This is a genomic window from Pseudomonadota bacterium, assembly GCA_039033415.1.
Classification (GTDB): domain Bacteria; phylum Pseudomonadota; class Gammaproteobacteria; order Xanthomonadales; family SZUA-38; genus JANQOZ01.
This window is the reverse complement of record JBCCCR010000016.1, coordinates 57,672-115,107: the sequence shown is the minus strand read 5'-3', so window position 1 is coordinate 115,107 and position 57,436 is coordinate 57,672. Positions and strand designations below refer to the sequence as shown.

The following is a 57,436-nucleotide window of genomic DNA, read 5'->3' as shown; positions in this document are numbered from 1 at the left end:
GGCATCGGTGGTGACCCGTCGCGGTGTCGAGCTGAACAGCGGCGAATTGATCGAAGGGGGTACGGTGGTCTGCACCATCGGCAATACGGCGACGGAACTGGTCCAGCGCCTGGCGGTGGAGACCGAGGGCGGCCGCGTTGTCACGGAGCCCGATATGCAGGTCAAAGGAAGGCCGGGACTCTGGGCGGTGGGCGACTGTGCGTGGGTTCCCAATCAGCACACCGGGAAGACGGCACCTCCAACGGCGCAGTTTGCTGAGCGTCAGGGTCGGCAGGCGGCGCAGAACATCTTGAGGAAGGTGGAAGGCAACGCGACGCGCCCCTTCAGCTTCAAACCCGTCGGCGTGGCCGCGGGAATCGGCGGGCGCCGCGGTGTGGCTGAGCTGCTTGGCGTACGGGTGGCCGGCTTTCCGGCCTTCTGGCTCTGGCGCAGCGCGTTTCTCGTCAAGCTTCCGAGCTTCCTGCAGAAGATTAAGGTGGGCTTTGACTGGGCTTTTGAGCTGGTTTTTCCCCGGGAAATCAGTGCGTTCAACGGCGCCGGAACACAGCCTGTGTCCCGAAGCTTTTTCGCCGCCGGTGAAACGATCATCGACTCCCACAGCGCCGGGCGCACGCTTTACGCGGTCGAGGAGGGTGAGTGCGAAATCATCCATCCCGGCGGACCCTCGGGCAGCGACCAGGTGCTGGCGGTGGTCGGCGGCGGCGAGCTCATCGGCAGCCACACACTGAGCAGCTTCGGCAAAGACAACGTGGCGCTGCGAGCCCGGACCAATATTGAGGCCATCAGCCTGGCGGGTGATTTTATGCAGCGCATGAGCGCCACGCTGAAGCCGGTGGAAACCCTGCTTCGCCGCAGCATGCTCACCCATCAGCCGTTCTGGGAAAGCGCGCCGGAGGCCCTTCGCCTGCTGGAAAACGCGACCTGCGCTGAGCTGATGCGGGAACCGCCGGACCGCAGTTTTGAGCCCGCCAGCCGGGTGTTGGAGGCTTTCGACGGTCTGCGCCAAAGCGGCCAGGACCTGGCGCTGGTCAGCGACGATTCAGAGCTGGTCGGGCTGGTGACTCGGACTGATCTGATTGCCGGCCTGGAGCACGGGACGGACGCGACGGTGGCGCAGGTGATGAGTCGAAAGCCGGCGGTGGCCGCCAGCGGCGAAACCTGCGCCATTGCGGCCAACATGATGCGCGACCGTGGTTTCAAATGGCTGCCAGTGGTCGATACGCGGGAGGACCGCCAGGTAGTTGGGCTGCTGTACGCCGACGACGTGCTGGCGCACGTCCTGTCACAGCTGGGCGTCGCGCCGGCCTCGGCCTGACAGTTCAGTTAGCTGCTGACCTCGTAGCCGGCAGCACGCAGCGCCTCACAGGCGGACTTAAGGTCGGCGGACTTCACCAGCAGGTAGTCGGTATCGAAGGTAGACACCGCAAACAGGCTGACGCCGGCTGAGGCCAGCGGCTCCGACAGCGCGGCCATGATGCCAACCTCGGAAAACGCGAGGGGGCCGGCAACTTCGAGGCAGCGCCAAGGGCCCTCGCAGCGAATGCCCTCGGGCACCCGCGAGTGCTCACAGACCACGGACAGCTCAGCGTGCGTCCGCGTGACGCTGGAAAAACCCGGACCCACCCAGCCCGGCAGGGCGGCATCGGGCGCCAGCCGGCAAACGGCTAGCTCGGGCTCCAGGACCGTCAGCCGCATAGGGCTGCCGTCCGAGCGGCCCGGTGCTGGGCCCTGCTGGACAGGTTCAGGGGAGTACGGCAAACTTCGTGGATGTCTGGAGTCGGGGTTGTCATGAATAGAAATTTCCTGTGCCTGCTTGTCGCATTGCTGACCTGTGTGGCTCTGTCGGGCTGCGCCGCCAAGCGTAACCGCTATTTTGTCGGTCAGTGTGCCATTCCCGGCCACTGGTTCTGCGGCCAGGTGTATGACAGCCGCGCCGACTGCAACAACGCCCGCAAGCGCCACGACTTCGAGACTTCCATGACCGGATCCTGTTTCAGCGGCGATCCGCGCGGCAAGCCCGACACGCGCACCATGTAGCCACGCTCATGGCGCTGCCTTCGTTCAGCGCAGCGCCGGCGGGATGTCTTGGATGGCCCGCGCGAAGGCCGCGTGTTCTGTCGGATCAACGGGATCGTAGACCCGCTCTTCGCTCGCCGGTGCCTCGGTTAGCGATACGCCGGCGCGCCAGGCCGTGGTAACCCGCTGTGGACGGCGCTCAAAGCCGCCGCCGCAGTTCGGACACACGTTGTTCAGCACACCCTCCACGCAGTCCCGGCAAAACGTGCACTCAAAGGAACAGATCATCGCCGCGTCGCTGTCGGGCGGCAGATCCACGTTGCAGTTTTCGCACCCGGGTTTGAGGTTCAGCATCGAGCAGGTGGCCTAAAGCGGTCTTTAATTGATCGGCCATTCTGCCAGCTTTCGCGTTCAGTGGAGTGCCTCCTAAAGAATCGCTGACGATCAGCTGGGACTTTTTCGAGCTGGCTGTTGCGGCCGTAACGCTACTGAGCCTCACCGCGGCAACGCTGCTGGCCTACCGGCGTTGGGGGCGTGACAAGGCGCTCTGGCTTCTGCTTGCGCTCGACCTGTATGTGGTGGCATGGGTGTTGCCAAGCCGAGCGATTGAGCGGGTTCGGGTGGATGACGAGTGGTTTAGCCTGGTTGTCGGCACCTGGCTGGATCCGATCGAGATCGATATCGAGCTGGCCGGCGTGGTGGTCATCTACGAAGTGCATCGCTCAAGACACTGGCTGGAACGCGACTGCTTTTGGGTGTTTCAGGATGCGCGATTCCGGCGGCGCCGGCTGGCCCTCAGCCCGCTACTCTACCGCCAGCGCCACCGGGTTGCGGCTCAGCTGGACGCCCGAGGAATCCCGGTTATCGTCCACCAAAATATGATGACGAATTAGTGTTCAGCCGCCGGGCTTTTGCGCGTCGGTCTGCCCGAACAGATAGTGTCGCGCCTCTTCGTCGACCGTGGCGCGCCCGGCCTTGAGTTGGTCACCGCGCGCGTACGCTCGCTTGACCGCCGGTCGTTCGGCAATCGATTCAAACCAGCGCTTCAGCGCGGGATAGTCGTTGAGGTTTTGGCCCTGACGCTCGTGCGGAACAATCCAGGGATAGCAAGCCATGTCGGCGATGGAATACTCGCCGGCGATGAAGTTCTGGCCCTCCAGCTGGCGATTCAGCACGTTGTAAAGCCGCTGCGCCTCGTCCTGGTACCGCGTGATGGCGTAGGGGATCTTCTCCGGCGCGTAGGTACCAAAGTGATGGTTCTGGCCGAGCATCGGGCCCAGCCCCGCCATCTGCCAGAAGAGCCACTGCAGAGCGGTTTGCCGACTCCGCAGTCCGTCGGGAAGAAACTGTCCGGTCTTCTCGGCCAGATAGAGCAGGATCGCTCCGGACTCAAACAGCGAAAGCGATCCATCGCCATCAGCCGGCTCGTGGTCTACGATCGCTGGAACACGGTTGTTCGGCGAGTGCTGGAGAAACGCCGGCGCAAACTGTTCGCCGCGCCCGATATGCACCGAGTGCAGCTCGTATGGCGTCTTACTTTCTTCCAGGAAAATGGTGACCTTGTGGCCGTTGGGGGTCGCCCAGTAGTAAACGTCAATCATGGCAGGCGCGACACTACAGGCGGCGACGCGCTTTGTCGATTCTTACCAGCCGATTATTTTCGAAGCGAAGAATGCGGGTGAAGCGATTGGGACCGAAGCGATAGGTCCAGGTATCCACCCGAATACCGTCGAGCTGAAAGCGCCGGCCAAAGCGGTCGCGGCCCTGAAAAACGCCGTCGATGAAGTGTGATTCTTTGCTGTGGGGCTTCCCGCAGGCTTCCTCCACTTCGAACTTGAGGTCGCCCTCCACGACGAGATGGACGCCGCAGTTCATAGAGTCCGCCTGCGCTGCCGCCGAGAGCAGCAGCAGCAGGCAGAGCGGAGCCAGCGCGCGGCGCTGTCGGCTGCCGCCCTTATTGTGTTTGGCTGAGCCTTGCCGGGTCAAAGGCTTCACTGGCGCCTCCCCAGATTTTCTTCAGCCGACGATCGCGGCCACAGCCGGTTCGGTAGCTGCGGTAGCGGAGCGGGTTTTTCTTGTAGTAGTCCTGGTGATAGTCCTCGGCGGGATAGAAACGCTCAGCCGCCTCAATTTCGGTGAAGACTTCTTCTCCCAGGCGCTCACGGACGCCTCCGGCAGAGGCTGACGCCTGAGCGAACTGCTGCGCGTCGTGGGTGTAGATCGCGGTGCGATATTGGCTTCCGCTGTCGCAGAACTGTCGGTTGGCGACCGTCGGATCAATGTTCAGCCAGAAGACCTGCAGCAGCTCCTCGTAGCTGACCTTTGACGGGTCGTACACCACCTCAACCGCTTCAGCGTGGCCGGTCCGGCCGGAAACAACGTCGCGGTAGCTGGGGTTCAGGGCGTCACCGCCGGTATAGCCGGATGTGGTGCTGATCACGCCGTCGACCTTGTCAAAATCGGCCTCTACGCACCAGAAACAGCCGCCCGCGAAGGTGGCTTTGGCCGTTGCGCTGTTGTCCTGCGCTGAAGTGGTTGCCAGCGGCAGCAGGGCCAGCATCGCTGCAAAAAAGAGCTTTTTCATGGTGTTTCCAGTTTTCTCATCTTGTACAGCAGACCCGCAAACCGCGGCCCTGCTTTCAACCCTGCGCCGTTGCGAGCTCGGCCTTCAGCTCCTGCAGACGCTTGTACTCAACGTACTGCTTGTCTGCGCTTTCCCACACCCGATCGAGATAATCAGCTTCATTCTGCGCCGCCTCAACCAGTCCCTTTTGCAGCAAAATCGCGAGCCGTTCGACTCGCGCGAAGCTCATGCCTGGATTCACATCAACCAAGCCGTTGATCTGGTCGAGCGCCTCGTCCACGCGGCCGGCCTTGGCGAGGGTGTGGGCATGAAAAACGATGAAAGACTCCATCAGGTCCGGCGATTGAAGCGTCGCGGCTGAACGGCCAAGCCCCTGCAGGACGTTGGTGGAGGTTTCCACTGCCGCAGCGGTATCGCCGGACAGCAGCTGTCCCCGCGCCCGATACCAGTCCACCACAAGCTCCATGGTCGGATTGCTGAAGAGCTGCGACGACTGCTCCAGCTCTTCGAAGACCTTGAGATAGGGCTCAGCTTCTTTGAATATCGAGTAGATGTCGAGTGGGGCAAACAGCGCGTAGCCGTCGAATGGTGGCTTAAGCTTGGCGCGCGTCTCAGCCGCCATCTGCAGCGCACCCTCTTTGTCGCTCAGCATGGCCTGATAAATCGCCAGGCTGTTTTCGATCTGAAACACCTGCAGGAACGGCGGCATGAACGTGCTGCCAGCCTCGCTCATTTGCCGGAGAGACTCCATCCCCAGCTCAACTTCGCCCAGGTAGAGATGCAGTTTCTGCCTCATGCCGAGCACCGCAAAAAGCTGGCGCGGCGGGAGGTTGCGCGCCTCGATACGTTTGAGCGCCGTCAGCGCCTGATCGTAGGCGCCCTCGCGAAGCAGCAGACCTGCCAGCGCAATCTCAGCGCGCGGGTTGGTGGCGTCCAGGAAAGCCGCCTCCTCGTAAGCCTCGCGAGCCTGCTCAAACTGACCCGCCTGGATGTAGGTATTGCCGAGATCCATATGGGCTTCTGCGTTTTCCGGCTGTACCTCTTCGATGTACCGCTGGATCGTTGCGATAGCGTTGTCCAGGTCGCCCTCGAGACGCAGTACGGCCGCCAGACTCAGCAGGGTGCGTCGCTGGCTTGGCTCAAGCTCCAGAAGCCGCTGATAGGCACCCTTCGCTTTGGCGATCTCCATCATCACGAGGTAGTTTGATCCCAAAAGGCCTTGCACCTCGCCGCTCTGCGGATGGATCTGCGCCCACCGTTCCAGCACCCAGACTGCCTGATCGGCGCGTCCCTGAAGCGCCTGCATGTTGGCTTTGAGCATGAACTTGGTTTCGGAGTAGAGCTTGTAGTCGTGCGCCAGCGCCTTCTGCGCCTCCGCGAGTGCCGTCGGATAGTCGCCGAGGTTGCGGTAAAAGAGATGCGCCAGCACGTGTGCTTCCGCAAACGTTGGGTCCTTCTCAATAGCCTGCTTCAGCTCCTCAATGGCAGCGGGATAGTTATTTTCGAAGCTGCGAAGACGCTGGGCCTCAACGGCATGCCGGATGGCTTCGAGATTCTCGCTGGTGTGTTCTTTGATGCTGAGTTCGGTGACGATGCGGTCGGTCTCATAGCCACTCAGGAGGCTTTCGCGGATGTCGCCCGATATCTGGTCGGCCGTGTCGAGCACGTCGGCCCCTGACCGCTTCCACTCGTTGACCATCTGCCCCGTCTCTACTTCGATGAGGCGCGCGGTGAGCTCCAGCGTGCCGTCCACCAGCCGGGCGATTTCGCCGGTGATGATCTGCGGCAAGCCGCGATCCCGGGCGATCTGCAAATCCAACGACAGCGGTTCGCCAACGGCGTTGGGAAAACCTTTTTCCCGCAGCCGGCTGGCTGCGCCTGCCTGACTGAGGGGGGTGCCGATCGCAATCAGCGGGTTGCGCCTCAAGTCTTCGGTGATGAGCCACGGTGCCCCGTAGGAAAGCCAGTCGAGCTCGGTGTCGCCGGTCATATTCCGGAAGAAAAACGCCAGCAGGCTCTGGTGGTAACCGTCTTTGGCAACCTCGTGAAACTCGACGTTGCCGTCCTCGTCGAGGACCTCCACCGTCTCGGTGGCCGCGGCAGCCACTGCGGGCGCCTGAGGGGCGGTCATAGGCTGAACCCACAAAGCCAGGGCCGCGATGGCCGCCGCCGCATTCAGCCCAATGAAACCCGCCTGGAATTTTGTCCAGCGGTCCTTGCCGGGGGCACCGTGGCCCCAGGCGATCACGCCCACAGCCGGGATCAGCGAGACCATGCCCAGGAAGACGTAGGAGGTCAGGTTCTCGGGCAGCGAGAACCGCTCGATCATCCAGTCGCCGATCTCCACCGCCATCCAGGTGGCAGCCACATAAAAGCCGAGGAATTGGGGCACGCGCCGCCGCCACAACTCAGAAAAGAAACCGGTTTCAGCCATGTTTGATGGATTTCCGTTGGCAGCGGCCACCATACCGGTCGCCCCTGGCGCGATCAATGCCCTAAAGTCAGGGAGTTACGAGCGTCAGAGTGCCCCAAATTCGGTGACGATCAGGTCAATTTCGTCGAGAAATGGCTGTTTTTCGGCGTCGCTGAGCCAGCTGGACGTAAAGCTGTTGGCCGCCAGCTGGGCCAAGTGGGAAGACTCGAGCTCGAGACTTTCAGCAACCGCTGCAAAGTTGGCGTTCATATAGCCGCCGAAATACGCCGGATCGTCTGAATTAACAGTGGCGTTCAGCCTCTGATCGAGCATGTTGCGCAGCGGGTGGGCCTGCATGTCGCTCACCACGCAGAGCTTGAGATTCGACAGCGGGCAAACGGTCAGCGGCATCGCGGACGCGACCAGCCGTTCGACCAGCGCGGGATCCTCGAGCGCACGATTGCCGTGATCGATGCGCTCAACCGCGAGCTCATCCAGCGCCTGCCAGACGTATTCCGGCGGTCCCTCTTCACCCGCGTGCGCCACGCGCCGCAGCCCGTGTTTGCCGCATTCGGCAAAAACCCGCGCGAATTTACTCGGTGGGTGGCCCACCTCGGAGGAATCGAGGCCGACGCCGGCGAGGTGCTCCAGAAAGGGTTCAGCCTCACGCAGCGTGTCAAAGGCCGCCGCCTCGTCCAAATGGCGCAGGAAGCACATGATGAGCTTGTGACTCAGCCCAAGCTCTTCCTGGGCCCGAGCCAGACCACCGATGATGCCGTGCACCACCGTGTCCATCGACACCCCTCGCTCCGTATGCCCCTGGGGATCAAAAAACACCTCCACGTGGCGCACCTGATCCGCGTGGGCGCGGCGGCAGTAGGCGAGGGTGAGATCCTCAAAGTCGGCCGGGGTCTGTAGCACCGCCATGCCCTGGTAGTAGATGTCCAGAAACTCTTGCAGGTTGCTGAACTCGTAGGCCGCCCGGACCTGCTCGACCGAGTCAAAGGGGATGCTGACATCGTTGCGCCGAGCCAGCTCAAACATCAGCTCGGGCTCCAGGCTGCCCTCCAGGTGCATGTGCAGCTCAGCCTTGGGCAGCCGCTCGATCAGTGCTTGGGTTTTCATTCGCGAAAGCTATCATTCAATGGGTAAGCCAGCCAATGGGCTGGACGACGGAATTTCAGGGAGCGAAGTGATGAAACGAATGGTGCAGGGAATGGTGGGCATGGCGGCGGTGCTGCTCGGAGGCTGCGCAAGCCATACCGTCAGCAACGGCAGCAAGAGCGAGACGGCCCTCCCGGCAAAAACCGGGTACGAGGTGCTGAAGGGCGAGATTTACACGCCGGATGACTGGCCCGCCGAGCTGGTGGCCGACGTTTACAAGCCCAAGGGCGCCGGCAACGGCGCGAGCTATCCCGCGGTGCTGGTTGTGCACGGCGGCGGCTGGACCCGGCGCTCCCCGAGCGACATGGACAGCATTGCCAAGGACCTGGCCAAGCGCGGCCTGGTGGTGATCAACGTCGCCTACCGCTTTGCGCCGCAGCACCGTTTCCCGACGCAGCTCGAGGATCTGCAGCAGGCCATGCGGTGGATTGCCGAAAATCACCAGGCGCTGGGTGTGGACCTCGAGCGAATCGGCGCCTACGGCTACTCCGCGGGTGCTCACCTGGTCGCGCTGCTGGCAACCGTCGACCGGGATGACCCGCTGACGCCCGCCTGGGCGCGCGAACTGCCAAAGCTCAAAGCGGTGGTGGCCGGCGGGACGCCGACCGATCTACGCAAGTGGCCCAACAGTCAGCTGGTAAGAGGCTTGATCGGCGCAGAACGCGACGCGGCGCTGGGAACCTGGACAGCGGCATCTCCCATTACCCACGTCAACGGCAATGAGCCGCCGTTCTTCCTGTACCACGGCGGTCTGGACAAGCTGGTTGAGCCGGACCAGGCGAAGGACATGCAGACAGCGCTGGCCGAGGCGGGCGTGCGCACGGAGCTGTTTATCAAGCCGCTGCACGGGCACGTATCGATGTTCCTGTTCGGCGCCGCGGTCGAGCAGGCAACGCGGTTTCTGGTGCGGGAGCTGGCGGCCGGTTAGGTGGCCATGCAGGGGCTGTTTCCGCGGACCCCGACTGCGTCGGGCGCAACCCCGCTAAGCACAAAATTTTTCGGGAATGGTGCCCCGACCAGGAGTCGAACCTGGGACCTACGGCTTAGGAGGCCGTCGCTCTATCCAGCTGAGCTACCGGGGCTATCGCGCTGACCATCGGCCAGCTATCAGCGCGACAGTGTAGCAATAGTCAGGGCAGCGCTTGAATCTCAAACCGCACGGCGAAGCTGTTGTCATTGGCGACCAGGGTCAGGATGCCAACCACGCTCTTATCGTCGACGGTTTTGGTCCAGCTTGATCCTGCGATCTGCTGGCCTTCCCAGCCCGAATCGAGCGACCAGCCCTGCGCTTCGATTTGCTGATCGAAATGGGCGAGGACCCGGGTCTTGGGCATTTCAAGCTCAAAACTGGCTTGGGTCGATGCCGTCTGGCTCCCTGCTGAGCTTCCCATTCCCAAAGTCGGCGTCATCTTGGCACCGTCCGGTAGATTGAGGGTCGGCATATGCTCGTTTAGCCCAAGCGCTCGATAGCCAATACCCGAGGACATCGCTGCGCAATCGACTCTGCCGTTTTGATAGCTCATCACGTTGGCGATCGTCTGGCCTTCATGCTCTCGGGCCATCAAGGTTGCCATGCCGTTTTTGTCGGAACAGAGCGAGACACCTTGCGTGCGCTTGGTCTGGCGAAATCCGCTCACGCCAGGCCGGCTGGTCTGTAATGCCTTCCAGCCTCGGTCACTAAGAAACGCCTCTAGTTTTTGCTCAACCTCGCGGACGCTCTGATCGGAGACAAAACCCAGATTTTGGGTTTGGGCAAAGGTGGTGTTGCTTTGGTAGTTGCCAAGGAAGCTGATGCCCTCCAGCTGCTCGACGCCGCTGAGCGGTTCAGGGGGCTCGGAGGAGACGCTGGGCGTGCCCTGGCTCCCGAAACTCGTGAGAAACGTCGCGGCGATAACCGGATCCAGACAGCTTAGTGGATCTGCCTTGTCAGCAGCGGATGCCGTGCCGATGATTATGGTGAGGAGAAGAAAGACGAGTCTGTTCATCACGCGCTCCTATGATTTCGACCTGCGACAAAAGTCACTCGATCATGGCAGGAAAAAAGGCCGACGTCTTTTCGGTTTTACCTGTCGATGTGATCGAGAACCCGGCGCACGCTCTCGATGCCGCGTTCAACGTCCGAGATCTCCGCGTTGAGGAACGGCGCAAACTGGAGGGTGTCCATGGCGTTGCGGATCACCAGGTTTTCCTCATGGAAACAGCGCTTGTGTGCTTCCAGCCCTCGCCGGCCGGGGGCGTCCGGATCGGGCGCCAGATCCACGCCCGCCATTAGCCCGAAGTTACGAACATCGATGACCAAGGGGTGATCCGCCAGGCTGTGCACCGCCTTTTCGAACTGGGGCTCCAGGTTCCTGGCGCTCGCAAAGCTCAGTTCCGATTCGTAAACGTCCAGGGTCGCGAGCCCGGCTGCCGCAGCCAGGGGATGACCCGAGTAGGTGTAGCCGTGGAAGAGCTCAATCGTCTCCGTTGGGCCGGTCATAAACGCCTGGTAGATATTGTCGCTGGCCAGCACCGCACCCATCGGGACGGTGCCGTTGGTGAGGCCTTTAGCGAGGGTGATCAGATCGGGCGCAACACCAAATCGCTGCGCGGCGAAGGGTTCGCCGATTCGGCCGAACGCGGTGATGACTTCGTCGAAGATCAGCAGGATGCCGTGGTCGGTGCAGATCTGGCGGAGCTTTTCCAGATAACCCACCGGCGGCGGCAGGATGCCGGTGGATCCGGCAACCGGTTCCACAATGACCGCGGCGATGGATTCAGCGCCGTGTCGGTCGATCAGCAAGGAAAGCTCATCAGCCAGATGTGCACCCCAGCCCGGCTGGCCCTTGCTGAACGCGTTGTGCGCCAGATTGAAGGTGTGGGGCAGGTGGTCGACGCGCGGCAGCAGGTTGCCGCTGAACGCCTTCTGGTTGTTAGGAATACCCCCGACCGACATGCCGCCGAAGTTCACGCCGTGATAACCGCGCTGCCGCCCGATGAGCATCGTGCGTTCCGGCTGCCCGCAGGCCCGGTGATACGCCAGCGCAATCTTGAGCGCCGTGTCGACCGACTCCGAGCCCGAGTTGGTGAAGAAGCAATGCTCGAGGTGGTCGGGAGCCAAGGCCGTCAGCCGGTCGGCTAGCCTCGGCGCGAGCTCGTTGCCGAACTGAAAAGACATGTTGAAGTCCAGCACGCCTGCCTGGTGAGCAATCGCTTCGGTGATGGCCGGATGGCAGTGGCCGAGTCCGCTGGTCCAGAGCCCGGAGAACATGTCATAGACCGACCGGCCGTCGGTCGTCTGGTAATGGTGGCGGCTGGCGCTGGCAACCCGTCGGGGCGCACGCTCGAAATCCCGGTTGGCCGTAAACGGCATCCAGAAGGCGCTGTCGGTGTTCGGATTCAAGGCTGGCTCGACGAATGGACTCGAGACCGATCTTAAATTCAGTCGGCGTTGGCTTCCAGGGTAAGCGGCGAGACAAACCCATCGGGTTTGGCGACCAGCACCGATCGGTTAATGTCGTTGAGCACCACCTCTGCGGTGTTGCCGATGAGCAGACCGGGAATGCCGCTGCGGGCGAGGGTTGCCATTACCAGCGTGCCGGCGTTGATCTGCATCGCCACGCCGGGAATCACCTGCTCGGCCAGCCCGCGCACAAGATGGGTTTTGATGTTCGGGTATTCGTCGCGAAACGGTTCCAGCACCTTGTCCAACGCTTCGCGGTGCTGGTCGCGGATAGTGTCGATGTGTTCTTCGCCCTTGGCGACCGGCAGTGCCAGCCAGCTCAAGTTTCGTCGCAGGCGCTCGCTGGGTGGGGCCCAGGCGTGGACTACGTGTATTTCGGTGTCTTCAATCGCCGCTAACGATGTCGCCAGCTGAAGAATTTTGGTGGTGAGCCCTTCAGCTTCGGCGTCAGATGTCATCGGGTCGACAGCCGCGAGCACCGCTGACTCATCGGTCTCTTTTGGATCGACAATCCAAACCGGGCAGGGGCACTTGCGCAGCAGCTGACGCGCGTCCCCGCCAAACAACATCTGCTGGCCCACGGATTTGCCGCGGGCGGTTTTCATCACGAGGTCGTAGCCGTCGTGCTGCACGGCTCGGATCACTTCCAGGTAAAGCTTGCCCCGATCCAGGCGGTAGTCGATGCTGATGTCGTGAGTCGAGCGAATCTCGTCCGTCAGCTCCGAAAGCCGACCCTCAATGGAGGCGATGACGTCGGGCATGTAGTCGAGGCCGGTGCCGCCGTCGGAGCTGGCGTCCTGCGGCCAGCAGAGCGACATGTGAGCACCGCTCGCTTTGCACAGACGAATGGCGCGCTGAATCGCGGCGTCATCCAGCGTGAGTGCGGCCGGAACCAGGAGAACCTTTTTGAATCGCTTCATCGCCTTCTTCCAGATCTGATTAGTTCAAATCTGTCGGCGTACTCATGCCGTTTCAAGGGATTTGAGCGGGATCCACGTTATTCCGAACAAGCCCCTCGGCTTATTCGAAGCCGTCAGAAAACAAAATGCCCTGTGGGTTGACCTGCAGATCGAGGCTGACTTCGGATTCGAAGAAACCGACCGGCCCGATCACCTCCTGCTGGATCTCAAAGTTGGGTGATTCGATGGTGATCACGTGTTCGATGTTTTTTGTCAGCACCATCTGGTAGGCGCCGTTGGCTGGGTTCGAAAAACCGGTTTCCCCGTTGTTGCTGCGGATGAATGCTCCAACCGGGTCACCCGTGCTGGCGGTTGTGACCGACCCGGACAACCGAAACACCTGCTCGTTGGAGAAGCTGGCGTTGAGGATCACCGTATAGCGCAGGGTGTAGTCAACCGGGGCTGATCCGCTGCAGCGTGTGATCTGAAACATCGTCGAGCCCGGAGTATTCAAGCTGTCGATCATCTCGTCGATTCCGGCTGGGGCTGCACCACAGTCGCCCAGCACCAGCAGCGGCGCTTCCTGGGGGTCGGAAAAGCGGTCGACGTCGAAAAACGCCACCTCGGCATGAAACGAGGGATCGCTGCTGCTGAGCTCAAACCGGATATCCCGGTCCAATATCACGTTGTGGAATACCCAGTCCTGGTCTGCCGCGTTGTGCAGTGAGTGGAGCTGGATGTATTGCCGCTCAAATCCCTGGGACTGAAGCAGCACCAGCGTGCTGGCCGATTGCGGCGTGTCGTCCGTTTCAAACTGATCCAGCAGCGGGTTGGCTCTCGGCTGATTGCCGGCAAACACCCGGCCAAAGAACTCGTTGCCGTCAGCCGGGGTGGGCTCGCGAACGGAAAGCTGGGCAATCGGTGTGCCGGTCCAAACCCCAAAGAAGCTGGGCGTATAGTCAGGCGGTCCGCTGAGGGGCGGGTGAAACCGGTGGGTGCTGATCACGGAAGCGGTAGGGCAGGCGTCACCGCGGTCGAAGGTCTCGGCGCACAGCACAACATCAAAATCTGAGATGACGTTGCCGCCATTGATGTTGGGATGAGAATTGGTCGCCTGCTCGACCTCAAAGCCGACGCTGAGCGCGGGCGTAGCCAGCACGATGTTCAGCTCTTCGTCGCCGTTCAGCGCCAGCTCGAAGGGGTCGGGCAACCCTTCGGTCCAGGCTGCAAAGTTCAGAGTGGACGGTGGGTGGCTTTGGAACGTCACGCCGCCTACCGTGGTTTCGGTTGCAGAGCCGGGGCCCGACGGCAGCGCGCCCGATACGTCGCTGGCACCGGTTGCCTCCAGAAAAGTCTGCTTGTCGCGGTATTCGTAGCTGAGGGCCTGGAACTCGCCGGCGTGAGTTTGGCCAAAGCTGATCCCAATAAGCAGCGTCATCAGCGCCGGGAACGGTCGACAAGAAAAAACGGTCATATAAAAAGGATATGCAAGCACCCAGCAATAGCAAGACAAGACGCCAGATCCTCGTAAGCCTCGTTTTGGGTTGGCTCGTCGCCGTGTCGACCGGGGCGGTGTTTGCACAGCCCGATCGAACCGTCTCGCAAGCGAGAGCGTTGGTGGATGCGGCCATGGCGCGGACCCGTGTCGCGGTCCGCTACGACGGCGCCTACCTGGCGATCAATTACCCCGGGGGAGACGTCCCTGATGAGATCGGGGTCTGCACCGACCTGGTGATCCGGGCCTATCGGGCGATCGGCGTTGACCTGCAGCAGGCCATTCATGAGGATATGGCGCTCAACTTCGACAGCTATCCGTCGTCGAGAATCTGGGGGCTGACGGGCCCCGATGCCAATATCGACCACCGTCGGGTGCCTAACCTACAAACGTTTTTTGAGCGCTTCGGGGCCAGTCTGGCGGTCACAAACCGGGCGGAGGACTATCTCCCCGGTGATCTGGTCACCTGGACGCTGCCCGGCAATCTTCCGCATATTGGTATCGTGTCGGAGCACCCGGCAGAAACGGAAGGACCCGCCGTCAGACAAATCGTTCACAATATCGGGGCGGGGCCTGTGGTACCCGATATCCTGTTTAAATACCCGGTTACCGGCCACTACCGGTTCTTTCCGGATTAGAACGAGAAACTCAAGGAATCCATGGTATGAGTCCAGTTATCTTCAGCGCGCTGCTGGCGCTCGCGGCTGCCGACAAGGAAGCCGCTGACAAGGAACGTTCGGCGCAGGCTGAATCCAAGCAGATTTTGACCACCGTGACGCTCAGCGACAGCCCTTCGGCCGCCAAAAAATCGGCGATGAAAGCGCGCGGAATAGTGGAGCACCCGGCGCCAACCATGCCGCCGCTCGTGGCCTTCGTGAAGCCGGACGGCACGCTGGGTTACCGCCATGGGAACGCCCGAAACGACGTGCGGCGGGTGGAGAAGCGGCAATGATGGCTTTGCGGGTTCTCGCGGCGCTGACGTTGCTGGGTTTTGTGGCGGCAGCCCAGGCGCAGATTGAGCTGCCTGCCCAGGGCACGCTGGAAGTCAATGTTCCCACGGTCGAAATAGGCTCTGCGACGCTCGACTCCTCCTATTTTCTCGACGTACCGCCGGGCACTCGGAAGGTCACGCTCGAGCTCGACGGTGCGTCGGCGAGAGACATCGATTTACTCGTCCGGATCGGCACCCCCTTTCCGGAAGACCTCACGTCCATCAACGACGTCTTTGGATCCGCCGAGTTCACCTCCCAGAGTCTCTTTACGAGCGAATCGATTGTGCTGGCCGATTTTGCGGTGCCCGATCTTGCGGGAACGCGAATCTTTGTCGGCGTGGTGTCCTTTGAGGGGCAGCAGTCCACCGCAAGCCTCAGCGTGAATGCCAGTACCCAGACCGTCGGCAATCTGCCGATTCTGGTGGATTTCGAAAACACTCCCGGCACGGCGAACTGCGATATTGCACCCTGGACGGATCCGGCGCCCTTTACCCCGGTGGGCGGCAACCAGGCCACCACGCTCGGAGAGGCGCGGCGCAACACCATGCTGGAAGCAGCCAGGCTGCTTTCGATGGAGCTCTACAGCGACGTGCCCGTGACCATCAACGCGTGCTGGGAAGCCCGCGGTGGTGACACCACTGGCGCGACGCTCGCCGGAGCGCGGGGCAGGGCGCTGTTCTCCAACAGCCCCGGCCTGCCCGAACCCGACCTGCTCTACATCCAATCGGTCGCAACACGGCGCGCAGGCACCTCGCTCAGTGGTCTTTCCGGCGGTGACCAGACCGCTGAGGCGGACATCTTTATTACCTTCAACACGGATATCGATGGCAACGTGGCGCTGGGTAATCGCACGTTCTATTACGGCTTTACGCCGCAGGGTCCCACCGGCAACGATTCTGACTTTCTCTCGGTGACCCTGCATGAGATCACCCACGGCGTCGGCTTCGCCGCAACCTTCAACGAAACCGGCCGGCTGGTCTTCAATCAGCCGGACGTGTTCACCGCCAATCTCGTAGACAACCGCACGGGTGAAGGGATCTCGCTGATCGATCCGTCGGTCACCGATGCGCAGCGGCTGGAGGTCGCCACCTCGATTTCCGGCCTGCAGTGGTCGGGTCCAGAATCGTCGGTATCCATCCGCAACACTGACGCCACCCGAGACGAAGGCTTCATTCGCATGAATGCGCCGCTCGAGTATCAGCCCGGTTCATCGGTGTCTCACATTGCGCAGAACTACTGCGAGCTGATGACCGCCAACACGCCTGGCTGCGTCGACGCGCCGTTTCGCTCGCTGGCGCTGTCCCGGCCGATGCTGCATGAGGTGGGCTGGGCGCCATCACCGGATGAGCCGAACTACCTTGGCCTGATGTTCGACCGTTCTCGCGACGGTCACGGCTTCGAATTTGCGCTGGGCGGTCAGGACGCTGACGGCAACGACGTGTACGTGCTGACGTTCTACACCTTCGAAACGCTCGGGCGCGCGCCGGAGTGGTTCCAGGCGGTGGGGACCATCGATAACGGCGTGTTTTCCGGGACGCGCAACGGCGACCAGATTGGTTTCGCCCAGTTTCTGTACGACGACAGCCGAACGCCCCCGCAGCAGGCCAACCCAGGCTCCGCCGGCCAGGTGGTGCTGAACTTTAACAACCCGGAGCTGAGCAACGCCTGTAACGACGGCGTTGGGCGCAACGGCGTCTCCAGCGTGGCGGTGCTGCAGTTTATCCTCACCAACCAGGTCGACGAATGGTGTGTTGAGCCGCTGACGCTCGAAAGCAGCCGGCCTGCGGACGACTTCGGCGGCCTTTGGTTTGCCGGCGAAGCGGATACGGGCTGGGGCTTCAGCCTGGAGAACATCGACAACGGCGACGGCACCACGACCCTGTTTGTGCTGCTCTACGTCTACGCGGAAGACGGCACGCCGGTGTGGTTCTTCGGTTTGGATTCCTTCAGCGATCTGTCCGGGCCCCTGACGTTCGAGATGTTCCAGCGAACCGGCTTCGCTCGCCTGTCAACGTTCGGCAGCGTCAGCGACGAGTCGGCGGGCAGTCTGGCGCTGACGTTGACCCAACCCTCCAACGCGCTCGACGCGGGGAACCGGATCAGCGTGGACGTCGACTATCTCGGTCTCGAGGGCGGAGAGTGGGTGCGTGACGACGTGGCCATCCAGCGCCTGTCGTTGCCCAGGCCGTAAGGATGGCCTGATTTCCCGAGTTTCGGGGGCTTTGATCAAACCGATGGCACAGGCATGTCGCCGGGTGGTGTGTTGTGATGATGTTAAGTAATGCGATACGGAGCTGAAACGCTTCTACGCGGGCCAAAACGCATCACAAACTTTTGTCGCGGTGGCTGGTCTCACAACGTTGAGCGCCAGCCATCACGCAAAGCTGGTCTACCCGGACCATCGGTCCGGTCGAAGCCGCCCCCGGGGCCCAACTCTCCCACAGTTTGAAGATTGGCACTCGAAAACAGTGGAACGAGGGGGCGGCTTCATCTTTTACCGAGCCTGACCTTTCCACGCTCGCTTCCGCGTAGTGTGACGACGGGCATCTTTTTCGCCCTGCTTTCGCACTACGCTGGGCGCCATGTCCCAACGCCACTTCGCCTCATCCGCAGTGCTGTTCTTTATCTTGGTCGTAGGATCCGCTGACGGCCAGATGCTCTGGTCTGAGCCTCAGATTGTGGGCCAGCGCAGTACCGGCGTGATTGGCAGCGCCGATCTCAACGGCGACGGATGGCCCGACGTGGCTTACTCCCGCAACGGCGCGTTCCAGTGGTATGCCGGACCGAACTTGAGCGACAGCTCTGAAGAATTTGACCTTGGGCAGGGCAGCGGGACCTCCTACGGCGCCGCGGTCGCCGATATGAATAACGACGGCTGGCCGGATCTGGTGGCTGCGGACGGGGCGCGAAGCTCCGGCCCGGGCCGACTGTGGTTGTTTTTGAACCCCGGCGCTGGCGCCACCGTCACCGAACCCTGGCAGCGCATCGAAATCTATTCCCTCAGCGTCTGGCATCAGAACGATCTGGCCATTGCCGACATGGACGGCGACGGACGCAAAGACGTGGTGGTGCGAACTCGGTCGGACAACCTCCGCCTCCTGGTGGCGCTGCAGAACGCGGACCTGGCCGACTGGACCACGCGCTTTTGGCCCACCGGCGAGACCGCCAACGGGCCGGAGGGGCTTGCGGTCGGTGATGTCGACAACGATCAGGAAATGGAAATTGTGCTGTCCGGCGTCTACTGGGATAACCCGGGAGGATGGCGGGCGGGCGAGCCGGCGGAGTACAACATCGACCTGAACTTCGCCGGGCGCGCGGTCAAGTCGGTGGTGGCCGACTTCGATGGCGACGGGCAGCCCGACGATGTGGCGATGGTCACCGCCGAAGGCAGCACCCGCGTCTATTTGGCCACGTACCGCCACAGCGGCGATCCAACCGGCGGCGAGGAAGCGTGGCAGCGAGAGGTGCTGCTCGATGACGTGACGAACTACCACACGTTGGCGGCGGCGGACTTCAACCAGGACGGCCGGGTCGACCTGCTTGCCGGGGCTTCTTTCGGCAGCTCGGGTATCTCGATTTTTGAGAATCTCGCGAGCGGGTGGAACGAGCTGCCGGTGGACTCGGATGGACAGATGTACGTGACCAGCGTCGTGGATCTGGACCGTGACGGCCAGCTGGATTTTGTGGGTCCACGGCGCTGGCAAAATCGCGTAGTGGCGTACTACAATCTGGGGCCCGGCGGGCTGATTTTTGCCAGCGGCTTCGAATAGGCACCCCCCTGCAGATCGACCCTTGTGTTTCTGGCGTACGCCCCTATCGTCTTTGTATGACGATGATTCGCGCTGGAATGCTGTTCTTTCTCCTGGGGCCGGCCTTAGACGTTGCCACTGCCGACAACAGCACGCCGCTGCTGCTCGATCAGGGTACCCGGGATTTTCTGAGGCTATACGAAGAGGACGGCCGGCCCGCCTCGCTGCAAGTTTCTGTGGTCCGCTTTGTGCCCCAGGGAGGTTACGCGAAGAGGCCTGGGCTCACCGTGGATCTGGTGAGCGCCGTGCACGTTGCCGACGTGTCCTACTACGAGGCGCTCAACGAGTTGCTGGATGACTACGACGCCGTGCTGTACGAGCTGGTGGCGCCGGAAGGCACCCGTATTCCAGAGGGCGGGCCGGAACGCGAAGGGCCCGGAGGCATTGCTTCCCGGCTCCAGCTCGGCATGAAAGACCTCCTGGATTTAAGCTTCCAGCTTGAAGAGGTGGACTACACCGGCGAACACTTTGTGCACGCCGACCTGTCGCCGAAGCAGTTCAGCGAGTCGATGGAAAACCGCGGCGAGTCGTTCTTTCAGCTGCTGCTCAAAGCCTGGATGACGGCGCTGGCAGCACCCCAGCAGGCGACGGTGGTGTCAGACGTAGAGCTGCTCAGCGCGCTGTTTTCGAGCGACCGGACCCGCAAGCTCAAAACGATCATGGCGCGTCAGTTCGACCAGATGGATTCGATGATGGCGTTGCTGGACGGCGGGGAAAAGGGTTCAACCCTCATCACCGTGCGCAACGAGCGAGCGCTTGGGGTTCTGCGAGAGCAGCTCGACGATGGCCGCAAGCGTGTGGCGATCTTCTACGGGGCGGGGCACATGCCCGATTTTGCGCAGCGGCTGGCAACTGACTTCAGCCTGCGCCCCGAGAGACGCAGCTGGCTCGATGCCTGGGATCTTAAACCTCAGTAACCCCGCTTTAGGGCCGCCCCCCGGCCGTCATAAATTCTTCACTTGTGTGAACGTCTGTCTAACATTTGGATGACCCGCGCTTCATAACGCGATCGGGAAAATGCGCCGGCCTGTTTCAGGCTCAATCCTAAACACACATTGGAGAGGCAATGATGAATTCCAGAATCTTGCTTGGCGGTCTGCTCGCCAGCGCGTTGGCCGTCCCGGCCCAAGCTCAGGTACGGGCGGTTGTCGGTCACTTCGCACCGTTTGCGGACACCCTCGAGGGCACCGCGGTTGACGTAGCGGTGAATGGCGCTGTCGCCCTGCCAGGCGTCGAGTTCGGTCAATTTACGGACTATCTGGACCTCGGTCCGGCCGGCACCTACAACGTCGAAATCACGCCCGTGGGCGGAACCGAGCCGGCGATCACCTTCTCGGGTGACCTGACCGACGGCGACTTCACGCTGCTGGCTGTGGGTGACGGTGCAAACCAGCCTCTCGACCTGCTGGCCCTGGCCGACGACAACACGCCGCCGGATGCCGGCAACGTGAAGATCCGCGTTGTGCACGCAGCCCCGTTCGCCGATACGCTGGCGGGTACGGAAGTGTCTATCCGCACCGACGGCGGTGACGTAGTCGGCGGTTTGAATCCGGTGCCTTTTGGTGTTGCCAGTGGCTATCTTGAGCTGCCTGAAGCAACCTATGACCTGAAAGTGGCCTCTCCGGACGGTCGTACCAACTTCATCGATCCCGACGCGGTGGCGCTCACCGACGGCACGATCGTGACCGTGGTTGCCACCGGCGACGGCGCCAACCAGCCGCTGGGCATTACGGCGCTGCCCGTGGGTGCGCTGCAGGTGCAGGTCCCGGTGGATCTGACCGGAACCGGCCTGTTCGCCAACGCCGCGACCCCCGGTCAAGGCGCACAGATTCAGGTCTTCCCGCGCCAGGATCGCGTGCTGGGTTTCCTGTATACCTTCGACACCGCCGGCACCAACCAGGCCTGGTTCCACTTCGATTCGTGCAACAGCGCGCCAGGTGAAACCGACTGCGCCACGCCGGGTGCGTTCAACGGCGTGACCGCTGACGTGACGATCTATCGCTCTGAAGGCGGCGTTTTCAACGCTGGCGATCAGACGACCCTTGTCCAGGAAGGCACTGGCTCCGTGACGTTCACCGGTTGCGACAGCGTCGAGATCACCGGCGACTTCGGCAACGGCGACGGCGTGGTCACGCTTGAGTACGACCGCATTGGCGACAGCCTGGCCTGCACGTCAGCGCTGCAGTAAGCATCGTTGGAAAAGAAGGCGTCAGCATAAGGCGCCAGACAGGGAAGTTGAGGGCTGGCGACCACACGTCGCCAGCCCCTCATATGCTTAGGAACACCCCGCGTCGCGGGCCGTTTTTCTTTGGTAGCCGGCAACGTAGTCCGGCACTGCCTCAACCGCCGCTCCGCTGAGATCCGTGATGGGTTCGTCAGCGGTGAGCGCCAGGGGAATAACGCCGGCCCAGATCGGCCGTTCCAGATCCTTCTCGAGGTCCTTCGGCGGACCTTTTCGAACCTTCACCGTCGCCTCGTCAAGTGCCAGGGTCAGGACCGACGTGGCATTCAGTTCTTTTTCTGACGGCTGACGAGCGTCCTCCCAGCGGCGTGGTGCCAGATGCTCCGTCAGTCGGTGCAGCGCGGCCAGCTTGGCCGCAGGCTCGGTCACCAATTTTGCGTTGCCCATGGCAACCACCGAACGATAGTTCATCGACGACTCAAACACGGACCTTGCCAACACGATCCCGTCCAGCAGGGTCACCGTGATGCAGACGGGCATTTCGGTGGCGAGCGTTTTGAGCATTCGGCTGGCCACGGAACCGTGGACAATGAGCTCGTCTCCGTCACGGGCAAATGCCGTGGGAATCGCCATGGGCTGGTCGTCCGCCACAAACGCTACGTGGCAGATCAGCGCTTCATCGAGGATATCGTAGGCGAGCTGCCGGTCGAAGCTGCCTCGATCGGCAACGCGCCTGACGGTATTGCGTGGGGTTTGTTTCAGTGGCTGCATGGCTCGCCTTGTCAGTTCGCTGTCCCAAGAGCTTGAACGGTACCGGCAGCCGGCACAGGGAGCTAGATCCAGTTCCATAGGATCAGAAGGACAAAGTGGCCAGGGCCAACCGTGAGGGAAACATGTTCATTTACTTGCTTGGAGCAAGCAAATACAATTTCGCCATGGCCAATCAGCAAAAATCCGCCCGGACGGTGCTAGATCAGATGGGTCGGGAGGTCACGGTTCCGGTGCAGCCCCGGCGGGTGGTGTCCCTGGTGCCTTCACAGACCGAGCTCTTATTCGATCTCGGTATGGAGAGCCGCGTCGCGGGCGTTACGCGCTATTGCCTACACCCACCGCGGGCACGCGAGATCGCGGCGGATATCGGGGGAAGCAAACGTGTCAGCATGAAGAAAATTGCTGCGCTGGAGCCCGACCTGATTATTGGCAACAAAGAAGAAAACGACCGCGAAACGATCGAGACACTCGCCGCGCAATACCCCGTCTGGATGAGCGACATCTACACCTTCGACGACGCGCTTGCCATGATTCGCGGCGTCGCGGACCTGATGGGAGTGAGCGGGCGCGGGGACACCATGGCTGAAGAGGTTGAGAACGGCTGGGCTCAGCTGGCTGACGGGGCCGGCCAGTCCGTCGCCTATCTGATCTGGAAAAAGCCCTATATGGCCTGCGGCGCCGGAACCTTCATCCACGCGGTGCTGGAGCGCCTGAACTTCCGGAACTGCCTGGCGGATCTGGCGCGCTATCCCGAAACTTCGCTGGAGGCGCTGGCCGAGCGGCAGCCTGACTGGGTCATGCTCAGCACCGAACCCTATCCCTTTGGCGACGCTCACGTGGCCGAGTTTCGGGCGGCACTTCCGAACTCTCGGGTGCTGCTCGTCGACGGCGAGATGTTCAGCTGGTACGGCAGTCGCCTGCTGCTGGCTCCCGCTTATTTCCAGCGTCTGCTGGCTGAGATGGCCAGCGAGGTGGCGGCATGAGCCAGTCGCAGCGCATGAGTCACGCTGAGCGCACCGACCTGTCCGATCGACGCATGCTCGATGCCGCGATCACGCTGATTGTTGAGCGCGGCACCGACAAGACCACGCTCAAGGAGGTCGGCGAGCGCGCCGGCTACTCCCGCGGCCTGGCGGGCTATCGGTTCGGCTCAAAGGCCGGCTTGTTCGAGACCATCGTCCGGGACGTTGGCGAGCAGTGGTTAAGTGATCTCAAGCGCGTCACGGCCGGTAAGAGCGGCCTTGCGGCGATCGACGCCGCCGTCGATGAACACTGCCGATTCTGTCTGGAGGCGGTCGAGCCGGTTCGGGCGTTTTACATCCTGTGGTTTGAGTCGATCGGCGTGCAGTCGCCGGTCAAGAACGTGATCGCTACCATCGCCGAGCGTCGTAGCCGCGACATTGTCAGCTGGCTGGGCGCTGTCGGCTACCGCGGCGCAATCCCGCCCGAGGCGGTTGCCGCCCAGTTCAACGCCACCGTGCTGGGTATTGTTTATCACTGGCTGGCAAACCCGGACGACCGAGAGGGGACGCGCAGCCTGCACGAACAGCTGAAAAACCAAATGGCCCTGAATCTGGCTGACCGGCCAGCGGAGGAATTGTCATGAGCAACGTCACCGCCTTCAACGCACCTGAGCCGCAAGCGGCGCCCAAGCCCCTGCGTTTTGTCACCGCCGCCAGCCTGTTTGACGGGCACGACGCGTCGATCAACATCATGCGACGAATCCTGCAGGGTTCGGGGGCGGAGGTCATTCACCTGGCCCACAACCGCTCGGTGCAGGAAGTGGTGCAGGCGGCGCTGCAGGAAGACGTTGACGGCATTGCCATCAGCTCTTACCAGGGCGGGCACGTTGAGTACTTCAAGTATCTGATTGACCAGCTGGCGGAAGCCGGCGCCGGCCACATTCGCGTGTTTGGCGGCGGTGGCGGGGTGATCGTCTATGACGAAATCCAGGAGCTGGAGGCGTACGGCGTCACCCGCATCTACTCACCCCACACCGGTCAACAGCTCGGGCTGCAGGGGATGATCGACGACATGCTGGATACCTGTCGCCGGGTTGCCGACGCGCCCGCCGCGGGCCCGCTCGCCGAGCTTGATCTCGCCGATCCGGTTACGCTGGCCCGCGCGATCAGCAAAGCGGAGCGTGGACTTCTGACGGCCGCCGACCATGCCCTGCTCGAGCGACAGCAGGCTGTTGGCGGACAGGTTCCGGTGCTGGGTATCACCGGCACCGGCGGCGCCGGCAAGTCTTCGCTCACCGACGAACTCATCCGCCGAATCCGGCTCGACGGCCGAGAGTCGGTCAAGGTGGCGGTACTCGCGATCGACCCAACGCGCCGCAAAACCGGTGGCGCGCTGCTCGGCGACCGAATTCGCATGAACGCGATTTATCACCCCAAGATCTTCATGCGCTCGCTGGCGACCCGCGGCGCGGCCGGTGAGGTGCCGGAGTGCCTCCGGCAAGTGATTGCGCTCACCCGCCTGGGTGGCTTTGACCTCGTGCTGGTGGAAACCCCGGGCATCGGCCAGGGTGATGCCGGCATCGTGCCCTATGTCGACGCGTCGCTCTATGTCATGACCCCGGAGTTTGGCGCGCAGAGCCAGCTGGAAAAGATCGACATGCTCGACTACGCCGACGTGGTGGTGATCAACAAGTTTGACCGCAAGGGCGCGGACGACGCCTGGCGGGACGTCTGCAAGCAGGTCCAGCGAAACCGGGAAGCCTTCAGCCAGGCGCCCGACACCATGCCGGTGTTCGGGTCGATCGCCTCGCGCTTCAACGACGACGGCGTAACCGCCGCTTACCAGCAGCTGCTGACCGTGCTGCGAGAGAAGAACTTTGTCGACTTCCCGTCCGCACTGCCGCCGGCCGGCGTCCGCGTGTCGTCGGAAAAAACCATCATCGTGCCGCCGAACCGCCAGCGCTACCTGGCGGAAATTGCTGACACGGTGCGATCCTATCTCGCCGGCAGCGACGCGCAGGCACGCCTCGCCCGCGAGCGGCAGCATCTGGCGGAAGCCCGCCGTATGCTGGGCGACTCGAGTACCGCGTCTGAGCTCGTTGCGCTGGAAAAAGAAAAAGACGTCGCGCTTAACCGCGAGGCCAAGGCGTTGCTGGAAGCCTGGCCCCAAACCCGCGACAGCTACCGACAGGATCAGCTGGGCGAAGGGGAGAAAGCGACGAGGCTGACGACCACCAGCCTGTCCGGCTCACGAATTCCGCGGGTCAGCGTCCCCGCCTTTGAAGACCATGGCGAGATCCTGAAGTTTCTGCTGCGCGAGAATCTGCCGGGCCACTTTCCGTTCACCGCCGGCGTATTTCCGTTTAAGCGAGAGGGTGAGGACCCGGCCCGGATGTTTGCCGGGGAAGGCGATCCGTTCCGCACCAACCGGCGCTTCAAGCGGCTCTCAGAGCACGCTGCCGCCAAGCGCCTGTCCACCGCGTTTGATTCGGTCACGCTGTACGGCTGTGACCCGGCCACGCGGCCAGACATCTACGGGAAGATCGGCAATGCCGGTGTGTCCATCGCCACGCTCGACGATATGAAAGCGCTGTTTGATGGGTTCGACCTGTGCGATCCCACCACCTCGGTGTCGATGACCATCAACGGGCCCGCGCCGACGATTCTGGCCATGTTCCTGAACACCGCCATCGATCAGCAGCTGGATCGCTTTGTGGCGGAGCAAGGCCGCGCGCCAGGCGAGGACGAAGCGGCCGAGCTGCGCAGCCGTGCGCTGACCGCGGTCCGCGGCACGGTACAGGCCGACATCCTGAAAGAGGATCAGGGACAGAACACCTGCATCTTCTCTACCGAGTTCAGCCTTCGGATGATGGGTGATATTCAGCAGTACTTTATCGATCACCAGGTGCGGAACTTCTACTCGGTGTCGATCTCCGGTTATCACATCGCGGAAGCTGGAGCGAACCCGATCACGCAGCTGGCGCTTACCCTGTCGAACGGCTTTACGTTTGTCGAGGCGTACCTGGCGCGGGGCATGCACATCGACGACTTTGCGGCCAACCTCTCGTTTTTCTTCTCCAACGGCATGGACCCGGAGTACACCGTTATGGGTCGTGTTGCCCGGCGGATCTGGGCGGTGACGCTGCGCGATAAGTACGGCGCCAACGCGCGGAGCCAGAAGCTGAAGTACCACATCCAAACCTCCGGGCGGTCGCTGCACGCGCAGGAGATGAACTTCAACGATATCCGCACCACGCTCCAGGCGCTGATTGCGATCTATGACAACTGCAACAGTCTGCACACCAACGCGTTTGATGAAGCGATCACCACCCCGACCGAGTCGTCGGTCCGGCGAGCGCTGGCCATCCAGCTCATTATCAATCGGGAGTTTGGGCTCGCAAAAAACGAAAACCCCAATCAGGGGGCGTTCATTATCGACGAGCTGACCGACCTCGTGGAGGAGGCGGTGCTCCAGGAGTTCGAGCGGATCAGCGATCGGGGTGGGGTGCTCGGCGCCATGGAGACCGGCTACCAGCGTGGTCGCATCCAGGAGGAGTCGTTGCTCTATGAGCACAAGAAGCATGACGGCAGCCTGCCGATCATTGGGGTTAATACCTTTGAGCCGGAGACGCCGGAGGAAAACCCGCTAATCGAGCTCGCCCGCTCCACCGAAGATGAAAAGCAGCGGCAGATTGAGCGGCTGAAGGACTTCCAGGACCGGCATCAGGCGGACAGCGACGCGGCTCTGGCCGCGGTTCGTCAGGCGGTGATCGACGGGGAAAACGTGTTTGCGAAGCTGATGGATGCCGTTCGGTGCTGTTCGCTGGGGCAGATCACCGACGAGCTGTTTACGGTCGGCGGTCAATACCGACGCAGCATGTAGCCAGGGCAGGATCCACAGTTTGGTGGGGCTTAGCGCTCCACACGGTATCGGAACGCCACCCGACTCTCCTGACCGAGCTCCGACTCGGCGGTCCAAAGGTCGGAGATCCGATAACGCAGGCGGATGAGCTGAATCGGCTCCAGCAGGTCGACGGTGTAGCCCACATAGAGCTTGGGCGAGATCTGTTTGCCGACCGCCACCGCCAGCCCGCCCAGCTCCTGCGTCAGGCTCACCTGCGGTAGAGCGCCCTCGTCACCCAGCGCCCCAAGTCGCTTATTGCCTTGCGCCAACGCAAGGCCCAGCGCGGCGCTCGCCAGCTGGTCTGACTGGCTTTGATTCAGGCCGTTGCTCCGTTCCCCGAGTACCAGCATCGCCAGCTGGTCCGCTTCGTTTATTGGTGGGTCCGACTGGAGCCGCGCGCTCAGGCTGGAGGCCCGGCCGCTGACCTGGATACCCACCTTGGTGTCACCCACCTGGCGATAGGCGAAAAAATCGAGTGTCGGATCGTTGAGCGGCGTCTCGACATAGTTCAGCGTGCCGCGCTCAATGATGAGCCGCTGGCCAAAAGCGCCGTAGCTGCCGGTCAGCTGCAGCTCGCCGTTGCCGAGCATGGGGCCCTTGGGCTTCTGCCGTACCCGCAGGCTACCGCTGATCTCACCGCGCAACCCGTAGCCCGTCACCGGGACGGGCTCATCGAATCTCACCCGCACATCCAGCTCGCTGGCCGACTGCGGCCGGGATGGCTCATTCGTCTCCGCGTCGACAATCACCACGTCTGGACTGGCCTGCACGCTGCTGGAGCCGGTGGTCAGCGCGACCATGCCCTTATCGATTGTCACTTCGCCGGTGACGCGGGTGACGGCACCGTCCATGCGAAGCGAGAGGTCTGGGCTGGCGACCAGGCTGAGCGTGTCGCTGTCGGCGATCAGCAGCCTGTCACCGTCCAGATCCACCGCGAGCTGCAGCGCCTCGTCAATCTCGGCGCTCCCGCGCAATGATCCCTGTCCCTCACCCGACTGAACGGTGCCCTCAAACGTACCCTGACCGGCGGCGGGCAGGCGAACATCAAAGTCCAGCAGTGGTGAGATGTTGAGCCTCGGCACGGCTGCGGTGACCTGGCGGACGCTGGCGGTTCCCGTCACGGCGGCTTGCTGCGCAGGTCCACGCACCGTCAAGTCGAGCGTCAGCGGCCCCCCGTCCAGATCGACGTCGGGGAGCAACGAGGACAGGAGATCGAGACTGTCTGTCTCCAGGCCCACGCTGGCATCGATGGATGGCATAGCAAAAAGGTCGGTGACCACCCCGGTCGCCGCGAGCGAGCCGTCGGCCAAGCCCGCGGAGAGCTTGAGATCCGCGCTTCGGGAGTTGCCGATCAGCGACACCTCCAGATCACGCAGTGGCCGCAGCGGCTGGGGATTCGGGCCTGATTCGAGGGTTTGCGGCGCCGGCAGTTCGATACCGCCCAGCTTGGCGCTGACGTTGATCCGGTCCGTTTCGGTGTTCTGACCTGCTGTCGCTTTCACATCTTGCGCCAACCCGGCGGTGAGGGTTACCGGCTCGGTCAGCGTGAGCCCCGCCGGCGCCGTCGGCCACCAGCGCCGCCAGCTGCTCGCGCTGATCGCGTCAGCGTCCAGCGACAGCTCCAGCTCCGCAGACCGGCTTTCCAGGTTGTTGCTGGCCGCCAGGCAAAGCTGCATGCCTGTGCCGCTAAGACATCCCGGTTCGAGCTGCTGCGCGTCAGCGGAAACGCTGCCCCGCCAGGACTCGGTGACGCGGAGCGCCGGCAGGTCTTCCGCTTCGAACATCAGCTCGTCCACGACAAAGCGATAAGCGTCGGCGGCCCAGCTCCCGTTGCTTCCCAGCCGCGCGTTGAGCAACGGACTGTCGGCGTCGAGCGTCGTTCGATGCGATGCGGGGCTTCCCTCGATAGTCAGCATGGCGCGGCGAAACTTTGCCTGCGGTGCGGTCAGGTCAGTGACGTCCAGCGTCGGGCCGGTCTCGGTCAGCGCCAGCTTCACCTCGCCGAGCCGGTATTCGCCCAGGGCCATTGCTCGGCCGTCGATCCTGCCGGTCAGGGGCGGCCAGGCGTCAGCCCCGGCGAGCTGCGTTGGATCGTTGGCCAGCTCGATGAGTGCCGCAGGATTGACCACCAGCGTTGCGGTCATCCTGCCCGCAAGATCCGGCCAGAGCGATTGCAGATTCTCAAAGTTGAGGTCCAGGTTGAGCTGATCCGGTGCGGGGAGATCCAGCTCAAGCTGGTTTCCAGCACCTGCAGCGAGGGTCAGCTGTCCGGACGCCGGCGTGGCGCCGGCCAGCATCAGATTTCCGTTTATGGACAGCGGTGGGTCGATTCCCTCGCTCGCCAGGTCGAGCGTGAGCCGGCTTGCCGGCTTGCCGTCCTCGCCGCGGGTTTGGGCCCGTACGGTACCCGCCATGAATCCGGTGAGTGCTGGGTGCACCCGGGCCAGCTTGACGTCATCGATCCGCAAATCGAAATCTGCCTGCGGCAGCTCGCTCAGCCTGAGCTGCGCACCTCCGCTGACCCGACCGTCGGGCGTCGCGAGAAGGAGACCGCTGAAAACCAGTTGCTCGAAGGACTGCAGACTGAAGCGGGTTTCGCCGTCGATGGGGCCTAGAGTCCTTAGCCCGTTGGACCGAAGTTCCAGGCGGCCGCCCAGCTGCTCGAAAGGCCCGCTGGCGCTGACCGTGACCTCAAGATCCTGAAGATCGCCGGCAGGGTCGGCGTAAACCGCCTGGACGTCCGCCGCAAAAAGCTCGAGCGCATCGAGCGCCGCGGTGCCCTGTAGTTCAATCGGTCCGGCCTGACCGCCAACCTCGAGCCGCCACCGTGCGTCGGAAAACGCCAGGCGTACCGTGGACAGGTCGATCGGCTGGTCGCCCTGCCGACCGCGCAACGAGCCGGCACTGCCGTTGAGATCCCCTTCGCTCTGCCACGATAGCTCCAGCTCCGGTGACGTCACGGAGGCGGCAAGCCGGTGATCAAACGGCGAGTTGGGTTTGAGCCGGGCGCTTGCGGACAGTCGCTGATCGGGCTGGGAGACGGTTACCCGCGAGATTTCCCACTGATCGTCCATCAGCCTCGCGCTGACTGTCAGCTCGTCGATTCGAAGGGGCGCTGAGTCTCCCGAGTCCAGGGTGAGATTGGTGACGACCAGCGCGTCGATCATCACCTCAACGGGCAGCTGCAAATATTCCGGTGGCGCTAGACTCGGCGGTGAGCTGGTCGAGATATCGTCGTTCGAGTTGGGCAGGGTCAGCGTCAGCCCGTCGGCGGCCAGACGTTCGATCTTGACCAGCGGGCCGATCAGTTCGGCCGGCGACCAGCGTAGCGTGAGCGTTTTTGCCCGCAGGCGCAGGTCCTTGGTGCTCACAGTAAGGTTTGTAGCATCCAGGCTGGCGAGCGAGCCCTCCAATGTGTCGTAGCGGAGCTCGACTCCCTCGAGTCCGCTGGCCACCCGCGCGGCGAGCCTAAGACCGGGATGGGTGTAAACGAGCGTCAACACCAGAAGCAGCAGCACAAGCAGCAAAACAGCCGCAACCCACAACAGTCGCGTTAGCCATCTTCTGGGTCGGTACGGTTGCGCGGGTGCGTCACTCACAGGTCCGGCCCGGCGGTGAAGTGAATCCGGAAATTGCTGTCCGAGTCCGACAGGGCGCTGGCGATGTCCAGCCGCAGCGGACCGATAGGGGTCAGCCAGCGCAGACCCAGTCCCGCCGAGTAGGCGATGTCGTCGTCGCCGCCGCCAAACGCGTTACCGGCATCGACAAATGCCGCCCAGCGAAAGTTGCCCGGCAGCGGGCCGTCGAACTCGACGCTGGCCACCGCCAGATACTCGCCGCCGGTGGGCTCGCCGAGCTCGTCCGTTGGACCCAGCTCCTCGAAGTCAAAGCTGCGCACGCTCTGATCGCCACCGGCAAAAAACCTGAGCGACGCAGGAACCTGGTTGAAATCATCCGACCACAGTGCCCCCAGATTGCCCCGCAGCAGCAGTCGGTATTGCTCACCCACGCCATAGATGGACTTGGCGTTCATTTCGACGCGGGCGAGGTTGGTATCGGAGGCGAGCGCATCAGCGCCGAGCTGGGTCTCCAGGCTTGCCCGCCAGCCGGCTCGGGGAACGGGGCTGCCGTCGCTGACCTGCCGCGCCAGCTCCAGCGATCCGAGCAGAAAGCTCACGGTGTCTTCCTGCTGACCAATCTCGAAGTTCTCCCGCAGGTAGGTGAGGGCGTCGACGCGGTTCCAGGCGCCCCACCTCGACTGTCGGGAAACCGCCAGCTGGCCGGTCTGACGATCGGAGCTGTCGGTGGACTCATCGACGTAGTTGAGGCTGAGGCTTAACGACCGATCGAGATCTCCTGCCGAGGGTATGTCCAGCCGCGCTGCGGCCAGCGACCGGCGGGTCGCAAGCTCGAGCCGCACGCGCCCCTGGTAGCCCCGGTCGTTGAGCCAGCGTCGCTCAACGCCCGCCTCAAGACCGGGCCCTGCATCGGTCGCGTAGATCACCCCGGCCTGGTAGGCGGACTGCTTGCGCGGCGTCAGCTGGATTTCCAGCGGCACGGTTTCGGTTGGTGGATCCAGTGCGCCCGGCACAATCTCCACGGCAGCAAAGTAGCCGCTGCCGCGCAAGGCCTCGCTGATGGACTGGAGCCGACGCTCGGAGAAGTATTCCCCCGGGCTGATGGTGAGATAGCGGCGCAAAAACGCGTCCGCCAGCGGACTGTCTGTAAAGCGGACTTCCCCAAAACGATAGCGCGGGCCCGGGCGCCAGGTCAGCTCAATCTCTGCGGCTCGTCGCTGGCGATGGACCCGCACCTCATGAGTGATGAGCTCGCTGGCAAGATAACCTTGAGCCAAAAGCCAGGCAGCAATCGCCTGCTTGCCCGTTTCGTAGCTCTGGTGATCAAATACCGCGCCGGCGGCCAGCGGGAAGGTGACCGTCGGCGACACGTCAGCATCCTGAAAGCGAATCGCCACCGACGTGACTCGGACCGGCTCTCCGGGTTCAACCTGGACCCGGACCGCGGTGCCTTCCGGCGCCCCGCTGATCTGAGCGTTGTAGTACCCGAGCGGTTGCAGCGCCTTCGCGCCTTCGGTGCTTAGCCGTCTCAGCCAGAAATCGAGCGACTCATCCGTTTCGGCGTCGCGGATGCGCCGAGCGGGCGTTGTCGCCAGCACCGCCTCGTGCTGGGCGTCGCTGCCTCCTTCGATCTTGAGCTCCAGACCGCTGGCGGTGCCAACAATCATCAGCAAGAGCCCTATCGACAGCAGTGAGGGCGGTTTGAAGAACCGCGAGATCACAGCAGCTTCCGGTGTGGGGAAAAGGACATGGAAGGAGGTCAGACTACGAAATCGACAAAAGGTGCCGGCGGCGATCAGGTCAGCGCTCTTTGCTAGAATTGAGCATCCGTCAGCCAGAGAGATTAGCACGCCATGCCGTCATTTGACGTTGTTTCTGAAGTCGATCATCACGAATTGAGCAATGCGGTAGATCAGGCGAATCGAGAGGTTGGTACCCGCTTTGACTTCAAGGGCAGTGGGGCGCAGTTCGAACTGAAGGACACGGTCATCGAACTCACCGCTCAGGCAGAGTTTCAGCTGGGGCAGATGCTGGACATCCTCTACAACAAGCTTTCCAAGCGCGGTATCGATACTGCCGCCCTGGAAACGGGGGAGCCGGTGGTCATGGCCAAGACCGCCACCCAGAACGCGACGGTTCGGGAAGGGATCGACACGCCGCTCGCCAAGAAGATGGTGAAGCAGATCAAAGATGCCAAGATGAAGGTTCAGGCGCAGATCCAGGGTGACCAGCTTCGCGTGACGGGCAAGAAGCGCGACGACCTGCAGGCGGTCATCGCGCTGCTGAAAGAAGCGGACGTCGGCCTGCCCCTCCAGTTCAAAAACTTCCGGGATTAGTACCCCGGTCTGTCAGCCGATCGTCAAAAACCCGTTCAGCGTGGTGCGGTAGTAGTCCCCGCTGCCGTCAGCGTAGACGGCCGGAGTGATCCGATGATTGAGATAGGCCGGTAGAAGCACCAGCCGGTTGTCCTTCGGCGTGATGGTCAGATCCAGGTCCTCGACGATCAGATCACCGTGGGTGAACAGCTCGGGTTGTGGGTTGTAGTACCAGATCCATGACATAAAAATCTGCGTCCAGCCAACGCCGGAACCCGTATCGGTGTGGGTCCGGTAATCGGTGTCGCTGCGCATCTCCGTGAGCGCCGTGGTGAACTTGTGCTGCTTGTTCACCAAGGTGTAGCAGAGGTCCAGGATCGTGTCCGCCTGGTCGAGCACGGACCGGCTGTATAGCTTTTCCGGCAGGATCTGAAGAATAAACGACCGCTTCCGATCGCCGTAGAGCTGGTCGAGGACCGTGCGATAGAGCGTGACGTCGCTGCCGTGATAGGTGGGTTCGATGAACTGCCGCAGGCTGGCAATCTCTTTTTCCACCATGTCGTATTCGCGCGGCTCGAAGACGTCTTCGGCCACAATCAGCTTATCGGCGAGAATTCGGGTTTCCAAGACTATCCCCTGACGGTCGTAGCGGGAGCGGCGGCAACGGCAGCGCGACGGCTTCGCGTGCCGATCAGCGCCAGCACCAGAGCGGCAATAAACGGCACCACGCGCTCGGCGATGTCTCCCGGCGTGTTGGGCAGACTAAAAATCACCGCGGTCAGGCCAAAGCCTGTCAGCATGCTGGCCAGTGCCCAGGGTGGCGCGACGGTGCGCCCGGACAGCATGATGATCAGCAGCGGGCCAAAGGCTGAGCCCAGCCCATTCCAGGCGAACAGGACGCGGGAAAAAATGGAGTCGGGCAGGGCGGAAGCGAGAAGTGCAGCGCCGGCGCACAGCAACGCCATGACCAGCCGCGAGACGAGCAGCGAATGATTCGGCCAGCGCCGCGACAGGCCCATGTCGTGAGCCACCGCAGCGGCGGCGACCAGCAGCTGGCTGTCCGCGGTGGACATGATGGCTGACAAGACGGCTGCGGTGATCACCCCGCCGATCAGCACCGGAAACAGGCTGTTGGTGAGATCAAAAAACAGGGTTTCGCCATTGGGTGCATCGGGCATAAGCAGCCTGCCGCACCAGCCCAGAACCAGCATCCCGACCAGGACCACCACAAACCAGCCCACCGACATCACGCGCGCCTGGCGCAGCGATTTTTCGTCTCGCAACGCCATAAACCGATTGAGCAACTGAGGCTGACCAAACGTGCCGAGTCCAACCAGCATCATGCCTGCCGCAAAACCGACCGCGGCAGTCGCGGCGAACCCGCCGCCGAGCCCGGGCGTCATCTCGGGCAGCGCCGCCAGCAGCGTCGCCGGTCCGCCGACCGCCATCACGGCCGCCACCGGCAGCAGCACCGCCGCGATACACATCAGCAGGCCCTGCAGTGCGTCGGTCACGCTGACGGCCCAGAAGCCGCCGAGCAGGGTATAGATGAGAACAATCGCTGCACCCAGCCAGAGAGCGTGATTCCCATCCATGTCGAAGTTGCTGGTAAACGTGTTGCCGGCGCCCTGGAACTGAGCCGCCACGTAAAACACAAAGCAAAACAGCACGATCAACGAGGCGCTGACCGCCAGCGCGTCGCGCCAGGGCCCGTGAGCATCGCCGGCGAGGACGTCGGTCAGCGTCAGCGCGGCACCGCCGGCGGAGCGCGCCTGGAGCCTCGGCGCCACCCAGAACCAGCAGACGATATGGGCTGCGACAATGCCGGGCAGCAGCCAGAATGCCCCGAGCCCCAGGCTGAACGCCGCCCCGCTGACGCCGAGCAGAGTCCAGGCTGACGAGGAGCTCGCCGCATAGCTGATGGCAGCCACAAAGGGGCCGAGCTGCTGGCCGCCGAGAAAATAGTCTTCCGTGTTGCGGGTGCGACGCTGCGCCCACAGTCCGATGCCCAGCAGCAGGATCTTGTAGGCGACCAGCGTCACCAGGACCACGGTGGTGCGTTCCATGGAACAAACTCACGTTTGGGATGCGCGATTCTACCGCAAGCAAGCGTAGCGAGCCGCGAGGACTCATCTGACTCACTCGCTGAAGCGACAGGATGATCGGCACGGCGCACTGGGAATGCTAAGGTGGCGCCCACTTTCCATTCCCGCAGGGCACATCGATGCAGTGGCTCGCACGAATTACCTTTCTCCTCGGACTCCTGGCGGCGGTTGGGCTGCTCCTGACGGGACCGGCCTATCGCATGGGCTGGTGGGAACTCGGGTTCACGTTCCGGGTATTTTTCTATGTGGTCTATGCCGCCATTGGCGCCTCGGTGTTGGGTGTACTGGCGCTGCTCGTTCGCTGGCGCAGCGGTCGAGGTTCCGTGGTGCTCGCCTTGCTGGGCATGGTGCTGGCCGGCGGTGCGGCCAGCGTGCCGGTCATGATGCGATCTCAGGCCTCCGAGGTCCCGCCGATCCACGACATCACGACCAACACGATGGACCCCCCGGCGTTTGTGGCGATCGCTCCGATCCGGGCTGATGCCCCTAATCCGGTCGACTATGCCGGCGAGGAAACGGCGGCCAAGCAGCGAGAGGCTTATCCCGATCTGCAGACCATCCGCATCCGCGCGACGGTCCCCGAGGTATTTAGCCAGGCCCGCGCGGCGGCGGCCGACCTTGGTTGGGAAATCCACGCGGTGGAGGAGGCTGAGGGGCGGATCGAGGCGACCGACACCACCCGATGGTTTGCGTTTAAGGACGACGTGGTGATTCGCATCGTCGCCGGAAACGAGGTGACGCTGGTTGATGTGCGCTCGAAGTCCCGGGTTGGGATGTCGGATATCGGACTGAACGCTGAGCGGATTCGCCGTTTTCGCGACGCGCTGCTGGCGAAGCTGCTCTAGCGCAGGCCGGCTTACCCGCCGATATTCTCCTCGGAGACGAGCGCAAGCTGTCGTCCGTCCGGGCTCAGCGCCAGGCGGCTGAGGGTCCCGAGTTTCATGGTGGACAGGTCCAGCAACGGTACCCAGGACGGCCGCTCGACGTTCCATTGGTACAGCACCGTGCCGTCTGCCATCCAAAGGTCGCCCTGACCGTTCAACGCAAAATCCTCGCGCTTTGGCAGCGTGGGCGCCAAAAACCGGGTCTTGTCCAGCGCATAGTCGTACGCGTTGATCACCCATCGGTCCGGGTCGGCGCTTTTGCTCACGTAGGCAACTTCGGTGGTCCCCGGCAGCGACTGAAGGCCACGACCGATGTTGCGATCGATTGGCAGCGCAACACCCGCCGGCCCCGCCAGCGCCAGCGTCGGCGGCTCGCCCAGGACAAACAGCAGCGCAATCCGAGGCGCGGCCCAGGCGTGATACCCCACCGGCTCGATGGTTTCGAAGAGGACTTGCGGTTCACCTTCGCCCAGCGGGATCTTCCAGAGGCGCTGGCGCTGATCGGCCTCAACCCGGATCACGGACAGGGCATCCATGCGCGGGATCAGCGTCGGCGAGTAGTCGCTTTCGGGGTCGTCACGGATAACCCGGGTCTCGGCGCTGGCGATGTCGTACGCCATGATGTGGGCGCGGCCGCCCCGGATCCGGCTGAAGTAAACGCTTTTGCCGTCAGCGGAGAAATGCGGCTGATTGTCGTAGCCGGGCACGTCGGTGATTCGCAGGATAACCGTCCGGCCATCCTCCAGCGCCGCCAGATCGAGCAGATAAATGTCGGTCGCGGTTTGGCTAAGCGCCGGCGCCGAGATAAGCGCCGCGAGGACCATTACCAGGAAAACTTTTGCGCGAGCTGGGGTCACGTCGGCAGATGCTCCGCCACCAGCGGGCGCACCAGATCGAAGCGCCAGCCCGACAGCTTCGCCGTCGGCTCACCGACCTGCAGCAGGTGCAACAGATCGCGCTTGCCGCAGAGCACCTCCGGTGCAATCCCTAGCGTCTGCGCCTGCTCGGCGATGGCGGCACGCAGCTGGCTGACCAGGGTTCGCGCGCTGCGGTCGAGGGGTTCGGGCTGTTTGGGTGGATGATCCTGTTCGCCGCTGGCGGTCCGCAGCACGTCCAGCAGGACTTTGGAGCGGCGTCCGACGCTGCGGCTGCGCTCCAGCGTCAGGGCCATCATCGACTCGCGATCGGCGGGCAAATCCCGCACCAGTGCGAGCAGGTCGTTGTCCGTCAGGATGTGGCTGCGAGGACGATCGAGGTCTCGGGCGGTAACCTCCCGCCAGCGCAGCAGACCCGCAAGGGCGGAGCGCTGGGGGCCATTCAGCCGCCACACCTGCTTGAAGCGCTGAAACTGAGTTTTCAGCACGTCGTCGAGACCCACCCGCGTGGTCAGCTGATCACAGTCCGCTTCGAGCCAGCGGGTCCGGCCGAGACTCGCAAGTTTGCCGCTGAGCTGCTCGTAGAGGCTGTCGAGATGCGCGACGTCCAGCGCCGCGTAACGAATCTGAGCGGGACTCAAAGGCCTTGCCAGCCAGTCTGAGCGAGTCACGTCCTTTTCGATCTCTTTGCCGCAGAGCTCAAACACCAGTGCCTGGTAGCTCAGACTCGGGCCGAGGCCGCACAACGCGGCGGCGATCTGGGTGTCAAAAAAGCCGGCCAGCGGCGTTTCGCTGAGGCGCTGAAAAATCTCGATGTCTTCCGAGCCGCTGTGGATGAGTTTCCGCGTTTGGCGACTGCCGAGCACCTGGGCCAGCGGCGACCAGTCGTCGATGGGTAGCGGGTCGATCAGCCAGCAACGCCCCGCGGAACCGATCTGAATCAGGCCGAGTCGGGCGTAGTAGGTGCGGGTTCGAACAAACTCGGTATCCACGCCGATGGCGGGAAGGGCCAGCCAATGCTCGCACGCCGCCTTGAGCGCCGCGTTGTCCCGAATCCAGTCCACCTCGGGAGAAGCGGTCTGGCGGGCGGCGCCCGTATTAGCTGGTGCGTGAGAAGTTGCGTCAGTCATTGAGCTGTCAGAAAAATTCCAGGCCGCATGATAGCGGATTCGCTCAGGCCGCGTGACGAGGGGGCCCGAGGGACGCGGCTGGGACCTGGCGCAACTTTCCGGTTCGGTACGCAATGTTGGCAACCAGCTGCATCATTAACGATTTCTTAACTAAACAGATCTAACGCATTGTTTTTAATGTTTTTATGCCTCAATGGCACGATCGAAACAATGCGAAACAAATGCCGGTGGCCACTTGCGCCACAGGAGTCCATGGCCTAACTTGAATCGCTGTAAAAGGGCTTTTTCGGCCCGCGAGCTCCCATGGCGCTCTCTGAAACGATGTCCGAAAGTGAACTCCAACCATCGCTGTCCGTAAAAAAGCTCCGGCTGGGCCTCCTGGTCGTCGGCATGTTGCTGTTCGCCGCCGTGGTGTGGGTCTTTCGCCAGACTTCGCCGCAGGCCCCCCCCAGTCAGGAGCTTACCGAGACGACCGATACGGCACCCGCCGCGCCGGTGAGCGAAACCGAGCCTGCGACGCCCGACCAATTTGATCCGGCTGCCTGGCGATCGGGCAACACGCCCGGTGAAGGGCTCGTCGATGACGTCGAGCAGGAGCTGTCGCTGGCCGACCAACTGCTGACCGACGGGAAGCTTTTTCAGGACGACAATCAAGGCGCGCTGGGGCGCTACGCGTCAATCCTGCGCGCGAATCCGGATCATCCCGAAGCCCGCGAGGGGTTCGATGCCGTTGTCAGCAAGCTGCTGGAACAGCTGGAAGGGTTTGCCCAGCGTCGGGAAATTGCCGCCGGCACGAGGGTTTATCAGGCGCTGCGCCGCGCTGAGGTCAGCGGCCAAGAACTGACCGGCCTCGGCGACCGACTGGAGGCGCTGGAAAAAAGCGCCGAACTGATCGCCCTGGCTGAGGCTGACATCCAGGCGGGGCGGCTGATCGAACCCGCCGGACGCAGCGCCCTTGACCGGCTCCGTCGCGCGACCCAGCTCGATCCGGGGAGCGTCGCGCTGGCCGATCGGCTGGTTGGGCTGGAGCGGCGTCTGATCGACCGGGCGCTGGCAGCGGCCCGGGAGATGGACTTTCGACGGGCCAATCGGCTTGTGGCAGGCGCTCGGCGGGCGCGGGGCGGCTCATCGGGCGTTGACTATGCGGCTGAGCAGATTCAGGAGTTTCGCCGCCTTCGCATCGAAGAAACCTCCAACGTGGCCCGGCTCGCCATGCGCGATAGCCGTTTCCCGGACGCTGAGGAGGCGATTGAATCGGTTCGCAGCCTGGGAGCGGGCGGTGAGCTGCTGGCGGCCCTCGACGAAGAGCTGCGGCTGAGCCGGCTTTACAACGTGTTCCGGCCGGGGCAGCTGTTTTCTGATGACCTGACCAGTGGCGGCGAGGGCCCCACGATGGTGGTGCTGCCGCACGGCGCATTCCGGATGGGCGCATCACCGGTGGATCCGGTGCAGAATCGCTTCGAGCGTCCCGCCCATACGGTAGTCTTCGGTCGGGGGTTTGCGCTGGGCCAGCACGAAGTCACGATCGGGCAATTCGCGCAGTTTATCGAGGCGACGGGCTATGAGACGGACGCCGAGCGTGACGGTCACTCTTACGCTTACAGCGAAGCCAGCGGCCGCGTGGGGCGGCGCCGGAAGACCAGCTGGCGCCACGCCTATAACGGTCGGGACGCTGAGCCCGATCTGCCGGTGGTGCACGTGAGCTTCACCGACGCGCAGGCTTACGCACGCTGGCTGGCGGAAGAAACCGGGTACGCCTACCGCCTGCCGTCTGAGGCGGAGTTTGAATACGCGCTGCGCGGCGGGCGACAGACTCGCTACTGGTGGGGCGACGGCACGCCGACGCTGGCGGTGGAAAACCTGACCGGTGAAGGTGACGAGTCGCCGCGCCGTCTGAGCTGGACCATCGCCTTTGAGGATTACACCGACGGCTTCTGGGGCCCGGCACCGGTGGCGCAGCTCAGCGCAAATCCATTCGGACTTTACGACATCGCCGGTAACGTACAGGAGTGGGTGGCCGACTGCTGGCACGACAGCTACGTGCGGGCGCCGGGCGACGGTTCAGCTTGGGTCAACCGCGGGTGCGATCTACGAGTGGTGCGAGGAACGTTTTGGGGCGGCGCCCCGGATACGGCGCGGGCCAGCAGCCGCCAGGGTTACAAGGCGGAAACGCGCGGGGCCGCGATCGGGTTTCGGGTAGCGCGCGATCTTGTCACGCTCCCACCGCAGATGGCGAATCGCTAAGGCGGTTTGAATCGCTAAGTCGATTTAGTTAGGTAATGCCGGCAGCCTAACGGCGCCTTCTGCGCCGCCGAGCGGACCTCTGGCTTCTCCGGCGCAGGTGCCAAGCGTGCAACCGGTGCCGTTCCCCATGCTTCGATGGTAACGATCACTGGCTTGCCGGCTGCGCCGCGCGGCCTCGCGGCTGTCCCAGCAGACGCGTGTTACCAGGTGGGTGCCCACCCGGCGGATCCGCTCGCAGTAAACGTTTTCGGCGAAGCGCACGTCCACTTCCCCTAGCTCCTCGACCAGTTCAGCGACCTCGTCGCTGACCAGTGTCCGTTCACCCGCGTTCATATTCCGTTCGCTGGTGGAAGCGCAGCCAGCGACGGCGGCCAGCAGGGCCAGCAACGTGGTGTTGACGATATGCGTTGTCTTGTTCATCCGGTCGTCCCCTCCGGCTTGGTTTGCATGGTTCGTTCGAGCTTAAATACGACCTTTTTCGTAAGCCTAAAAGATTCGGCCGGCGGTGGCAACGTGGCAAAATGCCCCGCGAAACAACGGAGAGAAGCGTGCGGACCCAAGCAACACGGTTGACCCAGACCCAGCGGGAGCAATTCGCCCGTGACGGCTTTCTGGTTCTCGAGCACTATGTCGAACCCGAGCTCGTAAACATGCTGCGTGCCCGGATGGCGGCGTTGCTCGCGACCTTTGAACCCGAGCAGGAGCAGAGCGCTTTTATCGGCAACAACGAAGCGAGCGACGATCGGTATTTTCTCGAGTCGGGGAGCGAGATCCGCTATTTCCTGGAGCCGGACGCGCGCGCGCCGGATGGGCGGCTGGTGCGGGACAAAGATCTCTCGATGAACAAGGTTGGCCACGCGCTGCACCGGCTGGACCCGGTGTTTGAGCAGGCGACCGGGACGCTTGGAGTGCGTGAGCTGGCGAGCCAGCTTGGCCACCGGCAGCCGCTGCCGCTCCAGAGCATGTATTTGTTCAAGCAGCCTCGTATCGGGGCGCCGGTAGCGCTGCACCAGGACGCCACGTTTCTCTATACCGAACCTTCAAGCGTCCTGGGCTTTTGGCTGGCGCTGGATGACGCTACGGAGGAGAACGGCTGCCTCTGGGCGCTACCCGGTGGCCATGAGCTGGGTCTGAAGCGTCGTATGCGTCGTCTGGACGGGGCAGCAACCCGGATGGAAATCCTAGACGCAACACCGTTTCCCGAGGCGGAGTTAACGCCGCTGCCGGTCGCCAGCGGGAGCCTGGTGGTGCTGCACGGGCTGCTGCCCCACTTGAGCCAGCCGAACCGGTCCAGCCGTCCCCGTCACGCCTACAGCCTGCATCTCATCGACGGCGCCACCCACTACCCGCAGGACAACTGGCTGCAGCCGCTGCCTCAGGAGAAAGCTTCATGAGCGACACCTTTGACACCATCACGGTCGACTGCGACGACCACCTGGCGATTCTGCGGCTCAATCAGCCCGATCGACTGAACGCGCTGAACGAGCCGATGCGCCAGGAGATCATGGCGGCCGTGGACATGCTCGCCGAGGACGACGCCGTGCGTGCGTTGGTGATCTGTGGCAACAGCGAAAAAGCGTTTGTCGCCGGCGCCGACATCAGCGAGTTTGCGAGCCGAACGCCGGAAGAACAGACCGAGGCGTATCAGCGGCGCCGGGTCTACGAAGTGCTCGCCGCGTTTCCCAAACCTTCGCTGGCCGCAATTCACGGCTACTGCTACGGCGGCGGATGTGAGCTGGCCCTGGCCTGCGACATGCGCATCGCCGACTCAACGGCCAGCTTTGGTCAGCTGGAAGTCCGCCTGGGCCTGGTACCGGCGGCCGGCGGCACCCAGCGCCTGGCGCGGCTCGTCGGCTACGGCCACGCGTTCAAGCTGGCCGCCACCGGCGACACGATCGACGCCGCGGAGGCGCTGAGGATCGGTCTCGTGGAAGAGGTGGTGGAGTCGGGCCAGCACCTGGCGCGGGCGACCGAGCTGGCGGGCCGCATGACCCGGTGGAGCCCCGTCGCGGTGAGACTCATCAAGGAGCTGGTTTCGCAGTCCAGCGAGGTGCCGCTAGCTCGCGGCATTGAGCTTGAGAAAGCGGCTTTTCTCACGGCCTTTGCGAGCGAAGACGGCCGCGAGGGCGTCACCGCTTTCACCGAAAAACGGCGCGCCAAGTTCGTGGGCAAATAGGCCGGCTCGCGTCGTGTTCGATCACGCGATCTTTGGCATGAAGACGGCTTTAACCTCAAGAAACTCCTCAAGGCCGTGCTCGCCCCATTCACGCCCGTTGCCCGACTGCTTGTAGCCGCCGAAGGGTGCGCGGAAATCCGACTGCGCGCCATTGATGTGGACGTTACCGGTGCGCAGCCGGCCGGCCACGCTGAGGGCTCGATCCACGTTGCCTGACGAGACGTAGCCGGACAGCCCAAAAGGCGTGTCGTTGGCGATGGCAATAGCCTCGTCTTCGCTCTCGTAGGGGATGACGCTGAGCACCGGCCCGAAGATCTCCTCGCGAGCAATCGTCATGGCGTTGTCGACCTGGCCAAACACCGTAGGCTTGACGAAGTACCCGGTCTCCAGCCCTTCGGGTTTGCCCGTGCCGCCGCAGGCGAGCGTGGCGCCTTCGTCGATGCCGGCCTGGATCAGCCCCTGGATCCGATCAAACTGTGCCTCGCTCACCACCGGGCCCATGGTTGTCCCCTCCGCCAGCGGGTCCCCGAGGCGCGCCTTGGCCGCAACCGAAACGGCCACTTCCAGCGCCTCATCGTGCTGGCCTGCGGGGACGAGCATGCGGCTGGGTGCATTGCAGTTCTGACCGCTGTTGAGCAGCATGCGGCCCATGCCGTCGGCGACAGCGCGGGAGAGATCGGCGTCGTCCAGAATGATATTGGCTGACTTTCCACCGAGTTCCTGGGTGACACGCTTCACCGTGTCGGCGGCCGCACGGGCCACCGCCACGCCGCCGCGGGTTGAGCCGGTAAAGGTCATCATGTCGATCTCTGGGTGCGCCGACAATGCCGCCCCGGCGCCGGGGCCATCGCCACCGACCAGATTGAAGACGCCGGCGGGAACCCCCGCTTCATGAAGGATTTCGGCGATGATCATGGCGTTGAGCGGGGCCACTTCGCTGGGCTTTAGCACCATGGTGCAGCCCGTGGCGAGGGCGGGCGCCACTTTGCAGGCGATCTGGTTGACGGGCCAGTTCCAGGGCGTGATCATGCCGCACACCCCGACGGGTTCCTGACGCAGCTGATAGCCGCCTTCGTGGCGCTCGAAGCTGAAGTCTCTGAGGATTTTTGCGGTGGTGGCAAAGTGGGCCAGGCCGGTAGCGGCCTGCGCCTTCTGCGCGAGCCGCGTCGGCGCCCCCATTTCCAGGCTGAGCACGTGGGCCAGATCGTCCTGACGTTTCTTGAATACTTCGGTGATCGACTCCAGCAGCTCCAGACGCTCAGTGGGCGTGGTGTCGGCGAAGGTCGAGAACGCGGTGCGGGCTGCGGTGACCGCACGATCAACCTCGGCCATGGTGCCAACCGAAATGCGCCCGCAGGGCGTCTCCGTGGTCGGGTTGATGACGTCGAGGGTGGTTGGGTCGGTTGCCTCAACCCAGGCGCCGTCGATGTAGAAATTCAGGTATTCGTGCATGAGAGAAGATTCCAGGCAAAGGGAATAACAGTGCATATCTTAACGGCAAAACGGTCGCTGCTTCAGAGCTGTGGGAGGCGCTCTGCGTGAGCGCGCGCCTTCCATCGATTGGGCTGGTGCTCGCGGCCGGCTTGTTTCTCAGCACGGCCGGAATCGGCGTGCGCCTGCTGGAGGTCGCCAGCGGCATGCAGATCGTCTTCTACCGGTCGCTGGGTATGGGCATGTTCTTGCTGCTGGTGGTGCTGGCGCGGTATCGGGCAGCGGCCGTCGGGGCGTTCCTTGGCATGCGCACAGCTAGCTACGTTGCGGCCCTCTGTTTTGCGGGGGCTTCGGTAGCGGTGATCTTTGCACTGCTGAACACTACCGTCGCCAACGCCATGTTTATCATCTCGCTGGCCCCGTTTTTCACCGCCATCCTCGGCTGGCTGGTGCTCGGTGAGCGGGTCCGGCTGCGGACCTGGCTGGCGATGGCTGTCGCCGCCGCCGGCGTGCTGATCATGGTGGAGGGCGCGCTGAGCGGGGACGGGCTGCTGGGGATGGCCTACGCGCTGGCGATGGCGCTGTGTTACGCCGGTTTCAGCGTCTCGATCCGGGCCGGACGGCTCGGCGACATGACGCCAGCCATCTGCTTTTCAGGTCTCGGCCTGGCCGCGGTCAGCGCGTTTTGGGTCGATCCTTTTGTGCTGCCGACTCAGGACCTGCTGATCTGCCTGGGCCTCGGGGTCTTTCAGGCCGGCCTGGGTGGTTTGCTGCTGGTCTTCGGTGCCCGCGGCCTGCCGGCCGTACAGGTAAATTTTCTGGCGATGCTGGAGGTGGTGCTCAGCCCGGTCTGGGTCTGGCTGGTCGTTAACGAGCAGCCCGCCAAGGCCACGCTGATCGGTGGTGCGATCATCCTCGCCGCCATCAGCTTTCAGGCGCTCAGCGCGGGCGGCGACGAGGAGAGCTCGGACGCTAATCCAGATCGTCCTCGCTGAGGCGATGCCCCCAGTCGCGCTTGGCTCTTAGGTAACGCTGATTATTCGGGTTGACGCCGATCAGATGTTTGACCGGGGTGATCTGGGTCAAACCACCGGCCGCCAGGTCATCAATTTTCTTCGGGTTGTTGGTGAGCAGGCGAAAGGGTTTGTCCCCGATAAAGTATTTCAGCAGCGCGGCGGAATCGCTGAAATCTCTGCTATCGACCGGCAGGCCGAGCATGCGGTTGGCCTGGTAGGTGTCCTGGCCCTGGTCCTGCAATAGGTAGGTCGCAGCCTTCGCCCATAGGCCGATGCCACGACCCTCATGCCCGGCCATGTAGACCAGCATGCCGCCTGCCGGATCGTTGGCGATCTGATCCAGTGCACTCTCGAGCTGCGGGCCGCACTCGCAGCGCTGGGATCCAAACACGTCGCCGGTCAGGCAGCTTGAGTGCACCCGAACGAGCGGGTCTTGCCAGCTGTCTGGATCGCCCGCAATCACCACGCTATTGACCGCCATGCTCGAAGCGAGCACCGCAAACAGCTCGCCGGTGCCGGTTTCCCGCAGCTGGCGTGCCAGCGCCTCGACCTGTCCCAGTTCGGTGCTGCGCACCGTGACGTACCACTGGGCCTCGAAGGGTTCTGCTAAGCCCCGGTCAATCGGGAGCGGAATCGGCCCCAGCAGATTGAGCGTGTGGCCCTCTTGCGGATCGGCTTCCTGGCCCTCGGGCAGCAGCTGTCCGTTCGGGTCGATGCGAAACAGTTTGCCTTCGTCGATGAGCTGTCGACGGATTTTTGGGTCCAGATAGGTGAACACTATTTTCGGCCAAGGTTTCTGATGCGCGACAGCCAGCCGTCATCTTCGCTGCTGCGTTCGATCACCTGCGCAGGGTCCAGGCCGTACTCACCGTCGGGCAGCGCTCGGCGGATCGTCTTGGGATGACCTCGCGAGCCCTGGTTGTAGGTTAGGAGGTCCAGCTTGAGCTGAGGCGACAGCGGCTGGTGGTTTTCGTCCAGCACTAAGATCAGCCGCGGCTGCGTGCGGTTTTTCACGTTTTGGGCCTGCACCACGGCGATTTCGCCGGAGTCGAGCTCCACCAGCGAGCCGTTGGGGTACAGGCCGACGGCCCGCACAAATTCCTCGACCACCTGGTCTTGAAACTGGACGTCGCGCTTGCTGTTGAGGGCGTCCATCGCCTGCGTCGAGCTGATGACGACATCGCTGTAGGGCTTCTGGCTGGTCACCGTGTCATACCAGTCGACGATGCCAACCAGTCGCGCCAGCACAGGAATCTGGTCGCCCACAAGGCCGTTCGGATATCCGGTGCCGTTGTAGCGCTCGTGGTGGGTTCGAATGATCTCGATCACATCCGGGTCGATGCCCTGAACGGCGCTGGCCAGCTCCACCCCGGTCTCCACGAAGCTGCGAATTCGGGCCAGCTCTGATTCCGACAAGGGGCCCGGCTTTTCCAGCAGCAGCCGGGGCAGGCGGGCTTTGCCGATCTGGCATAGCAGGCCGCCCCAGGCCAGACGCTCGAGCTGGCGTTCCATCATGCCCATACCGCGTCCCAGCACCACGGAGAGAATCGAAACGCGCAGCATGTGGCCACCCATGAACGACTGGGGCTGCACCAGCTGGGTCATCCAGACCATCGGGTCCGGATGCCGAACAACACTCTCCACCATCGCCCCCAGCGGCTTGGCCAGCGGACTGATCACCAGCGGCTTGCCGACCCGGACGTCGTTGATCATCTGCCGGGTCTCGGCGCGGAACGTGGCAAACACCTGGCGGGCTTTCTTGAGCTCCGCCCGAAAGCTGCCAGGGTCAGGGTAGTAGTCGGGCGTGACCGGGATGCGGGTGCTCGGCACACCGTCGCCGCCGGCCACCGCCGGTCCAACGCCGAGCTTAAGGTCGCGCTGGCTGACGGCAAACTCGCCGGTGCGGGCCGGTACGCTGTCTTTCTTATCAACCATGGACGCAGGGTACGGGCGAAGCCCTTACTCGTCGGTCAGCGGGATCGTGACGGCACCCTGCGCCGCGGACGCGACGCCGGCGGCATACTTGGCCAGCAGCCCGGAGAGTTTCCGCTTGGGATGCGTCAGCGTCTGGCGCCGCCGCTCGAGCTCTTCGTCGTCGACCTTGAGATCGATGGTGCGCTGATCGGCATCGATTACGAGCTCATCGCCGTCGCGCAGCAGCGCCAGCGGTCCGCCGACGGCGGCTTCTGGAGCGATGTGTCCCACCACAAAGCCGTGGCTGCCGCCGGAAAAGCGGCCGTCGGTAATCAGCGCAACCTCTTTGCCTAGCCCGGCGCCCATGATTGCGCTCGTCGGGCTCAGCATTTCGCGCATGCCCGGCGCGCCGCGTGGCCCCTCGTATCGGATGGCAACGACGTCCCCAGCCATGACCTTGCCGTCGAGAATGGCACTTAGTGCAGCCTCCTCGCCCTCATAAACGCGGGCCGTTCCCGCAAACCGGGTCCCTTCTTTGCCGGTGATCTTTGCCACCGCGCCGTCCGGACACAGGTTGCCTTTCAGCACCACCAGGTGGCTCGTCGGTTTGATGGGATCATCGAGCGGCCGGATGATCTGCTGGTCCTCGGGGTAGTCTTCGACTGACGCCAGATTTTCTGCCAGCGTCTTGCCGGTGACCGTCAGGCAGTCACCGTGCAGCATGCCGGCATCGAGCAACCGCTTCATCAGCGGCTGGATGCCGCCGATGGCCACCAGCTCCGACATCGAGTAATGACCGCTGGGCCGCAGGTCCGCCAGCAGCGGCACCTTGTCGCCGATGCGATTGAAGTCTTCCAGACTCAGCGGCACCCCGGCCTCGCGCGCGATGGCCAGCAGGTGGAGCACCAGGTTGGTGGAGCCGCCCAGGGCAATCGCCACGGTGATGCCGTTCTCAAACGCTTCGGGCGTCACGATGTCGAGCGGGCGGATTCCCTGCTTTAGCAGGTTGACCACCGCAGCCCCGGCGCGTTCACTGTCTACGCGCTTCTGAGAACCGACCGCCTCCTGAGCCGAGCTGTTGGGCAGGCTCAGCCCCATGGCCTCGATGGCTGAGGCCATCGTATTGGCCGTATACATGCCGCCGCAGGACCCGGCGCCGGGAATGGCGGTGCGCTCGATGTGCTTGAGCTCTTCATCGGTAATCTTGTCGGCCGACCGCGCGCCAACCGCTTCAAACACCGAAATAATGTCGGTCCGGCCTGGCCCGGTTTGAATGGTCCCGCCGTAAACAAAAACGGAGGGTCGGTTCAGGCGAACCATCGCCATTACGCAGCCGGGCATGTTCTTGTCGCAGCCGCCGATGGCCACAAAGCCGTCAAGGCCTTCACCGCCGACTACCGTCTCGATAGAGTCAGCGATCACTTCGCGGGAGATTAGCGAATAGCGCATGCCGGGAGTGCCCATGGAGATCCCGTCAGACACCGTGATAGTGTTGAAAATTACGGCCTTGCCGCCGGCCTCGTCCGCGCCTTCGGCTGCGGCCCGCGCCAGCTCATCGATGTGCATATTACAGGGAGTCACCATCGACCACGTGGAGGCGATACCCACCTGACTGCGGCCAAAATCCTCATCGGTGAAGCCCACGGCCCGCAGCATGGCCCGGCTTGGTGCCTGGGCAATGCCGTCCACAATTGTCTTCGAATGCGGGCGTATGTCTACGGTCAACTTGCTCAACGGATGCTCCAGCAAAAACCAGTCAGGTATCCTAACAGTCCGGGTCGCGCGAGGGCGACCGTAGGGGCTGATTTTCCAGCAGAATCAGGGGGCATCGGTGCTGTCGGCTTGGAAACGGCCTCGGCTAACGCCATCTGCTTCAAATAACTATTTATAAGGACTTCGACATGACCGAGCCGCGCCACTGCAAACTGTTGATCTTGGGGTCTGGACCCGCCGGCTACTCCGCGGCGGTCTACGCGGCCCGCGCCAATCTGGATCCGGTCTTGATCACAGGCCTGGAGCAAGGGGGGCAGCTCACGACGACCACCGATGTGGACAACTGGCCGGGCGACGACGACGGGGTGCAGGGGCCAGAGCTGATGCAGCGGATGCTTCGTCACGCGGAGCGCTTCGATACCGAAGTCATTTTTGACCATATCCACACCGCGGTTGTCGATGAACGTCCGTTTCGGCTGGAGGGCGACAGCGGCGTGTACACCTGTGACGCGCTGATTATCGCAACCGGCGCAACCGCAAAATACCTGGGGATTCCCTCGGAGGAGGCCTATCTGGGCAAAGGCGTGTCAGCCTGCGCCACCTGTGACGGGTTCTTCTATAAAGACCAGCCCGTGGTAGTCGTCGGCGGCGGCAACACGGCCGCCGAGGAAGCGCTTTACCTGTCCAACATCGCCTCGCAGGTCACGCTGATCCATCGTCGCGACAAGCTGCGTTCGGAAAAAATTCTGCAGGACAAACTGTTCGACCGCGAGCGCGAAGGCAAGCTGAAGATCCTCTGGGACAGCACGGTCGCTGAAGTTCTCGGTGATGACAGCGGCGTTACCGGCGTAAAGGTCAGTCAGGTCAAAACCGGTGAGGCTAGCGAGGTCGAGGCCAAGGGGTTTTTTGTCGCGATTGGACACTCACCGAATACCGGCATCTTCAAGGGTCAGCTGGAGATGAAAAACGACTACCTGACCATTCGCTCAGGTCTCGAAGGGATGGCCACGGAGACGAGCGTACCCGGCGTCTTTGCGGCCGGCGACGTGGCTGACCAGGTTTATCGCCAGGCAGTGACATCTGCGGGCTTTGGCTGTATGGCCGCGCTGGACGCGGAAAAGTATCTGGACGACCTGGCCGAGGCCTAGCGGCTGAATCCCGCTAGCGCGGCGGGTCGACGATATCCGGATGCATCGGCGCGAGAATCGCCAGCAGGCGATTCTGGGCTGATACGGGAATATCGTGCGCCTCCATGACGATGATCAGGTCTTCGACCAGCGCGTTGAAGTGAGCGTCGTTAATGCCCAGCCCCAGGTGAACCGAAGGCATGGCGTCACCCTCGTACCGACAGGGTCCGGCGCTGATCTCGCAGATGAAATCCGCCAGCATCGTCCGGAAGCGCTCCATGTCGCTTTCGACGAAGAAGCGGGCGATGCGGGGGTTGTCTTTGACCCGGTCGGAAAAGTCGCCGACGAAGGCGTTGATCTGGGTTTCACCACCCAGCTGCTCATACAGCGTGGTGCTGGGCCCAGCCGCGCAGGCCGCCAGCGCCAGCGCGCCGAGCAGCGCGCTCAGCCGTAGCGGCCAGCCCGCGCGGATCATCAGCGGCTGTACTCGACCGACAGATAGGCGCCGGCCTGATTGTCCAAGGTGGCAACGGTGCCCAGGTCGGCGTAGGCGGCGACAATCGACAGACGCTTGCTTGGGAAGTAGCCGACAAAAGCGGTAAACCAATCGTCCTGTCGGGAAAAGGACAGGTTATCCGGCTGCTGGCGGTACTCGAGACCAAGCGCCAGATACCGGTTGACGAACAGGCCGGCGGAACCCTCGATGAGCAGCTCGCGGCTGTCACGGAGGTCGCCACCAAAACCTAATAGTCCAAGCTGATTCGAGCGGCCGTACCGGATGGTCCCGTTGGCAAACACGTTCCTGCCGCCGAGGCCAGCGAGCCAGAGCTTGGACGCGCTGAGGTACACCTCAACGTCGCTGTCCCGACCTGCGCCTACTGCCATCGGCAGCTCGAAGTTGCCGTGCTTTTTGTACTGCATTCCCACGGCCACCTGCGGCGCCGCGTGGTAGATCAGATCGCCCGAGACTCGGTATTTAAGACCCAGAACATCCTGTTTGAGGGTGCGCTGGGGTGTCGCCAGGCCGTCCAGATCGAACCGGTGGCGCGCCAAAGAAACCTCCCAGCGGTTGTTGTAGCTCGCAGCCACGCCAAAGGCGTCGAGGTCAAAATCGTCCAACGTCGCGCGGGTGTAAAAGGCGGTGGCACTGAACTCGTTGCTCGATCCGTAACCCGCCAACACCGCCCACGGAACAATGCCTCCGCCGGCCTGGCCCTCGAGCTGGGTCGCGCCGCCGGTGCCGAGCAGCCGACTGGGCGGCTGCGCTACCACGCTGGCGCTGACTAAAAATAGCAGCACTAACATAGCTTTGGCAGATTTTTCGAGATTCCGCATGAGTGTCAGTGTAGCGCTTTCCGGGCTTTTGGCCCAAATTTGACAAAACATCTGTAGACTGGCGCCCCTCATTCAGGAGGTTGCCACGTGAGACAAGAGTTCGACCAACCGCTCCGCTGGTCCGCCATGGCATGTTTGACATGCGCTTTCCTGCTGAGCGGCAGCGCGTTTGCCGTCGTGAAACAAACGAAGGGTGATTTCGAAGATCTGTTCCGTCAGCTCGACGAGGTGTTGCCGACGCCGAACGTCTACCGGAACGCCGCCGGGGAACCCGGCCCGCAATACTGGCAGCAGCAGGTGGACTACCGCATCGACGTGACGCTCGACGAAGCGGCCCGGCGACTCAGCGGTGAGCTCACCATCACGTACCACAACCGTTCTCCGGACACGTTGCGCTACCTGTGGCTGCAGCTTGACCAGAACGTTTTCCGGCCTGACTCGATCGCCGAACTCTCAAACGGCTTCGCTACCGCCGGGCGAAGAGGCCCACCCGTTCGCGACGCCAAAGACAAGGAACCGCCGGGCCTGAGCCTGGACGAACTGCGACGGCAGCAGTTCCTCGCTGATACCCCGCCGGGTTACGACATCCTGAGCGTACGCGCCGGCGACGTGGACCTTCAGCACACCGTCGTTGGAACGCTGATGCGGGTCGACCTGGCCGAACCGCTGGCGCCGGGCGTCAGCACCGCGATGACCATCGCCTATGCCTACAACATCATGGAAGAAGATGCGGTCGCGGCGCGGGCGGGTTATGAGCACTTTCCCGACGATGAGCGTGAGGGTGGCAACGACATTTTCCTGCTTGCCCAGTGGTTCCCCCGTTTGGTGGCCTACACCGACTACGAAGGCTGGACCAACAAAGAGTTTCTGAGTCGCGGCGAGTTTACGCTTGAGTTCGGTAACTACGAAGTGGCGATGACCGTACCGGCTGATCACATCGTGTCGTCGACCGGCGTGCTGCAAAACCCCGCCGAAGTACTCACGCCGCTGCAGCGCGATCGCCTTAGTCAGGCGCGTGCCGCGGAGAGTCCGATGTTCATCGTCACGCCCGAAGAGGCGCTGGAGAAAGAGCGGCAGGGCACCGACAAGACCCGCACCTGGCGGTTCAGAGCCGAAAACGTTCGCGATTTTGCCTGGGCATCCTCTCGGAAGTTCATCTGGGACGCGCAGGGCTACCAGCAGGGTGGCGACGTCCAGCCTGAAGTGATGGCCATGTCCTTCTATCCCAAAGAGGGGGAGCCGCTGTGGTCGAAGTACTCCACGGCAGCCGTCGTCCACACGATGAAGGTCTACTCGCGCTTTTCCTTTGACTACCCCTATCCGACGGCGCAGTCGGTCAACGGCCCGGTCGGCGGCATGGAATACCCGATGATCACGTTCAACGGGCCTCGCACCGACCTGCAGGACGACGGTCGCCGTACCTACCCGCTGGCCGAGAAGCGATTTCTTATTGGCGTTGTGATCCACGAAATTGGGCACATCTACTTCCCGATGACGGTGAATTCCGACGAACGCCAGTGGACCTGGATGGACGAGGGGCTGAACAGTTTTCTCGACGGAATAGCCGGGCGGGAATGGGATCCGGATATCCCTTGGGGTGTCGAACCGCGCGACATCGTCGACTACATGGTCTCGGATCAGCAGGTCCCGATCATGACCCAATCTGACAGCGTGCTGAATCTGGGGCCCAATGCCTATTCAAAGCCTAACGTTGCGCTGAACATCCTTCGCGAGACCATTCTCGGTCGCGAGCTTTTTGACTTCGCGTTCAAAGAGTACGCGCGGCGCTGGCGCTTCAAGCGCCCCACGCCGGCCGATTTCTTCCGCACCATCGAGGAAGCTTCAGGCGTTGACCTGGACTGGTTCTGGCGCGGGTGGTTTTACACCACCGACCATGTAGACATCTCCCTGGATCGGGTTTATCAGCTGCGGCTCGACACGCTCAATCCGGACATCGACTTTCCGCGCCGGCGCCAAGAAGAAGCGGACAAGCCTCCTTCGATCTTCGTCCAGCGAAACGAAGAGGAGGGCAAGACCCTGTGGATCGACGAAAACCCGGAAGTTCGGGATTTTTACGACGAGAACGACCAGTTCACCGTCACCAACGAAGACCGCAACGAGTACCTGAAGCTACTGGACGAGATGGAGCCGTGGGAGCGGACGGCGCTGGCGCGGGCGGTCAAAGAAGACCAGAAGTATTACCTGCTGGAGTTCAGCAACATCGGTGGCCTGCCCATGCCGATCATCCTGCAGCTGACCTATGCTGACGGCGAAACGGAGCGGCTGGACATTCCCGCCGAGATTTGGCGACGGTCGCCGCGCGCCGTCAAGAAGCTGCTGGTATCCGATCGTGAGCTGGTTCAGGTCGTTGTCGACCCTCTGTGGGAAACGGCTGACGCTGACGTGGAGAACAACCACTACCCGCGGCGCATGATTCCCTCGCGGATCGAGACCTACCGGAAAGAACCTCGGGAAGGCTGGGCGCAGCGCGAAATCATGCGTGACATCAATGCTGAAATCACGCCGCCGGAGTCGGACGAGCCGGCTGCCGAGGCTGAGGCTAGCGACGACAATTCCGACGGATGAACAGCCCTTTTCGTCGATTGATTGGGCTGGCGCTGCTGCTTGGCGCCAACCTTGCGATCGCTCACGAGCAAAAGGCGGCGGTCACGACAATCGAAAACAATCCCCGCACGGGGAAGGTTGAGGTGATTCATCGCTTCCTGCTGCACGACGTTGAGCACGCGGCGCGCGATCTCGGCTGGCCGTCCAGCGACCTCCTGAGCAATCCCGAAGACCAGGCGAGATTTGCGGCCTACGTGGCTAGCCGGTTTCAGGTGGGCCTCCGCGACCGCGGCCCCGTTTCGCTCGACCTCGTGGGTCAGGAAGCGGAAGGGCGCTACCTCTGGGTCTATCAGGAGCACAGTGGGGACCTCAAGCTGGGGTCGTTGGTGGTCAGCAACACGGTGCTGCGAGCGATTTGGCCGGAGCAGCATCATCTGGTTAACGTGAAGCTGGTTGACGAGGTTCGTTCGCTGCTATTCACCGCTGGCACAACCCGGCTGGCGATGGACTAAGCTCCGTGCTGGAACGCTGGTCGGTCTATATGATTGAAGCCAGCGACGGTCGGCTCTACACCGGCGTCAGCACGGACCCGGAGCGCCGATTCAGCGAGCATCAAAGCGGCGGCCGCCGGGCGGCCCGCTTCTTCCGCGGCCGCACCCCGACGCGTATCGCGTACGTCGAAGCCGGACACACTCGGTCCAGTGCCCTCAAGCGGGAAGCCGCGATCAAAAAGCTCAGCCGACGTCAGAAGCTGGCGCTGGCGTCCCGAACCTGAGCGTCTCGAAAGGGGTATGTCAGGTTAACAAGTGTGCGGCGTTGCCCGAATCCCTTCGGGACATTTGACTGTCGCCCGTCGTAGGTTACAGTGTTGCGTGGTTTGTGGTCCCGGCAGAGGCATCGTTCGCTCACCTGCCGGGTTAAACGGGAAAGCGGTGAAAATCCGCTGCTGCCCCCGCAACGGTAAACACCATTCGGCCATCCAGCCACTGCACGCGAGCAGCGTGCGGGAAGGCGGCCGGGGCGTCAAATTCGTCCGTGTGAGCCCGGAGACCGGCCAGCAAATCCACCGACAATGCCAGGGTAAAGGGCCCTGGCTTTAAGATCGTCGGCTCGGGTGGAGCCGCAGGAGACCTGAATGAAACACACCGCTGTTCAAGAAATGTGGCGAAAACTCGTCGCCCGGCCAGATATTCTGCTGCTGTTGGCGCTGGTGGTGCTCGCCCGACTGATTCCGCATCCATGGAACGTGACGCCCATCGGTGCGATTGCGCTGTTTGCCGGCGCTCGGCTCGATCCGCGGTGGTCCTGGCTGGTGGCGATGGTGCCGATGGCAATCGGTGATCTGCTGATCGGCGGCTACAACCCGGTAACCATGCTGTTTGTCTACGTCGGCATTGCGGGTACGGCACTGGCCGGACGCTTTTGGCTTGGGCAAAGGCTCACCGTGGCCCGAGGAGCCGGCGGCGTCTTGAGCGGCTCGCTGTGGTTTTTCCTGGCCTCAAATTTTGGTGTCTGGGCAGCCGGTTACTATCCGCAAACCTGGGCTGGCCTGATCGAGTGTTACGTGATGGGGCTGCCGTTTTTCGTCAACACGATCGCCGGTGACGCGTTTTATGCGTCGATCATCTTCGGCCTGTTTGTCTGGCTTCAGCGGTCCACCAAAGCTTCCGCAGCAACCGCCTGACGGGCCCTGTCGCTTGCGGGTCGCCACACTGCTCCCCAGCGCCACCGACATGGTGCTTGCGCTGGGCCACGAAGATGACCTCGTCGGCGTGTCGCACAGCTGCGACCTGCCGCCGAACATCAAACCGCTTCGGCGCCTGACAGCAACCGTTGTTCCCAGCGAGCGCTCCAGCGAGACCATCGACACCTTCGTCCGCGACCATCTGAACACCAATACCGCACTGTACGAGCTCGACATTGTCGCGCTGGAGAAAGCGGCGCCCGACGTGATTGTTTCTCAGGGGTTGTGCGATGTGTGTGCGGTGGCCACGGGGGACGTGGAGGAAGCGATTGCCTCGCTGCCCGGCAAGCCAACGCTGGTCGATCTCAATCCGAATAACCTCGATGACATCTTCACCGACCTTCGGCGCCTCGGTGATGTCCTGGGCAGCACCGATCGGGCCACCGAGCTTGAGGCGTCGCTCCGTCAGCGCGTGGCGCAGGTCGCCGAACAGAGCCGGCGGATCACCGGGGCCAGCCGTCCCAGGGTCGCGTTCCTGGAGTGGCTCAAGCCGCTGTTCAACGCCGGACACTGGAATCCGGAGCTGGTTGAGCTGGCGGGCGCTACCGAGGTGCTAGGGCGACCGGGCCTGCCGAGCCAAACCACGGACATCGAGCAGCTGGTTGCGGCCGATCCCGATATCCTGATGATCGCCTGCTGTGGCTACCACGTGCCGGAAACACTGGCTGATCTCAGGGCGATGGATGAAATTCCCGAATGGCGGGACCTGCGGGCGGTCAGCGGCGGCCGCGTGTTTGTCGCCGACGGCCAGGACTACTTTGCGCGGCCGAGCCCGTCGGTCGTCGACGCCCTCGAGCGGCTGGCCGTGACGCTGCATCCGACCGATTTTCCTTCCCTGCTCGCCGCGCCTTTTCGCAAAGCCAGCAACTTCACCTACTGAGCCCACCAGCGCTAAGGATCGCTACGCCTGGCACATGGGAGCCGTCCGCTCAGCATCGCCCAATTCAAACGGCCGTTTGATTTTCCTTGTGACTCCGATCACAGATTAAGCCGAGTTGACATTGTGTTACCTCCGTCGCGCTGCTGCCCGGTCATACTGTGGCTCAGCATGGGGGTGCGTTGGTATGGATACTCAAAAACGCCGCCCGGATTGGCGGCTGCTGCTTACGACGATGGCCTGGGTCTTGGCCCTAACTCTGGCCGCGCCGTCTGCTTTTGCGCAGGAAGTCCTCGTATCGCGGTTTAAGCCCGACCTGCCGGTTTATCCGCAGTTCTTTTCGGTGGTGCAGGGGGCTGACGGTACCGTCTACCTGGGCCACGATCAGCAGGTCCTTCGCTTTGACGGCAATCGATGGTCCGCCATCGCGCTGCCAACCGTAGGACCGGTACGCGAGCTTGCGATGGGCCGCGATGGTCGCATCTGGGTCGGCGCCAGCAACAGCTTCGGCTACCTGAGTCGGGATGAAACGGGCGTCGACCGTTTTGTTGACCTGACCCCCACGTTTGAAAAAGCGCTTGGGCAGGAGACCTTTTCCGATGTCTGGCGGATGCTGGTGACCGGAGACGCTGTCTACTTTGCCGCGCTGAACCACCTCTTTGCCGTCAGTGCTGACGGCGAGCCGCTGGGCCTGTGGCGTCACCCGGGTCGATTCGGCGCCGTGTCTGAGGTGGGCGGCAGCGTCTATGTCCAGTGGCGCGGCGAGGGGCTCAAGCGCCTCGGGACGGACGGCGCCTTTCACATGGTTCGTGGCGGCGAGCGATTCGCCTCGCCGTTGATTCGCAATCTGATTCCACTGGCCGGCGACGAGGCCCTGCTGCACACCCGCTCTCCGGAATTGATGCTGTGGTCCGAACGCGGGACCCGGGCGCTCAACCTGGCTGCCGACGCCCCGCTCGAGCTGCTCACAGGCGGGCGCGCAGTTGACGCCAACACCGTCGTTTTCGGCGGCTCGGACGGTACGGTACGCGTGCTGGATGTCTCACGCGGTACTTTCGAGCAGGCCCCGGTCGCCGGGAGCTTTCTGTCGGACGTGGCGTTCTCCAACGACGGCGCGGTGCTCGTGGCCGGCAACGAGGGGGTGCTCCGGCTGCCCTGGCCGGCGTCCTGGGTTAAATATGCACGGACCACCGGTTTGCGGGGCACGGTGCACGACCTTGTCATGAATGGGCAGCAGCTCTATGCGATGACCGGCGCCGGGGTCTACCAAGCGAACCTGGATGGGGCGAAGATCACCGGTCCGTTCACCCGGCAAAACTGGTCCACCGGCGAAGCCTGGGGGCTGCTGCCAACCGAAGACGGCCTGCTGCTGGCGACCTCTCACGAGCTGAAGCTGGTCCGCGACGGCGAGGCGGTTCGACTGGGTCCGGACAACCTGTATCCCCGATACCTGCTGATCAATGAAGATTCCCCTGACGTGCTTTGGACGGGCAACGAGCACGGTTTGGCCGTCTTTGAGAAACGCAAAGAGCGCTGGGTGCTGGTCGACCGGGCGGAAACGCTGGGTATGCGGATAACCAGCCTGGTCCGGGCGGGTAGCGACACCCTCTGGGCGGGGACCGAAGCGCACGGTCTCAAGAGGGCATCGCTGGACCGAACTGAGGGTCTAAAGATTCAGCTTTCGTCCATGGGGCCCGACAGTGGGCTTGTGGTGGGCGAGGACGGGTTTGTCGTGGTCAGCGAGAGCTCGGTCGGCGCTTTGGTCAGCACAAGC

51 protein-coding genes, 1 tRNA gene and 1 riboswitch (2 of these 53 only partly in view) are annotated in these 57,436 nt (G+C 63.0%); of the genes, 26 read left to right on the top strand and 26 right to left on the bottom strand.

The features are described from left to right. Positions 1–1,315, top strand: partial view of an FAD-dependent oxidoreductase gene (locus AAF358_14630; GenBank protein ID MEM7706792.1) — the 3' portion only. The gene continues 698 nt to the left of window position 1, outside the view; only the last 1,315 of its 2,013 coding nucleotides appear in the window; its start codon lies off the left edge, out of view; its stop codon occupies positions 1,313–1,315. 8 nt (positions 1,316–1,323) lie between these two features. Here the strand turns inward: AAF358_14630 and AAF358_14625 are convergent, their stop codons facing one another. Then, the gene (locus AAF358_14625; GenBank protein MEM7706791.1) at positions 1,324–1,695 is read right to left on the bottom strand and encodes an ACT domain-containing protein; all 372 of its coding nucleotides are present in this window, start codon (positions 1,693–1,695) and stop codon (positions 1,324–1,326) included. 93 nt (positions 1,696–1,788) lie between these two features. Here AAF358_14625 and AAF358_14620 point away from each other — a divergent pair, with 93 nt between their 5' ends. Beyond that, positions 1,789–2,037, top strand: a complete 249-nt coding sequence (locus tag AAF358_14620) for a hypothetical protein (protein MEM7706790.1) — start codon at positions 1,789–1,791, stop codon at positions 2,035–2,037. 24 nt (positions 2,038–2,061) lie between these two features. Here the strand turns inward: AAF358_14620 and AAF358_14615 are convergent, their stop codons facing one another. Then, complete coding sequence (locus AAF358_14615) at positions 2,062–2,370, bottom strand: DUF1272 domain-containing protein (protein MEM7706789.1); 309 nt, start codon at positions 2,368–2,370, stop codon at positions 2,062–2,064. A gap of 65 nt (positions 2,371–2,435) precedes the next feature. Here AAF358_14615 and AAF358_14610 point away from each other — a divergent pair, with 65 nt between their 5' ends. Further along, a complete protein-coding gene (locus tag AAF358_14610; protein ID MEM7706788.1) occupies positions 2,436–2,909 on the top strand; it encodes a hypothetical protein in 474 nt (157 codons plus the stop codon). 3 nt (positions 2,910–2,912) lie between these two features. Here AAF358_14610 and AAF358_14605 read toward each other — a convergent pair whose 3' ends face one another. The 5 genes from AAF358_14605 to AAF358_14585 form a co-directional block, all read right to left on the bottom strand. Beyond that, positions 2,913–3,617 (bottom strand): glutathione S-transferase N-terminal domain-containing protein, encoded by a 705-nt coding sequence (locus AAF358_14605; protein ID MEM7706787.1) that lies wholly within the window; start codon positions 3,615–3,617, stop codon positions 2,913–2,915. Between the two features lie 13 nt (positions 3,618–3,630). Continuing rightward, positions 3,631–4,011, bottom strand: coding sequence for a DUF2845 domain-containing protein (locus AAF358_14600; GenBank protein MEM7706786.1), 381 nt, complete (start codon positions 4,009–4,011; stop codon positions 3,631–3,633). Continuing rightward, entirely contained in the window at positions 3,971–4,600 is a 630-nt protein-coding gene (msrA, locus tag AAF358_14595) for a peptide-methionine (S)-S-oxide reductase MsrA (GenBank protein ID MEM7706785.1), read from the bottom strand. The genes AAF358_14600 and msrA overlap by 41 nt, the downstream gene beginning before the upstream one ends. Positions 4,601–4,655: 55 nt before the next feature. Further along, entirely contained in the window at positions 4,656–7,034 is a 2,379-nt protein-coding gene (locus AAF358_14590) for a tetratricopeptide repeat protein (GenBank protein ID MEM7706784.1), read from the bottom strand. Between the two features lie 84 nt (positions 7,035–7,118). Beyond that, entirely contained in the window at positions 7,119–8,138 is a 1,020-nt protein-coding gene (locus AAF358_14585) for an adenosine deaminase (protein MEM7706783.1), read from the bottom strand. Positions 8,139–8,208: 70 nt separating this feature from the next. Here AAF358_14585 and AAF358_14580 point away from each other — a divergent pair, with 70 nt between their 5' ends. Next, positions 8,209–9,105, top strand: coding sequence for an alpha/beta hydrolase (locus tag AAF358_14580; protein ID MEM7706782.1), 897 nt, complete (start codon positions 8,209–8,211; stop codon positions 9,103–9,105). A 77-nt stretch (positions 9,106–9,182) separates the two neighbouring features. Here AAF358_14580 and AAF358_14575 read toward each other — a convergent pair. The 5 genes from AAF358_14575 to AAF358_14555 all read right to left on the bottom strand — a co-directional run bounded on the left by AAF358_14575 (position 9,183) and on the right by AAF358_14555 (position 13,992). Next, a tRNA-Arg gene (locus AAF358_14575) sits at positions 9,183–9,259 on the bottom strand. Between the two features lie 48 nt (positions 9,260–9,307). Beyond that, positions 9,308–10,162 (bottom strand): hypothetical protein, encoded by an 855-nt coding sequence (locus tag AAF358_14570; protein MEM7706781.1) that lies wholly within the window; start codon positions 10,160–10,162, stop codon positions 9,308–9,310. A gap of 77 nt (positions 10,163–10,239) precedes the next feature. Beyond that, the gene (locus tag AAF358_14565; protein MEM7706780.1) at positions 10,240–11,559 is read right to left on the bottom strand and encodes an aminotransferase class III-fold pyridoxal phosphate-dependent enzyme; all 1,320 of its coding nucleotides are present in this window, start codon (positions 11,557–11,559) and stop codon (positions 10,240–10,242) included. A gap of 38 nt (positions 11,560–11,597) precedes the next feature. Beyond that, entirely contained in the window at positions 11,598–12,539 is a 942-nt protein-coding gene (locus AAF358_14560; GenBank protein ID MEM7706779.1) for a universal stress protein, read from the bottom strand. A 100-nt stretch (positions 12,540–12,639) separates the two neighbouring features. Further along, positions 12,640–13,992: a hypothetical protein gene (locus AAF358_14555; GenBank protein MEM7706778.1), complete on the bottom strand. Its 1,353-nt coding sequence runs from the start codon at positions 13,990–13,992 to the stop codon at positions 12,640–12,642. Between the two features lie 155 nt (positions 13,993–14,147). Between AAF358_14555 and AAF358_14550 the strand changes: the two genes are divergently transcribed. The 6 genes from AAF358_14550 (at position 14,148) to AAF358_14525 (ending at position 21,002) form a co-directional block, all read left to right on the top strand. After that, positions 14,148–14,651: a DUF1287 domain-containing protein gene (locus AAF358_14550; GenBank protein ID MEM7706777.1), complete on the top strand. Its 504-nt coding sequence runs from the start codon at positions 14,148–14,150 to the stop codon at positions 14,649–14,651. Positions 14,652–14,677: 26 nt separating this feature from the next. Further along, on the top strand, positions 14,678–14,965 hold the full coding sequence (locus AAF358_14545) for a hypothetical protein (GenBank protein ID MEM7706776.1): 288 nt from the start codon (positions 14,678–14,680) through the stop codon (positions 14,963–14,965). Beyond that, complete coding sequence (locus AAF358_14540) at positions 14,962–17,196, top strand: hypothetical protein (protein MEM7706775.1); 2,235 nt, start codon at positions 14,962–14,964, stop codon at positions 17,194–17,196. Before AAF358_14545 ends, AAF358_14540 begins: the two co-directional genes overlap by 4 nt. Positions 17,197–17,587: 391 nt before the next feature. Beyond that, positions 17,588–18,775: a VCBS repeat-containing protein gene (locus AAF358_14535; protein ID MEM7706774.1), complete on the top strand. Its 1,188-nt coding sequence runs from the start codon at positions 17,588–17,590 to the stop codon at positions 18,773–18,775. Positions 18,776–18,837: 62 nt separating this feature from the next. Beyond that, positions 18,838–19,731: a hypothetical protein gene (locus AAF358_14530; GenBank protein MEM7706773.1), complete on the top strand. Its 894-nt coding sequence runs from the start codon at positions 18,838–18,840 to the stop codon at positions 19,729–19,731. Positions 19,732–19,880: 149 nt separating this feature from the next. Beyond that, positions 19,881–21,002, top strand: a complete 1,122-nt coding sequence (locus tag AAF358_14525; GenBank protein ID MEM7706772.1) for a DUF4397 domain-containing protein — start codon at positions 19,881–19,883, stop codon at positions 21,000–21,002. 87 nt (positions 21,003–21,089) lie between these two features. On the opposite strand, the gene AAF358_14520 is transcribed toward AAF358_14525, so the two are convergent. Further along, on the bottom strand, positions 21,090–21,767 hold the full coding sequence (locus tag AAF358_14520; protein ID MEM7706771.1) for a pyridoxamine 5'-phosphate oxidase family protein: 678 nt from the start codon (positions 21,765–21,767) through the stop codon (positions 21,090–21,092). Between the two features lie 164 nt (positions 21,768–21,931). Here AAF358_14520 and AAF358_14515 point away from each other — a divergent pair, with 164 nt between their 5' ends. The 3 genes from AAF358_14515 to icmF are packed head-to-tail and all read left to right on the top strand — an operon-like array spanning position 21,932 to position 26,612. Then, positions 21,932–22,750, top strand: coding sequence for a helical backbone metal receptor (locus AAF358_14515; protein ID MEM7706770.1), 819 nt, complete (start codon positions 21,932–21,934; stop codon positions 22,748–22,750). Then, entirely contained in the window at positions 22,747–23,373 is a 627-nt protein-coding gene (locus AAF358_14510) for a TetR/AcrR family transcriptional regulator (GenBank protein ID MEM7706769.1), read from the top strand. Before AAF358_14515 ends, AAF358_14510 begins: the two co-directional genes overlap by 4 nt. Then, positions 23,370–26,612: a fused isobutyryl-CoA mutase/GTPase IcmF gene (gene icmF, locus AAF358_14505; protein MEM7706768.1), complete on the top strand. Its 3,243-nt coding sequence runs from the start codon at positions 23,370–23,372 to the stop codon at positions 26,610–26,612. The genes AAF358_14510 and icmF overlap by 4 nt, the downstream gene beginning before the upstream one ends. A gap of 29 nt (positions 26,613–26,641) precedes the next feature. Here the strand turns inward: icmF and AAF358_14500 are convergent, their stop codons facing one another. Beyond that, positions 26,642–30,178, bottom strand: coding sequence for a translocation/assembly module TamB domain-containing protein (locus AAF358_14500; protein ID MEM7706767.1), 3,537 nt, complete (start codon positions 30,176–30,178; stop codon positions 26,642–26,644). 50 nt (positions 30,179–30,228) lie between these two features. Next, complete coding sequence (locus tag AAF358_14495; protein ID MEM7706766.1) at positions 30,229–31,878, bottom strand: autotransporter assembly complex family protein; 1,650 nt, start codon at positions 31,876–31,878, stop codon at positions 30,229–30,231. Between the two features lie 186 nt (positions 31,879–32,064). Between AAF358_14495 and AAF358_14490 the strand changes: the two genes are divergently transcribed. After that, on the top strand, positions 32,065–32,547 hold the full coding sequence (locus AAF358_14490; GenBank protein ID MEM7706765.1) for a YajQ family cyclic di-GMP-binding protein: 483 nt from the start codon (positions 32,065–32,067) through the stop codon (positions 32,545–32,547). A 12-nt stretch (positions 32,548–32,559) separates the two neighbouring features. On the opposite strand, the gene AAF358_14485 is transcribed toward AAF358_14490, so the two are convergent. After that, positions 32,560–33,153: a hypothetical protein gene (locus AAF358_14485; protein MEM7706764.1), complete on the bottom strand. Its 594-nt coding sequence runs from the start codon at positions 33,151–33,153 to the stop codon at positions 32,560–32,562. Positions 33,154–33,155: 2 nt separating this feature from the next. Then, positions 33,156–34,592, bottom strand: coding sequence for a sodium/proline symporter (locus AAF358_14480; GenBank protein MEM7706763.1), 1,437 nt, complete (start codon positions 34,590–34,592; stop codon positions 33,156–33,158). 158 nt (positions 34,593–34,750) lie between these two features. On the opposite strand from AAF358_14480, the gene AAF358_14475 reads away from it, so the two are divergent. Next, positions 34,751–35,476 (top strand): DUF1499 domain-containing protein, encoded by a 726-nt coding sequence (locus tag AAF358_14475; GenBank protein MEM7706762.1) that lies wholly within the window; start codon positions 34,751–34,753, stop codon positions 35,474–35,476. An 11-nt stretch (positions 35,477–35,487) separates the two neighbouring features. Here the strand turns inward: AAF358_14475 and AAF358_14470 are convergent, their stop codons facing one another. Then, the gene (locus AAF358_14470; GenBank protein ID MEM7706761.1) at positions 35,488–36,372 is read right to left on the bottom strand and encodes a hypothetical protein; all 885 of its coding nucleotides are present in this window, start codon (positions 36,370–36,372) and stop codon (positions 35,488–35,490) included. Then, positions 36,369–37,520 (bottom strand): ribonuclease D, encoded by a 1,152-nt coding sequence (gene rnd / locus AAF358_14465; GenBank protein ID MEM7706760.1) that lies wholly within the window; start codon positions 37,518–37,520, stop codon positions 36,369–36,371. Before rnd ends, AAF358_14470 begins: the two co-directional genes overlap by 4 nt. A 303-nt stretch (positions 37,521–37,823) precedes the next feature. On the opposite strand from rnd, the gene AAF358_14460 reads away from it, so the two are divergent. Further along, a complete protein-coding gene (locus AAF358_14460) occupies positions 37,824–39,764 on the top strand; it encodes an SUMF1/EgtB/PvdO family nonheme iron enzyme (protein MEM7706759.1) in 1,941 nt (646 codons plus the stop codon). Between the two features lie 24 nt (positions 39,765–39,788). On the opposite strand, the gene AAF358_14455 is transcribed toward AAF358_14460, so the two are convergent. Next, positions 39,789–40,184, bottom strand: a complete 396-nt coding sequence (locus AAF358_14455) for a hypothetical protein (protein ID MEM7706758.1) — start codon at positions 40,182–40,184, stop codon at positions 39,789–39,791. A 128-nt stretch (positions 40,185–40,312) separates the two neighbouring features. Here AAF358_14455 and AAF358_14450 point away from each other — a divergent pair, with 128 nt between their 5' ends. Then, positions 40,313–41,158: a phytanoyl-CoA dioxygenase family protein gene (locus AAF358_14450; GenBank protein MEM7706757.1), complete on the top strand. Its 846-nt coding sequence runs from the start codon at positions 40,313–40,315 to the stop codon at positions 41,156–41,158. After that, positions 41,155–41,940 carry an enoyl-CoA hydratase-related protein gene (locus AAF358_14445; GenBank protein MEM7706756.1) on the top strand — a complete coding sequence of 262 codons (786 nt, stop codon included), beginning with the start codon at positions 41,155–41,157 and terminating at the stop codon, positions 41,938–41,940. The genes AAF358_14450 and AAF358_14445 overlap by 4 nt, the downstream gene beginning before the upstream one ends. A gap of 21 nt (positions 41,941–41,961) precedes the next feature. On the opposite strand, the gene AAF358_14440 is transcribed toward AAF358_14445, so the two are convergent. Further along, positions 41,962–43,392, bottom strand: coding sequence for an aldehyde dehydrogenase family protein (locus AAF358_14440; protein MEM7706755.1), 1,431 nt, complete (start codon positions 43,390–43,392; stop codon positions 41,962–41,964). Positions 43,393–43,478: 86 nt separating this feature from the next. Between AAF358_14440 and AAF358_14435 the strand changes: the two genes are divergently transcribed. Continuing rightward, on the top strand, positions 43,479–44,366 hold the full coding sequence (locus AAF358_14435) for a DMT family transporter (protein MEM7706754.1): 888 nt from the start codon (positions 43,479–43,481) through the stop codon (positions 44,364–44,366). Here AAF358_14435 and AAF358_14430 read toward each other — a convergent pair. From AAF358_14430 to ilvD, 3 genes are read right to left on the bottom strand one after another with little or no spacing between them, the layout of a single operon-like run. Further along, positions 44,344–45,165: a GTP cyclohydrolase II gene (locus tag AAF358_14430; GenBank protein MEM7706753.1), complete on the bottom strand. Its 822-nt coding sequence runs from the start codon at positions 45,163–45,165 to the stop codon at positions 44,344–44,346. The two genes, AAF358_14435 and AAF358_14430, sit on opposite strands and share 23 nt — an antisense overlap. Next, positions 45,165–46,322 (bottom strand): HD domain-containing phosphohydrolase, encoded by a 1,158-nt coding sequence (locus AAF358_14425; protein MEM7706752.1) that lies wholly within the window; start codon positions 46,320–46,322, stop codon positions 45,165–45,167. The genes AAF358_14430 and AAF358_14425 overlap by 1 nt, the downstream gene beginning before the upstream one ends. 24 nt (positions 46,323–46,346) lie before the next feature. After that, positions 46,347–48,026, bottom strand: a complete 1,680-nt coding sequence (ilvD, locus tag AAF358_14420) for a dihydroxy-acid dehydratase (protein ID MEM7706751.1) — start codon at positions 48,024–48,026, stop codon at positions 46,347–46,349. A gap of 176 nt (positions 48,027–48,202) precedes the next feature. Here ilvD and trxB point away from each other — a divergent pair, with 176 nt between their 5' ends. Next, on the top strand, positions 48,203–49,162 hold the full coding sequence (trxB, locus tag AAF358_14415) for a thioredoxin-disulfide reductase (protein ID MEM7706750.1): 960 nt from the start codon (positions 48,203–48,205) through the stop codon (positions 49,160–49,162). A 13-nt stretch (positions 49,163–49,175) separates the two neighbouring features. Here the strand turns inward: trxB and AAF358_14410 are convergent, their stop codons facing one another. Together AAF358_14410 and AAF358_14405 are read right to left on the bottom strand one after the other, a co-directional pair. After that, positions 49,176–49,616, bottom strand: coding sequence for a group 1 truncated hemoglobin (locus AAF358_14410; GenBank protein ID MEM7706749.1), 441 nt, complete (start codon positions 49,614–49,616; stop codon positions 49,176–49,178). Continuing rightward, the gene (locus AAF358_14405; protein ID MEM7706748.1) at positions 49,616–50,446 is read right to left on the bottom strand and encodes a DUF3034 family protein; all 831 of its coding nucleotides are present in this window, start codon (positions 50,444–50,446) and stop codon (positions 49,616–49,618) included. Before AAF358_14405 ends, AAF358_14410 begins: the two co-directional genes overlap by 1 nt. Before the next feature lie 156 nt (positions 50,447–50,602). Here AAF358_14405 and AAF358_14400 point away from each other — a divergent pair, with 156 nt between their 5' ends. The 6 genes from AAF358_14400 to AAF358_14375 all read left to right on the top strand — a co-directional run. Next, a complete protein-coding gene (locus AAF358_14400; protein MEM7706747.1) occupies positions 50,603–53,062 on the top strand; it encodes a M1 family metallopeptidase in 2,460 nt (819 codons plus the stop codon). Next, a complete protein-coding gene (locus AAF358_14395) occupies positions 53,059–53,553 on the top strand; it encodes a DUF6702 family protein (protein ID MEM7706746.1) in 495 nt (164 codons plus the stop codon). The genes AAF358_14400 and AAF358_14395 overlap by 4 nt, the downstream gene beginning before the upstream one ends. A 5-nt stretch (positions 53,554–53,558) precedes the next feature. Further along, positions 53,559–53,816 (top strand): GIY-YIG nuclease family protein, encoded by a 258-nt coding sequence (locus AAF358_14390; protein MEM7706745.1) that lies wholly within the window; start codon positions 53,559–53,561, stop codon positions 53,814–53,816. Positions 53,817–53,904: 88 nt separating this feature from the next. Beyond that, a riboswitch (cobalamin riboswitch) is annotated at positions 53,905–54,115 on the top strand. Between the two features lie 61 nt (positions 54,116–54,176). After that, positions 54,177–54,725: a DUF6580 family putative transport protein gene (locus AAF358_14385; protein ID MEM7706744.1), complete on the top strand. Its 549-nt coding sequence runs from the start codon at positions 54,177–54,179 to the stop codon at positions 54,723–54,725. A gap of 13 nt (positions 54,726–54,738) precedes the next feature. Then, positions 54,739–55,665, top strand: coding sequence for an ABC transporter substrate-binding protein (locus AAF358_14380; protein MEM7706743.1), 927 nt, complete (start codon positions 54,739–54,741; stop codon positions 55,663–55,665). A gap of 184 nt (positions 55,666–55,849) precedes the next feature. Beyond that, on the top strand, positions 55,850–57,436 hold the 5' portion of the coding sequence (locus AAF358_14375; protein ID MEM7706742.1) for a diguanylate cyclase. The gene runs 1,287 nt beyond the window's last position; only the first 1,587 of its 2,874 coding nucleotides appear in the window; it begins with the start codon at positions 55,850–55,852; the stop codon falls past the right edge of the window.

Bases quoted from the DNA above. Each gene is read 5' to 3' on its own strand.
- AAF358_14580 (MEM7706782.1), top strand. From the start codon at position 8,209: ATGAAACGAATGGTGCAGGGAATGGTGGGCATGGCGGCGGTGCTGCTC.
- AAF358_14445 (MEM7706756.1), top strand. From the start codon at position 41,155: ATGAGCGACACCTTTGACACCATCACGGTCGACTGCGACGACCACCTG.
- trxB (MEM7706750.1), top strand. From the start codon at position 48,203: ATGACCGAGCCGCGCCACTGCAAACTGTTGATCTTGGGGTCTGGACCC.
- msrA (MEM7706785.1), bottom strand. From the start codon at position 4,600: ATGAAAAAGCTCTTTTTTGCAGCGATGCTGGCCCTGCTGCCGCTGGCA.
- AAF358_14585 (MEM7706783.1), bottom strand. From the start codon at position 8,138: ATGAAAACCCAAGCACTGATCGAGCGGCTGCCCAAGGCTGAGCTGCAC.
- AAF358_14400 (MEM7706747.1), top strand. From the start codon at position 50,603: ATGGCATGTTTGACATGCGCTTTCCTGCTGAGCGGCAGCGCGTTTGCC.
- AAF358_14490 (MEM7706765.1), top strand. From the start codon at position 32,065: ATGCCGTCATTTGACGTTGTTTCTGAAGTCGATCATCACGAATTGAGC.
- AAF358_14590 (MEM7706784.1), bottom strand. From the start codon at position 7,034: ATGGCTGAAACCGGTTTCTTTTCTGAGTTGTGGCGGCGGCGCGTGCCC.
- AAF358_14480 (MEM7706763.1), bottom strand. From the start codon at position 34,592: ATGGAACGCACCACCGTGGTCCTGGTGACGCTGGTCGCCTACAAGATC.
- AAF358_14520 (MEM7706771.1), bottom strand. From the start codon at position 21,767: ATGCAGCCACTGAAACAAACCCCACGCAATACCGTCAGGCGCGTTGCC.
- AAF358_14605 (MEM7706787.1), bottom strand. From the start codon at position 3,617: ATGATTGACGTTTACTACTGGGCGACCCCCAACGGCCACAAGGTCACC.
- AAF358_14395 (MEM7706746.1), top strand. From the start codon at position 53,059: ATGAACAGCCCTTTTCGTCGATTGATTGGGCTGGCGCTGCTGCTTGGC.
- AAF358_14475 (MEM7706762.1), top strand. From the start codon at position 34,751: ATGCAGTGGCTCGCACGAATTACCTTTCTCCTCGGACTCCTGGCGGCG.
- AAF358_14545 (MEM7706776.1), top strand. From the start codon at position 14,678: ATGAGTCCAGTTATCTTCAGCGCGCTGCTGGCGCTCGCGGCTGCCGAC.
- AAF358_14385 (MEM7706744.1), top strand. From the start codon at position 54,177: ATGAAACACACCGCTGTTCAAGAAATGTGGCGAAAACTCGTCGCCCGG.
- AAF358_14510 (MEM7706769.1), top strand. From the start codon at position 22,747: ATGAGCCAGTCGCAGCGCATGAGTCACGCTGAGCGCACCGACCTGTCC.
- AAF358_14515 (MEM7706770.1), top strand. From the start codon at position 21,932: ATGGCCAATCAGCAAAAATCCGCCCGGACGGTGCTAGATCAGATGGGT.
- icmF (MEM7706768.1), top strand. From the start codon at position 23,370: ATGAGCAACGTCACCGCCTTCAACGCACCTGAGCCGCAAGCGGCGCCC.
- AAF358_14440 (MEM7706755.1), bottom strand. From the start codon at position 43,392: ATGCACGAATACCTGAATTTCTACATCGACGGCGCCTGGGTTGAGGCA.
- AAF358_14410 (MEM7706749.1), bottom strand. From the start codon at position 49,616: ATGATCCGCGCGGGCTGGCCGCTACGGCTGAGCGCGCTGCTCGGCGCG.
- AAF358_14495 (MEM7706766.1), bottom strand. From the start codon at position 31,878: ATGATTGTTGGCACCGCCAGCGGTCTGGAGCTCAAGATCGAAGGAGGC.
- AAF358_14425 (MEM7706752.1), bottom strand. From the start codon at position 46,322: ATGGTTGATAAGAAAGACAGCGTACCGGCCCGCACCGGCGAGTTTGCC.
- AAF358_14530 (MEM7706773.1), top strand. From the start codon at position 18,838: ATGATTCGCGCTGGAATGCTGTTCTTTCTCCTGGGGCCGGCCTTAGAC.
- AAF358_14540 (MEM7706775.1), top strand. From the start codon at position 14,962: ATGATGGCTTTGCGGGTTCTCGCGGCGCTGACGTTGCTGGGTTTTGTG.
- AAF358_14620 (MEM7706790.1), top strand. From the start codon at position 1,789: ATGAATAGAAATTTCCTGTGCCTGCTTGTCGCATTGCTGACCTGTGTG.
- AAF358_14625 (MEM7706791.1), bottom strand. From the start codon at position 1,695: ATGCGGCTGACGGTCCTGGAGCCCGAGCTAGCCGTTTGCCGGCTGGCG.
- AAF358_14455 (MEM7706758.1), bottom strand. From the start codon at position 40,184: ATGAACAAGACAACGCATATCGTCAACACCACGTTGCTGGCCCTGCTG.
- AAF358_14570 (MEM7706781.1), bottom strand. From the start codon at position 10,162: ATGAACAGACTCGTCTTTCTTCTCCTCACCATAATCATCGGCACGGCA.
- AAF358_14535 (MEM7706774.1), top strand. From the start codon at position 17,588: ATGTCCCAACGCCACTTCGCCTCATCCGCAGTGCTGTTCTTTATCTTG.
- rnd (MEM7706760.1), bottom strand. From the start codon at position 37,520: ATGACTGACGCAACTTCTCACGCACCAGCTAATACGGGCGCCGCCCGC.
- AAF358_14460 (MEM7706759.1), top strand. From the start codon at position 37,824: ATGGCGCTCTCTGAAACGATGTCCGAAAGTGAACTCCAACCATCGCTG.
- AAF358_14555 (MEM7706778.1), bottom strand. From the start codon at position 13,992: ATGACCGTTTTTTCTTGTCGACCGTTCCCGGCGCTGATGACGCTGCTT.
- AAF358_14405 (MEM7706748.1), bottom strand. From the start codon at position 50,446: ATGTTAGTGCTGCTATTTTTAGTCAGCGCCAGCGTGGTAGCGCAGCCG.
- AAF358_14615 (MEM7706789.1), bottom strand. From the start codon at position 2,370: ATGCTGAACCTCAAACCCGGGTGCGAAAACTGCAACGTGGATCTGCCG.
- AAF358_14560 (MEM7706779.1), bottom strand. From the start codon at position 12,539: ATGAAGCGATTCAAAAAGGTTCTCCTGGTTCCGGCCGCACTCACGCTG.
- AAF358_14525 (MEM7706772.1), top strand. From the start codon at position 19,881: ATGATGAATTCCAGAATCTTGCTTGGCGGTCTGCTCGCCAGCGCGTTG.
- AAF358_14550 (MEM7706777.1), top strand. From the start codon at position 14,148: ATGGCGCGGACCCGTGTCGCGGTCCGCTACGACGGCGCCTACCTGGCG.